This window comes from Agrobacterium sp. MS2 (assembly GCF_003261015.1).
Classification (GTDB): Bacteria; Pseudomonadota; Alphaproteobacteria; order Rhizobiales; family Rhizobiaceae; genus Agrobacterium; species Agrobacterium pusense.
This window is the reverse complement of sequence record NZ_QLNF01000039.1, coordinates 31,960-88,300: the sequence shown is the minus strand read 5'-3', so window position 1 is coordinate 88,300 and position 56,341 is coordinate 31,960. Positions and strand designations below refer to the sequence as shown.

General features: G+C 60.2%; 58 protein-coding genes (1 of these 58 cut by a window edge). 19 read left to right on the top strand and 39 right to left on the bottom strand.

Annotation, left to right across the window (positions count from 1 at the left end; translation table 11 throughout):
- The 4 genes from era to recO form a co-directional block, all read left to right on the top strand.
- Positions 1-572, top strand: the 3' portion of a protein-coding gene (gene era, locus DOU54_RS14155; protein ID WP_022555902.1) for a GTPase Era. 379 nt of this gene lie to the left of the window's left edge; 572 of the gene's 951 nt are visible here — the last part of the coding sequence; its start codon lies off the left edge, out of view; it ends in the stop codon at positions 570-572.
- Positions 573-718: 146 nt separating this feature from the next.
- On the top strand, positions 719-1,471 hold the full coding sequence (locus DOU54_RS14150; protein WP_004440919.1) for a Crp/Fnr family transcriptional regulator: 753 nt from the start codon (positions 719-721) through the stop codon (positions 1,469-1,471).
- Between the two features lie 130 nt (positions 1,472-1,601).
- Complete coding sequence (locus DOU54_RS14145) at positions 1,602-1,979, top strand: response regulator (protein WP_004440922.1); 378 nt, start codon at positions 1,602-1,604, stop codon at positions 1,977-1,979.
- A gap of 56 nt (positions 1,980-2,035) precedes the next feature.
- Entirely contained in the window at positions 2,036-2,800 is a 765-nt protein-coding gene (recO, locus tag DOU54_RS14140) for a DNA repair protein RecO (protein WP_006699397.1), read from the top strand.
- A 13-nt stretch (positions 2,801-2,813) separates the two neighbouring features.
- On the opposite strand, the gene DOU54_RS14135 is transcribed toward recO, so the two are convergent.
- Positions 2,814-4,031, bottom strand: coding sequence for an MFS transporter (locus DOU54_RS14135; protein WP_004440927.1), 1,218 nt, complete (start codon positions 4,029-4,031; stop codon positions 2,814-2,816).
- Positions 4,032-4,195: 164 nt separating this feature from the next.
- Between DOU54_RS14135 and DOU54_RS14130 the strand changes: the two genes are divergently transcribed.
- Positions 4,196-4,930, top strand: a complete 735-nt coding sequence (locus tag DOU54_RS14130) for a class I SAM-dependent methyltransferase (RefSeq protein ID WP_113382474.1) — start codon at positions 4,196-4,198, stop codon at positions 4,928-4,930.
- A 277-nt stretch (positions 4,931-5,207) separates the two neighbouring features.
- Here DOU54_RS14130 and DOU54_RS14120 read toward each other — a convergent pair whose 3' ends face one another.
- From DOU54_RS14120 to DOU54_RS14105, 4 genes are all read right to left on the bottom strand, one after another.
- A complete protein-coding gene (locus DOU54_RS14120; protein ID WP_113382496.1) occupies positions 5,208-6,050 on the bottom strand; it encodes an MOSC domain-containing protein in 843 nt (280 codons plus the stop codon).
- A gap of 9 nt (positions 6,051-6,059) precedes the next feature.
- Positions 6,060-6,704 carry an HD domain-containing protein gene (locus tag DOU54_RS14115; protein ID WP_113382475.1) on the bottom strand — a complete coding sequence of 215 codons (645 nt, stop codon included), beginning with the start codon at positions 6,702-6,704 and terminating at the stop codon, positions 6,060-6,062.
- The gene (locus DOU54_RS14110) at positions 6,701-9,496 is read right to left on the bottom strand and encodes a DUF2339 domain-containing protein (protein WP_162749743.1); all 2,796 of its coding nucleotides are present in this window, start codon (positions 9,494-9,496) and stop codon (positions 6,701-6,703) included. Before DOU54_RS14110 ends, DOU54_RS14115 begins: the two co-directional genes overlap by 4 nt.
- Before the next feature lie 269 nt (positions 9,497-9,765).
- Entirely contained in the window at positions 9,766-11,325 is a 1,560-nt protein-coding gene (locus DOU54_RS14105) for a VOC family protein (protein WP_113382476.1), read from the bottom strand.
- A 288-nt stretch (positions 11,326-11,613) separates the two neighbouring features.
- Here DOU54_RS14105 and DOU54_RS14100 point away from each other — a divergent pair, with 288 nt between their 5' ends.
- The 3 genes from DOU54_RS14100 to DOU54_RS14090 all read left to right on the top strand — a co-directional run bounded on the left by DOU54_RS14100 (position 11,614) and on the right by DOU54_RS14090 (position 14,508).
- On the top strand, positions 11,614-12,657 hold the full coding sequence (locus DOU54_RS14100) for an ABC transporter substrate-binding protein (protein ID WP_113731450.1): 1,044 nt from the start codon (positions 11,614-11,616) through the stop codon (positions 12,655-12,657).
- 247 nt (positions 12,658-12,904) lie between these two features.
- Positions 12,905-13,693 (top strand): ABC transporter ATP-binding protein, encoded by a 789-nt coding sequence (locus DOU54_RS14095; protein WP_004440947.1) that lies wholly within the window; start codon positions 12,905-12,907, stop codon positions 13,691-13,693.
- Positions 13,690-14,508 carry an ABC transporter permease gene (locus DOU54_RS14090; RefSeq protein WP_004440949.1) on the top strand — a complete coding sequence of 273 codons (819 nt, stop codon included), beginning with the start codon at positions 13,690-13,692 and terminating at the stop codon, positions 14,506-14,508. Before DOU54_RS14095 ends, DOU54_RS14090 begins: the two co-directional genes overlap by 4 nt.
- Before the next feature lie 184 nt (positions 14,509-14,692).
- Here DOU54_RS14090 and DOU54_RS14085 read toward each other — a convergent pair whose 3' ends face one another.
- The 9 genes from DOU54_RS14085 to DOU54_RS14045 form a co-directional block, all read right to left on the bottom strand.
- Entirely contained in the window at positions 14,693-15,379 is a 687-nt protein-coding gene (locus DOU54_RS14085; protein WP_004440952.1) for a ZinT family metal-binding protein, read from the bottom strand.
- Between the two features lie 157 nt (positions 15,380-15,536).
- Positions 15,537-16,358: a mechanosensitive ion channel family protein gene (locus tag DOU54_RS14080; RefSeq protein ID WP_004440955.1), complete on the bottom strand. Its 822-nt coding sequence runs from the start codon at positions 16,356-16,358 to the stop codon at positions 15,537-15,539.
- Positions 16,359-16,434: 76 nt separating this feature from the next.
- Positions 16,435-16,953 (bottom strand): tyrosine phosphatase family protein, encoded by a 519-nt coding sequence (locus DOU54_RS14075; RefSeq protein ID WP_022555910.1) that lies wholly within the window; start codon positions 16,951-16,953, stop codon positions 16,435-16,437.
- Complete coding sequence (locus tag DOU54_RS14070; RefSeq protein WP_162749744.1) at positions 16,950-17,573, bottom strand: YfbR-like 5'-deoxynucleotidase; 624 nt, start codon at positions 17,571-17,573, stop codon at positions 16,950-16,952. Before DOU54_RS14070 ends, DOU54_RS14075 begins: the two co-directional genes overlap by 4 nt.
- A gap of 2 nt (positions 17,574-17,575) precedes the next feature.
- Complete coding sequence (gene ygfZ / locus DOU54_RS14065; RefSeq protein WP_113382477.1) at positions 17,576-18,424, bottom strand: CAF17-like 4Fe-4S cluster assembly/insertion protein YgfZ; 849 nt, start codon at positions 18,422-18,424, stop codon at positions 17,576-17,578.
- A gap of 119 nt (positions 18,425-18,543) precedes the next feature.
- Positions 18,544-19,311 (bottom strand): hypothetical protein, encoded by a 768-nt coding sequence (locus DOU54_RS14060; RefSeq protein ID WP_113382478.1) that lies wholly within the window; start codon positions 19,309-19,311, stop codon positions 18,544-18,546.
- Positions 19,312-19,325: 14 nt separating this feature from the next.
- The gene (locus DOU54_RS14055) at positions 19,326-19,583 is read right to left on the bottom strand and encodes a hypothetical protein (RefSeq protein ID WP_003501987.1); all 258 of its coding nucleotides are present in this window, start codon (positions 19,581-19,583) and stop codon (positions 19,326-19,328) included.
- Between the two features lie 105 nt (positions 19,584-19,688).
- Positions 19,689-20,123, bottom strand: a complete 435-nt coding sequence (locus DOU54_RS14050) for a TIGR02301 family protein (RefSeq protein ID WP_037088929.1) — start codon at positions 20,121-20,123, stop codon at positions 19,689-19,691.
- Positions 20,124-20,205: 82 nt separating this feature from the next.
- The gene (locus DOU54_RS14045) at positions 20,206-20,622 is read right to left on the bottom strand and encodes an NUDIX hydrolase (protein WP_035210146.1); all 417 of its coding nucleotides are present in this window, start codon (positions 20,620-20,622) and stop codon (positions 20,206-20,208) included.
- Positions 20,623-20,730: 108 nt separating this feature from the next.
- On the opposite strand from DOU54_RS14045, the gene DOU54_RS14040 reads away from it, so the two are divergent.
- On the top strand, positions 20,731-21,054 hold the full coding sequence (locus tag DOU54_RS14040; protein ID WP_006699408.1) for a YnfA family protein: 324 nt from the start codon (positions 20,731-20,733) through the stop codon (positions 21,052-21,054).
- Between the two features lie 10 nt (positions 21,055-21,064).
- The gene (locus tag DOU54_RS14035) at positions 21,065-21,826 is read left to right on the top strand and encodes an SOS response-associated peptidase (protein ID WP_113382479.1); all 762 of its coding nucleotides are present in this window, start codon (positions 21,065-21,067) and stop codon (positions 21,824-21,826) included.
- A gap of 220 nt (positions 21,827-22,046) precedes the next feature.
- On the opposite strand, the gene DOU54_RS14030 is transcribed toward DOU54_RS14035, so the two are convergent.
- From DOU54_RS14030 to DOU54_RS14010, 6 genes are all read right to left on the bottom strand, one after another.
- Entirely contained in the window at positions 22,047-23,339 is a 1,293-nt protein-coding gene (locus DOU54_RS14030; RefSeq protein WP_034496256.1) for a GGDEF domain-containing response regulator, read from the bottom strand.
- A gap of 386 nt (positions 23,340-23,725) precedes the next feature.
- Positions 23,726-23,857, bottom strand: coding sequence for a hypothetical protein (locus DOU54_RS28105; protein ID WP_004440985.1), 132 nt, complete (start codon positions 23,855-23,857; stop codon positions 23,726-23,728).
- A gap of 169 nt (positions 23,858-24,026) precedes the next feature.
- Entirely contained in the window at positions 24,027-24,896 is an 870-nt protein-coding gene (gene pssA / locus DOU54_RS14025; RefSeq protein ID WP_004440987.1) for a CDP-diacylglycerol--serine O-phosphatidyltransferase, read from the bottom strand.
- Between the two features lie 24 nt (positions 24,897-24,920).
- Entirely contained in the window at positions 24,921-25,682 is a 762-nt protein-coding gene (locus tag DOU54_RS14020) for a phosphatidylserine decarboxylase (protein WP_153775372.1), read from the bottom strand.
- A 101-nt stretch (positions 25,683-25,783) separates the two neighbouring features.
- Complete coding sequence (locus DOU54_RS14015; RefSeq protein WP_037088933.1) at positions 25,784-27,670, bottom strand: ABCB family ABC transporter ATP-binding protein/permease; 1,887 nt, start codon at positions 27,668-27,670, stop codon at positions 25,784-25,786.
- A 110-nt stretch (positions 27,671-27,780) separates the two neighbouring features.
- The gene (locus DOU54_RS14010; protein ID WP_113731449.1) at positions 27,781-29,778 is read right to left on the bottom strand and encodes a LysM peptidoglycan-binding domain-containing protein; all 1,998 of its coding nucleotides are present in this window, start codon (positions 29,776-29,778) and stop codon (positions 27,781-27,783) included.
- 156 nt (positions 29,779-29,934) lie between these two features.
- On the opposite strand from DOU54_RS14010, the gene DOU54_RS14005 reads away from it, so the two are divergent.
- Positions 29,935-30,555 (top strand): LOG family protein, encoded by a 621-nt coding sequence (locus tag DOU54_RS14005; protein ID WP_004440999.1) that lies wholly within the window; start codon positions 29,935-29,937, stop codon positions 30,553-30,555.
- Between the two features lie 187 nt (positions 30,556-30,742).
- Positions 30,743-32,503: a peptidoglycan D,D-transpeptidase FtsI family protein gene (locus DOU54_RS14000; protein ID WP_113382481.1), complete on the top strand. Its 1,761-nt coding sequence runs from the start codon at positions 30,743-30,745 to the stop codon at positions 32,501-32,503.
- 51 nt (positions 32,504-32,554) lie between these two features.
- Here DOU54_RS14000 and rarD read toward each other — a convergent pair whose 3' ends face one another.
- The 13 genes from rarD to alr all read right to left on the bottom strand — a co-directional run bounded on the left by rarD (position 32,555) and on the right by alr (position 44,274).
- Positions 32,555-33,463 (bottom strand): EamA family transporter RarD, encoded by a 909-nt coding sequence (gene rarD / locus DOU54_RS13995; protein ID WP_034495824.1) that lies wholly within the window; start codon positions 33,461-33,463, stop codon positions 32,555-32,557.
- Between the two features lie 264 nt (positions 33,464-33,727).
- A complete protein-coding gene (pip, locus tag DOU54_RS13990) occupies positions 33,728-34,684 on the bottom strand; it encodes a prolyl aminopeptidase (RefSeq protein ID WP_006700141.1) in 957 nt (318 codons plus the stop codon).
- 3 nt (positions 34,685-34,687) lie between these two features.
- On the bottom strand, positions 34,688-35,146 hold the full coding sequence (locus DOU54_RS13985; protein ID WP_004441005.1) for a GFA family protein: 459 nt from the start codon (positions 35,144-35,146) through the stop codon (positions 34,688-34,690).
- A complete protein-coding gene (locus DOU54_RS13980) occupies positions 35,143-35,619 on the bottom strand; it encodes a GFA family protein (protein WP_113382482.1) in 477 nt (158 codons plus the stop codon). The genes DOU54_RS13985 and DOU54_RS13980 overlap by 4 nt, the downstream gene beginning before the upstream one ends.
- On the bottom strand, positions 35,616-35,984 hold the full coding sequence (locus DOU54_RS13975; RefSeq protein WP_113382498.1) for an endonuclease domain-containing protein: 369 nt from the start codon (positions 35,982-35,984) through the stop codon (positions 35,616-35,618). The genes DOU54_RS13980 and DOU54_RS13975 overlap by 4 nt, the downstream gene beginning before the upstream one ends.
- A 252-nt stretch (positions 35,985-36,236) precedes the next feature.
- Complete coding sequence (cysS, locus tag DOU54_RS13965) at positions 36,237-37,622, bottom strand: cysteine--tRNA ligase (RefSeq protein ID WP_113382483.1); 1,386 nt, start codon at positions 37,620-37,622, stop codon at positions 36,237-36,239.
- Between the two features lie 212 nt (positions 37,623-37,834).
- Complete coding sequence (locus tag DOU54_RS13960) at positions 37,835-38,575, bottom strand: SDR family NAD(P)-dependent oxidoreductase (protein WP_006700145.1); 741 nt, start codon at positions 38,573-38,575, stop codon at positions 37,835-37,837.
- Between the two features lie 145 nt (positions 38,576-38,720).
- A complete protein-coding gene (gene purF, locus DOU54_RS13955; protein ID WP_113731448.1) occupies positions 38,721-40,229 on the bottom strand; it encodes an amidophosphoribosyltransferase in 1,509 nt (502 codons plus the stop codon).
- 138 nt (positions 40,230-40,367) lie between these two features.
- Positions 40,368-40,955: a CvpA family protein gene (locus DOU54_RS13950; RefSeq protein WP_113382484.1), complete on the bottom strand. Its 588-nt coding sequence runs from the start codon at positions 40,953-40,955 to the stop codon at positions 40,368-40,370.
- Between the two features lie 89 nt (positions 40,956-41,044).
- Positions 41,045-42,451, bottom strand: a complete 1,407-nt coding sequence (gene radA, locus DOU54_RS13945; protein WP_004441018.1) for a DNA repair protein RadA — start codon at positions 42,449-42,451, stop codon at positions 41,045-41,047.
- Positions 42,452-42,456: 5 nt separating this feature from the next.
- Entirely contained in the window at positions 42,457-42,750 is a 294-nt protein-coding gene (locus DOU54_RS13940; RefSeq protein ID WP_045534190.1) for a type II toxin-antitoxin system RelE/ParE family toxin, read from the bottom strand.
- A gap of 13 nt (positions 42,751-42,763) precedes the next feature.
- Positions 42,764-43,033: a type II toxin-antitoxin system ParD family antitoxin gene (locus tag DOU54_RS13935; RefSeq protein ID WP_006700150.1), complete on the bottom strand. Its 270-nt coding sequence runs from the start codon at positions 43,031-43,033 to the stop codon at positions 42,764-42,766.
- Between the two features lie 65 nt (positions 43,034-43,098).
- Entirely contained in the window at positions 43,099-44,274 is a 1,176-nt protein-coding gene (alr, locus tag DOU54_RS13930) for an alanine racemase (protein WP_113382485.1), read from the bottom strand.
- Between the two features lie 86 nt (positions 44,275-44,360).
- On the opposite strand from alr, the gene DOU54_RS13925 reads away from it, so the two are divergent.
- From DOU54_RS13925 to DOU54_RS13915, 3 genes are all read left to right on the top strand, one after another.
- Entirely contained in the window at positions 44,361-45,218 is an 858-nt protein-coding gene (locus DOU54_RS13925) for an AraC family transcriptional regulator (RefSeq protein ID WP_162699464.1), read from the top strand.
- 90 nt (positions 45,219-45,308) lie between these two features.
- Positions 45,309-46,013: an AzlC family ABC transporter permease gene (locus DOU54_RS13920; protein ID WP_035207656.1), complete on the top strand. Its 705-nt coding sequence runs from the start codon at positions 45,309-45,311 to the stop codon at positions 46,011-46,013.
- Positions 46,010-46,312, top strand: a complete 303-nt coding sequence (locus DOU54_RS13915) for an AzlD family protein (RefSeq protein ID WP_060942535.1) — start codon at positions 46,010-46,012, stop codon at positions 46,310-46,312. Before DOU54_RS13920 ends, DOU54_RS13915 begins: the two co-directional genes overlap by 4 nt.
- Positions 46,313-46,411: 99 nt before the next feature.
- On the opposite strand, the gene DOU54_RS13910 is transcribed toward DOU54_RS13915, so the two are convergent.
- Positions 46,412-47,908: a replicative DNA helicase gene (locus tag DOU54_RS13910; RefSeq protein WP_004441029.1), complete on the bottom strand. Its 1,497-nt coding sequence runs from the start codon at positions 47,906-47,908 to the stop codon at positions 46,412-46,414.
- Positions 47,909-48,217: 309 nt separating this feature from the next.
- Between DOU54_RS13910 and DOU54_RS13905 the strand changes: the two genes are divergently transcribed.
- From DOU54_RS13905 to DOU54_RS13895, 3 genes are read left to right on the top strand one after another with little or no spacing between them, the layout of a single operon-like run.
- The gene (locus DOU54_RS13905) at positions 48,218-48,673 is read left to right on the top strand and encodes a MarR family winged helix-turn-helix transcriptional regulator (RefSeq protein ID WP_113731447.1); all 456 of its coding nucleotides are present in this window, start codon (positions 48,218-48,220) and stop codon (positions 48,671-48,673) included.
- Entirely contained in the window at positions 48,670-50,412 is a 1,743-nt protein-coding gene (locus DOU54_RS13900; RefSeq protein WP_022555929.1) for an MFS transporter, read from the top strand. The genes DOU54_RS13905 and DOU54_RS13900 overlap by 4 nt, the downstream gene beginning before the upstream one ends.
- 19 nt (positions 50,413-50,431) lie before the next feature.
- The gene (locus DOU54_RS13895; protein WP_034496251.1) at positions 50,432-51,499 is read left to right on the top strand and encodes an HlyD family secretion protein; all 1,068 of its coding nucleotides are present in this window, start codon (positions 50,432-50,434) and stop codon (positions 51,497-51,499) included.
- Positions 51,500-51,609: 110 nt separating this feature from the next.
- Here DOU54_RS13895 and rplI read toward each other — a convergent pair whose 3' ends face one another.
- The 5 genes from rplI to DOU54_RS13865 form a co-directional block, all read right to left on the bottom strand.
- Complete coding sequence (rplI, locus tag DOU54_RS13890) at positions 51,610-52,185, bottom strand: 50S ribosomal protein L9 (RefSeq protein WP_004441037.1); 576 nt, start codon at positions 52,183-52,185, stop codon at positions 51,610-51,612.
- A gap of 14 nt (positions 52,186-52,199) precedes the next feature.
- Positions 52,200-53,174: a hypothetical protein gene (locus DOU54_RS13885; protein WP_004441038.1), complete on the bottom strand. Its 975-nt coding sequence runs from the start codon at positions 53,172-53,174 to the stop codon at positions 52,200-52,202.
- A 145-nt stretch (positions 53,175-53,319) separates the two neighbouring features.
- On the bottom strand, positions 53,320-53,568 hold the full coding sequence (gene rpsR, locus DOU54_RS13880) for a 30S ribosomal protein S18 (protein ID WP_003502063.1): 249 nt from the start codon (positions 53,566-53,568) through the stop codon (positions 53,320-53,322).
- A 13-nt stretch (positions 53,569-53,581) separates the two neighbouring features.
- Positions 53,582-54,013 (bottom strand): 30S ribosomal protein S6, encoded by a 432-nt coding sequence (gene rpsF / locus DOU54_RS13875; protein ID WP_004441041.1) that lies wholly within the window; start codon positions 54,011-54,013, stop codon positions 53,582-53,584.
- A gap of 288 nt (positions 54,014-54,301) precedes the next feature.
- Positions 54,302-55,345 carry an aldo/keto reductase gene (locus DOU54_RS13865; protein WP_072494254.1) on the bottom strand — a complete coding sequence of 348 codons (1,044 nt, stop codon included), beginning with the start codon at positions 55,343-55,345 and terminating at the stop codon, positions 54,302-54,304.
- A 224-nt stretch (positions 55,346-55,569) separates the two neighbouring features.
- Here DOU54_RS13865 and fabD point away from each other — a divergent pair.
- On the top strand, positions 55,570-56,341 hold a 772-nt coding region (fabD, locus tag DOU54_RS13860; RefSeq protein WP_286079910.1), incomplete at its 3' end, for an ACP S-malonyltransferase.

Below are 56,341 nucleotides of genomic sequence, written 5' to 3'. Positions count from 1 at the left end.
TGAAGGACGTCCCCCAGAAGAAAATCCTCTGCCTCAACAAGATCGACCAGGTAAAGCGCGAAGACCTCCTGAAGCTCGCCGCCGCCGCCAATGAGACGGTCGCTTTCGACCGCACCTTCATGATCTCGGCGACCAATGGCTCCGGTTGTGAAGACCTGATGAACTATCTGGCCGCCGAATTGCCGGAAGGCCCATGGTATTATCCGGAAGACCAGATCTCCGACCTGCCCATGCGCCAGCTTGCCGCCGAAATCACCCGCGAAAAGCTGTTCCTGCGCCTGCACCAGGAGCTGCCCTATGCCTCGCATGTCGAGACGGAAAAGTGGGAAGAGCGCAAGGATGGCTCGGTGCGCATCGAGCAGGTGATCTATGTCGAGCGCGACAGCCAGAAAAAGATTGCGCTCGGCAAGAACGGCGATGCCATCAAGGCGATCTCCACCGCCTCGCGCAAGGAACTCTCGGAAATCCTCGAGCAGCCGGTGCATCTATTCCTGTTCGTCAAGGTGCGCGAGAACTGGGGCGACGACCCGGAGCGTTTCCGCGAAATGGGGCTGGAATTCCCGCGAGGCTGAAGGCGCGTCATTCCCGCGTTTCTGTGAGGATACAGAAACGCGGTGGGAGGAGCACGATGTCTTTGTTCCCGGCAGGGAACCGAATATCCTTGGAACGGGTTGTTCCAAAAACAATTGGGCGCAACCTTTTTTCATGATGGATATTCATGTCACCCAAAAAACCGAACGGGATTTCCACCACCCCCTGCCAGCAATGCCCGCTGCGCGATCTACCGCATTTCAGGGACTTTTCTTCTTCGGAACTGGATTTCGTGTCCCGTTTCAAGACGGGGGAATTGGCGGTGGAGAGCGGCTCCGTCATTCTGATGGAAGGCTCGCACAGCGCTCACCTCTACACGGTGCTTGCGGGCTGGGCATTTCGCTACAAGACTTTGGAGGACGGCCGGCGGCAGATCCTGAATTACGTGATGCCGGGCGACCTCGTCGGCCTGCAGGGCACGGTGATGGGGGAAATGCAGCACTCGGTTGAGGCCTTGTCGCCGGTCACGCTGTGCGTCTTCGAGCGATCGCGCCTCAACAATCTCTTTACCGACCACCCGACGCTTGCCTATGATCTGACATGGATTGCGGCGAGCGAAGAGCGCATGCTCGACAGTCATCTGCTCAGCATCGGCCGTCGCACGGCGCTTGAGCGCGCGGCCTACCTTATCGCTTTCCTTTACAGCAGGGCGAAAGCGGTCGCGCTGCTGCAGGGCGAGGCGACGATCCCTGTCACCCAGCAGCACGTGGCCGATACGCTCGGCCTCTCCATCGTCCACACCAACAAGACGCTGAGAAAGCTCGTCGATCGCGGGCTTATCCGCTGGACGGACAAGGGCTGTCTGGTGCTGGATGACGCCGGACTGGCGCAAGTTGCGGGCTGGGAAAGCGACGGCAAGCGGCAGAGACCGTTTATCTGATCTTCCGACATGTCTTTTTTAAATGACGGGCGAGCCGCAATTTGCGACTGCTCCCATGATATCTCACTGGAGAATCGTTTCGAAGACGACGGCTTCGAGCCTGACGGCTCTCTTTGTTAGGAAGAAAAATATGGTGCCACAACGGGTTATCATCGTTGAGGATGAATATCTGGTGGCGCTCGATGTTGAGGCGGTTCTCCAGTCGATGGGTGTGGAGACCGTTATCATCGCCACGACGCTTGCGCAGGCGAGGAAGGCTCTCGAAGAGGATGGCGCCGATTGCGTGCTTCTCGATGTCAGCCTTTCTGACGGTAAAAGCTATGATTTTGCACGCCACTTGCGGTCTGCGTCCATTCCTTTCGGTTTTGTCAGCGGTTACGGCGACACGACCGGATTCCCCGAAGATCTCCTGCATGCGCCCTTGCTCGGCAAGCCTTTCGGAGAAAACGAAATCACCGATTTCGTCCTCCGCCTCGTCGATGCGGCGCGTGTTACCGTAAAAGAATAACGTTTCGCCGCCGGATCGGTTATGATCGGGCTTGAATCGAAATTCGGACAGGTTTCATGCAGTGGCAGGATGAGGCGATCATTCTCGGCGTAAAGCGCCATGGCGAGACGAGTGTCATCGCCGAGGTGATGACCCGCACACGCGGCCGCCATCTCGGCATGGTGCGCTCCGGGCGCTCCCGCAGCATGCAGCCGGTGCTGCAGGCGGGAAACCGGGTAGACGTCGTCTGGCGCGCGCGCCTTGACGATCATCTCGGAGAATACCGCATCGAGCCCCTGCAACTGCGCGCGGCGCAATTGATGGAAACGGCCACCGCCGTATACGGCGTCCAGGCCATGGGCGCGCTGCTGAGGCTTTTGCCGGAGCGCGATCCGCATCCGCATCTTTATCAGGCGCTCGATATCATTCTCGATAATCTCCACGACCCGGCCGATGCAGGCGAACTTTTCGTGCGCTTCGAGTTGGCGGTGCTGAATGATCTCGGTTTCGGGCTTGATCTTACCGAATGTGCGGCGACGGGGCTGCGCAACGATCTCATCTATGTTTCGCCGAAAACGGGAAGGGCGGTCTGCCGCACGGCGGGAGCGCCTTATGCGGACCGGATGCTGTCGCTTCCGGCTTTTCTCGGCGAAGGCCAGTCGAAAGCCGCTGATCCCGAGAGCCTTGCGGCAGCTTTTCGCCTGACCGCCCATTTCCTCAACCGCCATGTCTATGATCCGCGCGGGCTCAATGAAAACGCCGCCCGCGACGGTTTCGTGCAGGCGGCGCTGAAGGCTTTGGAGCGCAGGGGATCGCCGCCCGCACTGGACAGGGCGGGTTAATTCCGGGCCATCGCTATTGGGCGAAGGCCGGCCGTGGGGCGGGGCGTTCTTCAATGGGCCAGTGCACGACGGCCGCAAAAATCCCCATGCCGACGCCAAGCCACCAGACGAGGTCGTAAGAACCGAACCTGTCATAAAGAAAGCCGCCCAGCCAGACGCCAAGGAAAGAGCCGATCTGGTGGGTGAGGAACACGACGCCGCCGAGCATGCCGAGATGGCGCGTGCCGAACATGATGGCCACCAGCGCATTTGTGGGCGGCACGGTGGAGAGCCAGAGGATGCCCATGACGGAAGCAAAGAGAATGACTGAAAGCGGCGATTGCGGCAAAAGCAGAAAGGCAGTCACGACCACGGAACGGGCAATATAGATATAGGCCAGGAAATAGGGCTTGGAATAACGCTGTGCGATGACGCCGGCGGCCAGCGATCCGATGATGTTGAAGAAGCCGATGAGCGCCATGGCAATCACCGCGTATCGTGGTTCGATACCGATATCGCCGAGATAGGCCGGGAAATGCGCGGTGATGAAGGCCACCTGGAAACCACAGACGAAGAAGCCCGTCGTCAGCAGCAGATAGCTCTTGTGGCCCAGCGCTTCCTTCAGCGCTTCGCCCGCGGTCTGCTGGAACTGCGCCTGCGACTGGGTGCCGGAGGACGAGTTTCCGCGCATGAAAAAGGCGAGCAGCGGCACCAGCATCATCATGGCGGCGAGCCAGACGAGACTGTCCGACCAGCCATAGGTGGAAATCAGCCCCTGGCTGATAGGTGCAAACAGGAACATGCCTGCCGAACCCGCCGCCGTGCCGATACCAAAGGCGAATGAACGCTGCTGCGGCGTGACATGGCGGGCGAAGGCGGAAAGGATGACGCTGAAGGACCCTGCGGCAATGCCAAGCCCCACGAGAACGCCGCCGCCGAAATGCAGCCAGAAGGGCGATGTGCCGAAGGACATGCAGATGAGGCCCGTCGCATAAAGAAAGCCGGAGAGCACGAGCACGCGGCCCGTACCGAACTTATCGGCGATGGCGCCGAAGAAGGGTTGGCCGAGACCCCAGAAGAGGTTCTGCAGCGCCATGGCAAGGCCGAAGGTTGAACGATCCCAGCCGGTATCGGCCAGCATCGGCAACTGGAAAAAGCCCATGGCGGAGCGGGGGCCGAACGTCATGACCGCAATCAGCGACCCGGCTGCGATAATCAGCCAGGGCATGCTCTGGCGAGTGGCTTGCGACATGAATATTCCCCCCTCGCAGCGCCCGCCTCTGAAAGAAGCGCAAAGCATGCCGCGGATTCCACAATGATGGGATGAATATTATCTTTTGTCAGCCGGCCTCACTAGCGACTTTTCTTGACGGCCATTATTCATGCGATTGATGGAATGCGGCCTAAGAGGCGACGATGAAACAGAATATCTACGACGATCCCGGGTTTTTCGAGCACTACAGCGCCATGCCGCGTTCCGTGGAAGGTCTGCGTCAGGCCGGTGAGTGGCATGAATTGCGCGCCATGCTGCCCCCGCTGAAAGACAAGTCCTTTCTCGACCTCGGTTGCGGTTTCGGCTGGCATTGCCGCTTTGCCGCGGAGCAGGGCGCACGCCATGTCGTCGGCGTCGATCTCTCGGAGAACATGTTGCGCCGCGCCGCCGAGATCAATGGTGGGCCCGGCATCGAATATCGCCGCGCCGCTATCGAAGACATCGATTTTCCGCGGCAGAGTTTCGATGTGGTGCTGAGTTCCCTTGCCCTGCATTACGTCCGCGATCTCGACGTGGCATTCGCAAGGATTTTCGCCGTGCTGAAGTCGGGCGGCGATTTCATTTTTTCCATCGAGCATCCCGTTTTTACGGCGCTGGAAAAACAGGACTGGTTTTACGGCGGGGATGGCGAAATCCTGCACTGGCCACTCGACAACTACCAGAACGAGGGCGTGCGCCACTCCAACTGGATGGCGGACGATGTGGTAAAATATCACCGCACCGTGTCAGCTATCGTCAACGGCCTCCTGTCCGCTGGTTTCACCCTGACGCGTCTGGCGGAACCACGTCCGGATCCGGCTTTGATGGCCGAGCGCCCGGAGCTGAAGCATGAAGACCGCCGCCCGATCTTTTTGATCGTCGGTGTGAAGAAGTCGTGACATGACCCGTGCGTTGTATCGCCGGGGTGCACAAAGATTGAGATCGGCGCGTCAGGCTCGAAACTTGCCTTGTTCACAGTGCTCCGTCCTCTCCTCATCTGTGTGCTTGTCACAGAGATCCAGCCAGCCCAAGTCTTTGGGCTGAGGGATCGTTTCGCCGCGCAGACGCGCATCGGCTGGATTCCTGTGACAAGCACAGGAATGAGGGGAGCGAGGGTTTGACGGCACGTTAAAGCGCTGCCTGATGCCCAGAGGATTCCGTTTGAACCGGACTGACTTAGCGCCTCTTGATCGCCCAGCCTTCGGGCCTTTCCTCGATCACCTTTGCGACGTCGCCGACAGACAGCCTGCCTTCACCGCGCGGTGTCACGTTCCAGCCGAACAGCGGGCCGGGCACGCGCCGGTCTGCGGACATGCGGATGCGGCCCATGGCCTTCATGGGAGAGGGCACATCGCGGGAGCCGGTCGTCTGATCCTGCGTGGTCATGATGCAGCGGGCGCAGGGTTTGACGAGATCGAAGCGAATGCCGCCGATCTCGATGGCCGCCCAGGCGTCTTCCGCCCATGGTTCGTCCGTCTCAAGCACGATATTGGGCCGGAACCGCTCCATGCCAACGTCGTCTTCGCCATTTTCGCGCATGTTGTCGTTCAGCGCGGCAAGCGAGGCGGTGGTGGTGACAAGGATCTGGTAGCCGTCGGCAAAGGTGACGGGCGTTTCATTGCCTGTCCACTCGAGGCTCGCGATGCGTTTGGAAGCGTTATCGAAAAAGGCGAGCTTCACTTCGCGTCCGAGCCATGCCGAGAGCGTGTCATTGGTCACAGCGTCGGCCATATCGGCGCTGACGATCGATTTCCATACCGCCACATCCATGCGCTCGCCGGATGGCCTTGCGACGATCTCGCCATGCCGGTCGCGCGAAAGCAACATGCCCCCGTCCTCGTGCCGCGCCAGAACCGTGGCAATGGCAGGCAATTCACGCTGGGTGATGAAGTGGCCCGACGGGTCCACAAGCATGGCGCGACGGTCACCCGGCAGACCCTCGGCCGACACGGCGCTGTCCGGGAGGGAAATGCCGCGCGCGCTTTTCAGCGGGTAGATATTAAGCTCTGTCACACGCATCATGCTTCCTCATATTTCATCGAGAAACAGGTCCAGCACCTGTTTCAGCCGCTCATGGCGGGCTCTGGCCATCTGCCTGCCGGTCTCTGTGCGAAAACCATCTGCCAGCTTGAACAGCTTGGTCTCGAAATGGTCGATGGCAAAAGCGCGGTCATCAAGCGGCCGTTCCTTCGCCAAGGGGTCGACCGGATCGTAAAGTGCGGAGCCCATGCGTCCGGCAATATAAAAGCAGCGCGCCGCGCCCACCATGCCTATGGCATCCAGCCTGTCGGCATCCTGAAGGATTTTCGCTTCCAGTGTCTGCGGTTCGATATTGGCGGAAAAGCTGTGGGTGATGATCGCATGCGTGACGGCGTCGATATCCTGCTTCTTCCAGCCGAGGCCGGCCAGAATGCCTGAAGCCTTTTCTGCCGCCAGCCGTGATGCCTGTGCCCGCAAGGGCGAGTTTTTCTCCACGGCCACACAATCATGCAGCAGCACGCTGGCCGCCAGCACGGTGCCATCGCCGCCTTCACCCGCATGGATGCGCATGGCATTGCGGAAGACGCGGTGAATATGGGCCAGATCATGCGAGCCGTCGCCCGCATCGGCGGCGTGCGGGATCAACTCCTGCGCAAGCGCCGCATGGGGCGCGAAAGCCTCCGCCGCGATCATGCCTGCGGCTTCCGGGTGAGGATTTTCTGGTAGAACAGGCCGATGCCGATGAGCACCGCGCCGAGCCCGATGAAGGACAGCGCCCGGAGCACGCCTTCGAGGTTGCTCATGTCGATCAGGAAGGCTTTGGCAACCGAGATCAGCACGATGGCGGCCGATGCCAGACGCAGGCTGCGGGCATTAAAGCGCGAGCCAAGCACGAGCAGCAGGACGCCGATCAGCAGCCAGACCACCGAGTAGCTGTAGGTCTCGCCCTGCATAAAGCCCTTCCAGTCAGCAATGTTCTCGCCTTGCCAGAAACGGCGCACCGAAAGCGTGGCCCAGGCAAAACCGAGCGCTGCTCCCGCCACCGCCAGCATGCTGACATACGGCGGCGGACGTTTTCCGCGCGCGTAATAGGCAAGGCCGCCATAAGCGAATGCCGGCAAAAGGTAACCGATCAGCAGCAGGTTGAGGACCGGGATGCGGCCGGTATTCTCGCCGGTGAAATAGGGGTTGAGCGTGAAGAAATGCATCGTCAGCACGTTGATGACGGCGATGACGCCGGCGATCATCGAGCCGTAACGGAAGACGGGGCTGGGGCTTTTCAAATCCAGCGTCATCAGGACACCGGAGAAGCCGATGGTCAGCAGCGTGTAGATCGACTGCTCGCCGAGCGTCGGCACATTGCTGTCGAGCGTACCGCCATTCATTGCGTGGCGAACGAGGATGGCCACGGCCAGAAGTCCCATGACGCTGGCGATGGCCTGCAGGAAGTTGTTGATCCGCATGCCCGGCCAGTCGCGCAACAGCCACGCGGAGACGATGGCCAGCAAGGCAGGGATGCCATAGCCCGGCAGCAGCGCGTTGAAGACTGGCGTCGTGCCGAGATTTTGCGGCCCGACGATTGTCGGCTCCCAGGCGATCCGGCCAAGAACGGCAACACTTGCGACAGCCATGACCCAGGGCAGTATATCCCATTTGCGGTAGCGGCTCGCCAGCACGTAGACGAAGCCGATGACGGACAGCAGCACTGTCGTCGCGAGCCCTTCCGTCAGCGTGTGCAGGCAGAGCGCGAAGGCGGCGAAGGAGCCGAGCACAAGGATGTTCAGCGGCTTGCGATAGGCCTCACTGTTGCGCCGGTGCAGCCATTCAGCACCGGCAAGCAGCACGAAGCCAAGGCCGAGACCATAGGCCGCGTGCAGCCAGTCGCGGCCGAGATTGCCATATTCGACGAAGCTCGCCGTCGCGAGCCAGACAGGGAACAGGGCGGCAATGCCAGCCCAGAGCTGGGCGAAATCCGCATCTTCTGCGCCCTTGCGTTTCAGGAAGGAAAAGGCGCACAGCACGAAGATAGCCCCAAGGCCGAGCGCCATGGCAATTTCCGCAGCGTAGCCTGTGCCCACGGGCGGAAGCGTCACGCCGGTATCATTCACGAGACCAATAAAATCGATGCCACGCCGCGACATGAGCGACACCGCAGACTGCGCGCCGAGCGCGGCGATGATCGCCGGCCAGACGGCATAGTGACGGGCAGCGCCGAGTGCTGCAAGAGCTGCAATAAGCGCTGAAACGATGAGCGCCGGGTGAGTATCGACGCTGCCTTCGGCAAAGAGGAAGCCGATGGCCGGCAGGATCACCGCCATCGATACCGTCAGGTTGAGGGCGAGCGACGGGCGCAGCAAAAGCCGCATGATGCGAATCGCGCGCCGCTCGGGAGCTGCCGTTTCGGCAGCGTCCGGAGGCGTGGTGTCGTACTGTTTTCCGGGCCAAAGGAAGATCGTGCCAGCGAGCATAATGAGCAGGGCAAGAGTCGGCGGTTCGGCACTGATTGCATCCGAAAAGCCGATATATCCGAGAGCCCATAGGCCAAGTCCGGCATTGGCAAGCGACGGGACCACCGTCCAGCCCTGCCGACGCGCCGCTGCCGCGGTTGCGAGCCAAGAGACGGTGAGAAAGACGAAGAGCGCCCAGATGTTCGGCGTTTCGGTGGAAATCAGCGCCGGCGTCAGCATCGAACCGAGAAGTCCGAGACCGGCGAGCGCCTGTCCGTGCAACAATGACAGGCCGATGGTGGCGAAGGCGACGAGGCCAAGCAGGATAAAGGCGGTGCCGGGGCCGATATAGTCGTAGATGCCATAAGCCGCATAAACCACACCGAACAGCGTCAATGCGCCGGCCGCAGTGAGCACACCCGGTATCATGGCATTGGAGTAGGTGGTGGCGATGCCTGGCACCGCCTTGCGGCGTATCGCTTCACCGGCAAGCCCGAGAAAGACGCCGAAAATGGCGGCGAGCGATAGCCTGACCGCCGGGCTGAGCAGGCCTGATTCGATTGAATATTTGACGAGGAAAATGCCGCCGAGCGCCAGCGCCAGCCCGCCCGCCCAAACCGCCCAGCGCGCGCCGAGCAGGCTTTCGAAGCTTTCTTTCGCTGCCGGGGCAGACGCGTTATCAGAAGCCGCCACGGATACGGCATCGGCGAGTGGCGCAGCGGGAGCGTCTTCGCGCGCCACGTCTTGATCCGCCGCAGCGGTGCTGGCTTCTGAACGCTCGAAGGCGTCTTCATCCCGGATGCCCGCTGGTTCCAGCGCCGTTTGGCCTTCCGTCTCTGCTGCGAAATCAGTCTTTTCGGCGGTTTGCGTGTTTTCCGCCAGTGCCGCAGCAGGAGCGGCCACGCCCGCCGCCATCAGCCGCTTGAGGCTGTGAACCTCCCGTTCGAGCGACTTGATGCGGCTTGAATTGCGGATGCTTGCGACCAGCGTGTAGATGAAGGCCGCGACAAGGGCGAGGATAAACAGCGGGATTTCCAAACGGACTCTCCAATTATGAAGCTGTTTTTAAAGCCCTTTTGGTGAATTTATGCAAGGCCCGGTTGATGAGGTTGTGGGTTACCGAGGGGAGCGAGCGCTCGCATCCGCGTCTTCTCCCCGAGGGGAGAAGTCTGCGGCAGTGGGATGAGGGGGCGAGGGTGGAAATAAACCGAGAGCTTGCCCCCCTCAACCGACCCTTCAGACCACTTTCTTCCCTGGGCGAGAAGAAATGGGCGGCATCCGCTCGGCTTATGCGCATCCCCCGAAAATCAGGGAACATCCGCCAGCCAGCGCCGCGCCACTTCGATATCCGTGAGCCCGAGTTCGTGCCCATCTTCCAGCGTTTCCACCTCAACCCTTGCGCCGTTTGCCGCAAGCCTGTCCTGCAGCACGCTCGCCCCGTCGCGGTATTTGTCGCGTTCTCCCGCAACAAGCAGGAAGCTGCGGCCGGAAAGATCACTTTCCGGCCATGTTTCGAGAACAGGCATCGGGCGGTACAGCAGGGCGTCCCCGGCAAGCTCCGGATAAAGCGCGGCAAAGGCCGCATAGAAGTTCGCCCCATTGGAATGGCCGATAAACCGCAGTTTCGAACGATCGAGCCCATAGGAGCGGATTGCCCCTTCCACGAATGCGGCGAAGGCTTCCGCTTCCGAGACGATATCCTTCTGGTCGAAGCTGAAATCGGGATAACGCCGGAACCACCGGGCAATCCCTTCTTCCGTACTGCGGCCGCGGACGCCGAGAAGCGTTGCGCCCGGTGCTGCCCGGTGCGCCAGCGGCATCAGGCTTGTTTCACTTCCGCCGGAACCGTGCAGCAGAATCATGGTACTGCCATCAGGCTCTTCGGGCGTGTAGAAACGGTGTACGAAGGGCAGGTCGCGATAGACGATGCGCTCTTCGCCAGGCATCGCAAATTGCGGCAGGGCGACACGCACATCCGCTTCATCCTTCATGAAGAGGGGCGGGATGAACAGTTTTTCGCCGAGCGATTCCAGCGGTTCGTCCACCGTCATACCCGGCCCGTCGGTCGCCATTTCGATCAATACCCCGCCCGGTTCGCGGACGTAGAGCGAATGGAAATATTTACGGTCATGGGCGTTGGTGGTGCTGGAATTCAGTGATTTCAGCCCGGTTAGAACCGAGTTCAACTCATCCATGTCTTTTGCGCGGAAGGCTATGTGATCAACCGTGCCGGTGCCCGGCGCGCTGGACCAGAAGCCCGTGGCGTCGCGCACATCGATAATGTCGCCGCTATCGGAAACGAGCCGGCGAATTGCGCCCGTCTGGCTTACCTGCCTATATCCGAAGTGTTTTTCGAGAAAAGCCACGGTTTCTTCCGGCACTTCGCTCAGCACGGTTGCACCGTAGATGCGGCGAATGGCGTCCTCTTCGGTAATGTCTTTCGTCACGTGCGGCGTGGCGTCGTCAAACGCCTGAGTGCCGACCAGCTTGACGATCAGGCCGTCAGGGTCTTTCAGCCGAATGACGGGCTCCCCGAATTCGTCGGAGGGACCTTCCGCCCGGATGCCGAATCTCAGCGCCCGCGTCAGCCAGAAGCCGATGGCGGCAGGGTCGATCGCCACGGAAATTTCCAGCGTCTGGCCATAACCCACGCGGCCTTGGCCACCGTCCTCCCACACCAGAAAAGTCAGCAGGGAACCGGGCGAGGCGATATCATCGCCATAGAGCAGATGAAGCTGCATGGCGTCTTCGAAGCCCGCCGTGCGTTTGGCCAGCCGCAAGCCCAGAAAGCCGGCGTAAAAATCCACATTCGCCTGCACCTTTCGGGTGATCATCGTGATGTGGTGTATGCCCAGTGCAGAATTCATCTTGCCCCCGCTGTAGCCGCCTGCTGTTCGTGGCCTATTTGTCTCACGCTGCCCCTGATCCGCAACCCCGGCAAATGAGAACGCTGTGTTCTCTGCGTGAACGATACTGCTCTCGCTTCGTTGCATGCGCGATGTGCAGAATGCCGGCTTTTTGCCTGGCTCGCGAGAATTTGTGCATATAAAATAAGCATACAAAATAACGGCTATTTTGTATGCAATTTTATCTTGCCTTGGAGGTCGGAATTGGGTCTTATGCAACCAATCCAACAAAACCATCAGGGGGAACAGATGATTTTAACGCGCAGGTTGTTGACCAGAGCTCTGGCCATTACCGCCATCGGTGTATCCGCCGGCTTTTCGCTGCCAGCGGGGGAGGCGCAGGCAGAAACGCCGGTGAAATTCACGCTCGACTGGAAGTTCGAAGGTCCGGCCGCCGGTTTCCTGCTGGCACTCGACAAGGGGTACTTCAAGGCCGAGGGCCTCGACGTCACCATCGACAGCGGCAACGGCTCGGTCGAAGCCATTCCGCGTGTCGCGACCGGCGCCTACCAGATGGGTTTCGGCGACATCAACTCGGTGATGAAGTTCCTCGATGAGGATCCGAGCCAGAAGGTCAAGGCCGTCTATATGGTTTATGAGCGGCCCACTTTTGCCGTTGTTGGCCGCAAGTCGCTTGGCGTCACCGGCGATCCGAAATCGCTGGAAGGCAAGAAGCTCGGCGCGCCGCCGCCGGATGGCGCTTTTGCGCAATGGCCGGCTTTCAAGCAGGTCGCCGGTCTCGATGACAGCAAGATCAAGATCGAATCGATCGGTTTCCCGGTGCGTGAGCCGATGCTCGCCAAGGGTGATGTCGATGCGGTTTTCGGTTTTGCCTTTTCGGTGATCCTCAATCTCAAGAAGCAGGGCATCGGTGACGATGATATCTCGACCATTCTGATGGCCGAGCACGGCTTGAATCTCTATGGCAATGCAGTGCTGGTAAACACTGATTTCGCTGAGAAAAACCCTGAAGCGGTGAAAGGTTTCCTGAAAGCGCTGGCCAAGGGTTTTGCTGATTCCGTCAAGAACCCCGAAGAGGGCGTGGCTGCTGTCCTCAAGCGCAACGAGACACTCGACAGCGCCATTGAGCTTGAACGCCTAAACATGGCCAACAGCATGAACATCAAGACGCCCTATGTGGTGGAAAACGGCATGGGCGGCGTCGAGCCAAGCCGGCTTGCCGCCTCGCTGGAGACGCTCAAGGTTTCCATGGGCCTGAAGGGCAACGTCAAGGCGGAGCAGGTGTTCGACGCGACCTACCTGCCGGCCAAGGCAGAACGCATGCTTCCCTGATGGGTAAAATGAGTGGGTGCCGCAGGTTTCTTCTCCCCGCCGGGGAGAAGTCCGCGGTAGCGGGATGAGGAGGCAAAGCTCTCGGTCTACCGCTGACGTTTCCCCCTCATCCGACCCTTCGGGCCACCTTCCCCCCTCGGGAAGAAGAAACAAGCGGCAACGCCGGGTATGGCCGGCAGCCTAAGGAATTGCGGCGGGAGTAACGAAGGCCATAAGCGCCCGTTCCAGCCTGAAAATGGGGATCGCGATGTCACATCTCGTGGAAATAGATAATGTCGACATGCGCTACGGCGGGTCGGCCGGCACGCTGGCCGTCTCCGGCTTGAACCTGACGGTCGACAAGGGTGAATTCGCGGCCGTGGTCGGCCCGTCTGGCTGCGGTAAGTCGACCCTGATGAAACTGGTGACGGGGCTGCATATTCCGCAGAAGGGCAATGTCATCGTCGCTGGACGGCAGGTCACGGAGCCGGTTTCCATTGTCGGCATGGCGTTTCAGAACCCGACGATGCTGCCCTGGCGCACGACGCTCGAAAATATCCTGCTGCCACTGGAGATCGTCGAAAAACATCGCCGTCGTCTGCGCGCCCACAAGGCGGAATATGTCGCGAAAGCCGAGCGACTTCTGGAAATCGTCGGCCTCAAAGGTTTTGGCTCGAAGTATCCGTGGCAGCTTTCCGGCGGCATGCAGCAGCGCGCCAATCTTTGCCGTGCGCTGATTCACGAACCGGAACTGCTGATGCTGGACGAACCTTTCGGTGCGCTCGATGCCTTCACCCGCGAGGAATTGTGGTGCGTCATACGCGACCTGCACGCCGCGCAGCGCGTCACTATCATCCTGGTGACCCACGATCTGCGCGAGGCGACATTTCTGGCCGACAAGATTTTCGTGATGAGTGCGAGGCCGGGCCGGGTGCTCGCCGAACACCGCGTGCCATTTGCACGCCCGCGCCAGCTCGACATCATGTATGACAAGGGTTTTAACGACATGGTGCAGGAACTGCATGGCGAAATCGCGCAGGCGAGGGTGGCGGCATGAGCGCGATCGTGGAAAGCACCGTGGCGGCCGAACCGCCGAAGCCGCTGATTGCCCGCGTCAACTGGGTGAAAGCCGCTCCCTGGCTTTATACGCTGGCGCTCTTCGTGGTGTGGGAACTGCTCGTCCATGCGCTGAAAATGCCGCCCACGATCCTGCCATCCCCGGTAAGGGTGGGCCAGGCCATCATGCAATATTGGTCGCCGATCTGGAAAAACTCGCTGCAGACGCTTTATACGACGACACTGGGCTTTGCCCTTGCCGTGGTCGCCGGTCTTGCTATTGGCCTGTTCATTGGCTGGTCGAAAACCATCTATGCCGGGCTTTATCCGCTGATGATCGGTTTCAACGCCATCCCCAAGGTGGCGCTGGTGCCCATCCTCGTCATCTGGTTCGGCATCGGCACGGTTCCCGCCGTTCTGACCGCCTTTTTGATCTCCTTCTTCCCGATCGTCGTTAATGTGGCGACCGGGCTTGCCACCATTGAGCCGGAAACCGAAGACGTGCTGCGGGCGCTCGGTGCCAAGAAGATGGACATCATGTTGAAGGTCGGTATTCCGCGGTCCATGCCCTATTTCTTCGGCTCGCTCAAAATCGCCATCACGCTCGCCTTTGTCGGCTCGGTCGTATCGGAAACCGTCGCCTCCAATTATGGCCTCGGCAACATGATGAGTTCGGCGCAGAGCCAGTTCAATGTGCCGCTGGTCTTTGCCGGCCTGCTGATGCTCGCGGTGGAAGGCATCGCCATGTATGCCATCATGGCCTGGCTCGAAAAGCGCATGACGGGCTGGGCGCATCGCTCCACCATGGGGCAGTGAGTCTTTCTTCTTCCCCCCAGGGAAACGGTGGCCCGAAGGGCCAGATCAGGGGGGCGACGGCACAGATATGCGGAGAGCTTGCCCCCTCAACCCGCTGCCGCGACCTTCTCCCCGGCGGGGAGAAGGCGAAAGATGTGCTTGCCGGCATTCCTCACGCTCCGGAAAGCCGCGAGCCTGCTATAGCTCAATGCGCCGCCATTTCTTTGACGATATCGGCGCCGTCCATCAGGAACGGATAATACGTTGGCCAATTGGTCACTTCGTCCAGCAATGCCTTGCGGTCGTTGCCCCAATAGAGATGGTAATGGCCCGCCTTGACCGGGGCGATGGAGTGATCGCTGAACTGGATGAATTGCGGTGCGGCCTCATCGCCGCCGGTTTTCTTGAAGATGTAGCGGACACCACGATTGCCCTTCTTGTAGGTCAGGATTTCGTGGCCGTCGCTGACATAGGTGCCTTCAGCGGGTTTGCCATCTTTATAAAACGCCACGCTGTCGCTCTTGATGACGATACGGTTCACGTCGGTCTTGTAGCCGACCTCGTAATAGGCGCGGTATTCGGCGGCCGTCTTGTCGCCATGAGCCGCCTTTTCCGCCATGACGGGATCGAGCGAGCCGTTCAGCAGGTAGGGATAAACGGATTGCCAGTCGCCTTCCCAATCGGAAAGTGTGCGTGGTTTCACCTGGGCATCCTCGAAATAACCCTTGTAGATCTGCTTTTCAGCTTCGGTCATCTGATGGCCGTGATCGTGCCCGTGCTCATGGCTGTGGGCTGCGGATTTGTCGCCACCGGCAGCCATTGCCGTGGTCGCCGCCAACAGCATGGAACCAAGTGCGACAGCGCCGGTGAGGCGGGTGATTGTCTTCTGCATTGTTTCGGCTCTCTCCTAAGACAAGTTACGTAATAACATTACGTATGAAGCTATAGAGATCGCATCAGCCGGATGCAAGTGCGCTACAGGGCGAGGCAACGAAAAAGCGCGACGGCTCTTGCAGCCATCGCGCTTGCAGAAAAATGGGGGTGACGTCTCAGGCCGGCTGTGCGCTCACTTCCGCCTTACGCTCGTCGAACGCGAGTTTCATCGCTTTCGTCACATCGCGGGTCGTCGCGAAATAGCTGTCGCTACGCACCCAGTAACGCAACTTGACGGTGGCGCTGTCGGCGCTCACAGAATCGACAAAGGTGACAGGGGCTGGGTCAAGCAGCACCCGGCTTTCCGAACGTACGACATTCATCAGCATGTCCTGCGCGGCGGCGAGATTCTCATCGTTTTTCACCGTCAGGCTCAATTCGTGACGGCGAGAAGGAAAGCGGCTGAAATTGGTGATCGGCACGTTCCAGAGCGTCGAGTTGGGCGCCAGACGGTAAAGGCCGTCGCTGGTCTTCAGCTCGGTCGCAAACAGTCCGATCTCGATGATCGTCCCGCTGACGCTGCTGGTTTCGATATATTCCCCGACCCGGAAGGGACGCAGCACCAGCAGCATGATGCCGGCAGCGATGTTCTGCAGCGTTCCCTGAAGCGCGAGGCCAATGGCAAGACCGGCGGCGCCGAGGGCCGCCAGAATGGAGGCCGTCTGCACCCCGAACTGGCCCAGCACCATCACGATGACGAGAATGAGGACGACATAACGAATGGCGCCCGCGAAGAATCCGGCGAGCGTCGCATCGAAGCCGCGAATGCGCGACAGGCCCTGAAAGGCCCAGCGTTGAAGAAAGGCAGCGGCCAGCCAGCCGACGATTAACAGCAGAAGTGCACCGATCACCGAAAAGGAATATTGCACCGCCAGTGCGCTCGCCTGTCTTACGGCCGCTTGCGATGCGACAATGATATCCGTTGCCTGTTGTTCCATGAATCGTCCCGTGATTTTATTTGCGTTGAGGGTTGGTAACGACTGCGTTCCGAAGGGGTTCCGCCAAAACCGGTTGTCAACTGCGAAGTGGCAGCACGAAAGGCACATTGCCGTCGGTGTCCGCGCCCCTTCCTATCGCCTTGATAGCCGCCTCCAGACGACCCTTCCGGCCGAGCAGCCGGTCGCCGATGGCGATGATGCGGGCATTCGGCGTGGCATAGGGCGAGGCGGCGCGCAGACGCAGCGCAAGTTCAGTCTCATCCTGATCAGGGTAAAGACTGAGCGCGGCGATGACGGCAGCCGCAGGCGAGCGCGAAACGCCCATCCAGCAATGGATAAGCAACGGGGCCGTCTGATCCCATTCATGCGCGAACTCGATGAGCTTCAGCACATGCGCATCGTCAGGGGCGATAAGATTGCCGGTACCCTTGAAGCAGATGTCGTTCATCGCAAGCGTCAGATGCCGTTCGGCGGCAATGACCGCGGGGCGGTGAAATGTCTGCTCCCTGGCGATCAATGTCACCATTTCCCGGGCCTTGTGCTTCACGGCCATTTCCGCGATCCGTCCGAGCGGTGAAACCACGATGGCCGTCATTTGGCACCCCCAGGGTTCGTCACGCGCATGGCCTCGATGGCCTCAAAACGCTGGATGAACAGCTTTTGCGCTTCCGTGGAGGGAAGCGGCGTGATGTCGAACATGTCGCGGGTAATACCGCGTGGCAGGCCGAAAAATTTTTGCGCCTCGGCCGTGGAAAAACCGGCAAGCTCCGTCGCCTCGAAAAAGGCGGCGACCGTGTCGGCCTTCTTGATGCGGTCCTTCAACTCGCGCGATGCATGCGGCGGCAGGCCGAAGCGCAGATGCACGGCGGCCTCAAGCCGCTTTTCCACAGTCTTGTAACCGCCGCCGACCACGGATTTGAACGGAGAGATCATGTCGCCGATCACATATTCCGGCGCATCGTGCAGAAGCGCCATCTGCATTTCATCGGGGGTCGCGGCCGTGCACATGCGGCAGAAGATCGTCTCGACGATGAGGCAGTGCTGAGCGACTGAAAAGGCGTGGTCGCCACGCGTCTGGCCGTTCCAGCGGGCAACGCGGGCAAGCCCATGGGCAATATCGGCGATTTCCACGTCGAGCGGCGAAGGGTCGAGCAGATCGAGCCGCCGTCCGGACAGCATGCGCTGCCAGGCGCGCGGGCCTTTGACGGAGGCCACCTCTATTCCTCCGCCTGTGCCGCCGGATCGGCCGCCGGGAAGGAAAGACCGCTCCAGGCGGGCAGGGCAACGGCGACGGGAACAGTTTCCGCGAGAAGCGGCGTGCCGGACGCGAGCGCCTCGGCAATGCGGTCGATGCGCGCGACGGCGAGTGCCTTGTTGCCGCAGACGGTGCCGAGCGTGCCGACGGATTTGCCCTGTGCGGTAATGTCCACGCCGCTGCCGGGGAGGGCGTCCTGCGCTGAAACAAGTACAACACGCCGCCTTGCCGTGCCGCGATGTTTCATGCGCGATACAACTTCCTGGCCGACAAAGCAGCCCTTCTTGAATGACACCCCGTCGTTCACATCCATCAGCACGTCATGCGGAAAAGCATCCTGCAGCGCATAGTCGCGGCCAGCTTCGGCAATGCCGTATTCGACACGCAGCACATCATAGACGGCTGCGTCGCCAGCGGCAGTTGCGCCCGGAATGCGGAATAGATCGAGACCCGCCTTGGCGAAACGGCCGTCCCTTAACGCCGGCTGAGGTGCCTGTTCCCCCCAGAAAACGCTCACACCTTCGGCGGCTTCCGCTTTCAGATCGACGGGAGCTCGCAGCTTGTACATCGTCAGGCGGCGCAACAGCGCTTCCTGTTCGGAAGCGGTGATCTCGATGAGATAGTCCGTTCCGTCGCGCGCGATGAGGAAATCGAACAGGATCTTGCCCTGAGGGGTCAGAAGGGCGCAGGCGCGGGCTTCCCCTTCAGGCAGATGCTCCACATCGGTGGTAATGAGATTGTTCAGAAACTCCTCGGCGCCGGTGCCGGAAACCCGGATCAGGCGGCGGTCGGCAAGAAAAGCGGAAGGCATGGCGTCACCGTTCGGTTCGTCGAGACTATGCGTCTGGGCAACAGCACATGTACCGGTGCCGGACGCTCATTCCGCACAGTTAGGATTTTTGCAAAAGAACGGCAAGCGCCGGGATAGGATCAATCGCCGGCGGTGAAGAACTTCCATTTGCCATCAGGCGAGATGCCGATGCGATAGAAGCTGTAATTGCCGTATTCCTGCATGTCCGCTAGGTCGCCGGCGGTGATGATGCGCAGCAGTTCCACTTTTTCCGGCGGTGTCAGCGTATTGAGCGGCTTTCCGGCGAAATAGGGGAAAACATAGGCTTCGTCCGGCGTGCCGGCATCAATATGGGCGTAACCGGTCGACAGGAGGTCGATGATGATCGCCAGCACTTCCAGCCCGTCGGTATCTCCTGAATAGCTTTTCAGTGCTGCGATCGGGTCTTCGCCGTCATTGCCGTCGATGCGGAATTCTTTCTGGCCGGCAGCGATGAATGGCCGCAACTTTTCAATATCGCCCGTCGCTGCCGCGTCGATGATCTGTTGGCGCAGCTTGCGTACGGCTTCCGGTGCCTTGGAAATATCGTGCTCGATGACCACTGACATTTCGGGGGTATTGTCCGGCTTGGAGGATTGCTGGTTGGTCTGGGCGGCAGATCGGTCGACCAGAGGGTCGGGCAGGGGAATGCCTTCCGAATCGCCCTCGATTTCGTCCGGCTCGGCGGGCGCGGTCTGCTCAGGCTGTTCGCGCTTCTGAGCCTGTGGCTCGCCTTCGTTGTTCTGGGCCGGCTTCAGCTCGGAAAGCGCAAAGGCTTGGCCCGGCAGGCCAATCGACCCGGCGGTCAGAGCGAGCACGATGGATAGCAGGGCGGAAGAGCGCAAAAGCCCCTTGCTCAGGCAAGACATGATAGACCCCGGCTTTACTGTATCACCCGCTGCGGAGAAAATTCGCCTTGAAGCATGCGCTGACGCAGCGATTCCAGCATTGCTTCCGCGCCAGCCTCGCCGTGGATCCGGATGGTTTCGCGCATGGCCAGAGCGATTGCAGCATCGGCGATGATCTCCGGCTCGATGCCGTCGGCCATGCCGTCAGCCCATGCCTCGTTCTGGTGTTCCAGAGCGACCTGCATCTTTTCATGCACGATCATATCGTCGATTTCGTTACGGCTTGTCTGCATTTTTCATCCTCGACAGGGCGGGCAAGTCCTTACCACCCTGTTAACAACACTAGCAGCCTTTTATCAAAACGGCACGGGCTGCGGCGAAAAGAGGTTAATAATCCTCTAATTTCCGAACCTGGACGCGATTTCCTGAGCGAGTGTTGCCCCTTCGTTACGGTAGTTCTCTTCTGCCATGATGGCGGCGCGTGTGCAACTGGTGTGGATGGCCGCAAAGGAGCGGTATCCACGGTTGAATGCAGCCGTCATGCGCTGACGTCGTTCGGGTTCGTTGGCCGTGTCCGCAGCCAGAAGGTCGCCCATCGATTTGCGCCAGTCCTCCGGTCCGGAAGAAGGGCACAGCGTTCTCAGATATTGCACCGCACCCAATATTTCCGACAGCCGTGCCAGCTTGTCGTCATAGGGCGCGGGTTTGGGAGGTGCCGTTTCCGCAGGACGTGCCTCGGATGCTGCCTTGGAAGGCTGCGCGTAAACGGCGCCGTTTTGCCCGGTCGGCAGCATGGTCAGGAAAAGAGACAGGAAAATGGTTGGTCGTATCAAAATTTTATTCTGCCCCACACATACTCGTGAACATCCGGCGGGCGGACGGGTCTAGATAATCGCGATTCTGCCCTGCTGGCAATCATGCTAGCAGCCGCTCGGCGCATTCCACCACGCTTTCTGGGGCCGGCAGTCGGCGGATTTCCGCAAGCGTGTACCAGCCTGCGTCCGCTGCGTCATCACCCACGGTCACAAGCGGATCGGCATCCGTTTCCACGGTGAAGACGGAGAGCAAAAAATGGCTCGTCAGGGTCCCATTTGCATCGTGCGAGGGAAGATCGTAGGTCGCGAAAAGTTGCGGATCGCGTGCGACAATGCCGGTTTCCTCGTGCAGTTCACGTAGCGCCGTCTCGGCCGGTGTTTCGCCTTCCTCGGCCCGTCCGCCGGGAAAGGCGAACATGTCCTTCGAGGGCGGATTGATACGGCGCACGAGCAAAAGCCGGTCGCCATTTCTGACGATGGCGGAGGAGGCGAGGCGGGGCTTGATACGAACGGTCATGTAAGGTTTCGCGTGTCTCGGTCGGACGGTCTGGAAAAATCGATTCCGGTTTCTGCGCCGATGTTATAGTCCAGAATCGGTTCGATTGTGCAGGCAGAAGACGGTGGAATGAAGATCTATCTTATCTATGCGTTGGCGGCTCTTGCCGAAATTGCCGGCTGTTTTTCCTTCTGGGCCTGGCTGAAACTTGGCAGAACGGCGTGGATATTGTTGCCGGGCATGTTGTCGTTGGCCGCCTTTGCCTGGCTCCTGACGCTGGTGCCAGCGGAGGCCGCAGGCAGGGCGTATGCCGCTTATGGCGGCATCTATATCGCCGCTTCGCTTTTGTGGCTCTGGGGCGTCGAGGGCCACGCGCCGGACAAATGGGATATCGCCGGCGGCGCCGTCTGTCTCGCAGGGGCCACCATCATCCTGTTCGGGCCGCGGGGTTGAGGAGAAACATATGTGCGGACGTTTCGTCCTGAAAGCGACGCCGGAAGAGATTGCCGATTATCTTAACCTGATCGGGCTAGAGGATTTCCCCGCCCGCTTCAATATCGCGCCCACGCAGCCGATACTGATTGTCATGGAGGGTGAAGGGCAGGAGCACGGCAGTAACCTGCCCAATCGCCGGGCAGTGCTGGTTCGGTGGGGTTTCCTGCCCGGATGGGTCAAGGACCCGAAGGATTTTCCGCTGCTCATCAACGCGCGTTCGGAAACGGCAATCGGCAAGGCCTCCTTCCGCGCCGCCATGCGCCATCGCCGTGTGCTTGTGCCTGCGACCGGCTTTTATGAATGGCGACGTCCGCCGAAGGAAGAGGGCGGCAAACCCCAGCCCTATTTCATTCGCCCGAAGAAAGGCGGCATCGTCGCCTTCGCCGGTCTCATGGAGACATGGTCTTCGGCCGATGGTTCGGAGGTCGATACCGGCGTTATCCTCACCACGGCCGCCAATGCCGCCATCGGGCGCATTCACGACCGCATGCCCGTTGTCATCGCGCCTGAGGATTTCAGCCGTTGGCTCGACTGCAAGACCCAGGAACCACGCGAGGTCGCCGATCTGATGCGGCCGGTTCAGGATGATTTCTTTGAGATGATTCCCGTCTCGGACAAGGTCAACAAGGTCGCCAATGTCGGCGCCGATCTCATTGAGCCAGTGCTGGAAAGCGTGCCGCTGGCAAAGATCAAACCGGCGAAGGACGAGGGGCAGATGTCGCTGTTTTGACGTCTTTGCGCAGCATGTGAGGCTGGTTATCTAAGCTCTGACATTGCCGCCAATTCTTCTCCCCGAGGGGGAGAAGGTGGCCCGAAGGGTCGGATGAGGGGGCTACGGCAGAGATATACGGTGGGCTTGCCCCCTCATCCCGCTGCCGCGGGCTTCTCCCGGTGGGGAGAAGAAACAAGCCTCATCCGCTCGCTCCCCATGCCTCAGTTCCGGAAGAAACTCATCCGTTCCGCCCGATCTTCTGCAAACCTTCCTGGATCATGATATCGGAATAGACGCGGTTGCGGCCGTTCGCCTTGGCGAGATAGAGCAGCTGATCGGCGGCATTCAACTGGTTGTCGAAGGGCTCGCCCTTCTCGATCTCTACGACGCCGAGCGAAATCGTCAGTGCGAGGCTGCTGCCGCTCAATTGTCGGCCGCTTTTTTCCACATGGGCGCGCAATTCTTCGCAGAACGCATAGGCGGCGTGGGCATCCAGGCCGCGCAGGAAGACCGCGAATTCCTCGCCGCCCAGACGGGCGGGGATATGGCGGTGCGCGTCGCACTTGTCATGCAGCAGCTCCGCCAGCTTTTTTAGAGCCCGGTCGCCCGCATCGTGCCCCAGCGTGTCGTTGATCTTCTTGAAGTGATCGATGTCGAGGATGGCGACGGCGCCATTTTCGTCATTGTCATTGATAACGTCCATGAGTGCACGGGTGCGCTCGAAGAAGGAGCGGCGGTTCGGCAAGCCTGTCAGATGATCGCGCTCGGCCAGTTCGCGCAGGCGCTTGAGCTGTTTCAGCGTTTCTATGTTGTTGTCGATACGGCACTGCAACTCTTCCGGCACGAAGGGGCGATAGACGAAATCCGACGCGCCCGCCTTCAGGAAGCTTGCTGAAAGCAGCCGGTCCGTGGAGGATGATATGCCGATCACGCGCAGATCCTCCGAGGAGCGGCTGTCGCGAATGCGGCGCGTAAGTTCGTAGCCGTCCATATCGGGCATGTGATAATCGGTGATGACGAGCTGGATGGACGGGTCTTGCGCCAGGATTTCCAGCGCGCGATTGCCCGAATGCGCCTCGCTGACCTTGAAGTTCTGCCGTTCCAGAATTTCCACGAGGCCGGAGCGCGCGGTCCGCGCATCATCGACCACCAGAACGGAAAACTGCCTGTTGGTCAGAATCCTGTCGACGGTTTTGACCACCGCGTCGACGGTGCGGTGACCGTCCTTGACGATATAGTCGATGATCTTCTTCTCGGCATAACGCTTGCGGGCCTCCTCATCCACTGTCGCGGTGAAGACGATGGCGGGCACTTTGCGTTCGGAGAGCAGCGCCAGAATTTCACCCTTCGGAGCGTCGGGAAGATTGAGACCCGTCAGCGCCAGCGTGAAATCATGGGCGCGCAGCAGGGTATCGGCCGCGGCCATGCTGTCGCAGTGGATCACCTCGGCCTGCGTCTCTTCCGAAAGGCGCGTCTTCAGCAGCATGGACAGAGCAACGGAATCTTCAATCAGAAGGATTTTATCCTGCATGCCGCCCAAGCCCCCCATGGCCGTCTTCATGATGTCTCCACGAAACTTCATTCTTTCGCCACCGCACGTCACGGTATTGAAAATCTTGGTAACCGCAGAGGAATGAATCTCTAAAGTAGAAAATTTGTAATTTCTCAGTAATTGATGCGAGACTGTCCGTACAGTCGTCTCGTGGAAGTCGAATACTTTAGCATGGTTTTGTTGCAGTCACGTTACACTATAACGGATCGGCTCCATGGTCCTGGCCGGAATGGCGCATGACGGTAGCAAAAGAAAACGGCGCCATTCATAGCGCCGTGTTGTGCTCGGTTATCCCGGATTGACCGCCTTCGGTCAGCTGACCTATCAGGCGCCGACCTGTCCGATTTAAGAAAAATCGTTTATTTTCAAGCGGTTTTGGCTGCGGGCTTGCGCTTCAACATCAGCGCTGCGGCCGCGACGGCCTTCAGTCCGAGCGGGCGGTAGTGGCTTTTGAGGTCCGGCTTTGCCTGCGGCTGTGCCTTCGTCTCGTTCGTCATTTTCTCTCTCCACAATTCACGCCAAACGCCGTTGCGATGCGTGTGAGCCCCTTCTTTCGCGGCTAATCTTGACGGATTCGAGGCGGAAAACGCGAAGCCGGCCGTTCAGGGTGCGACATTTTGCGCCACGGCGCAGATAGGTGAAGCAAGAAAAATGATACCTGCGGTTTTAAATGCTGCGATCGAGGCCATTGCCGCCATTTCCGTCGTCATGCGCGTCCTCTTCGATCGTTAGCGTACCGTAGCGGCGGTGCCAGAGCCGCGCGCTAATGGGAATGAAGACGAGATAGGCGGCAACGGTGAGAACCAGCACCTCCCAGGTGAAGCTCATCAGCATGGCCACATAGAGAACGACGACGAGGATCATCGGCAGCACGAGATCGCGGCGGATGCGACTTGTACCTGATTTTCCCGACCAGACCGGGAGGCGGCTGATAAGGAGATAACCGATCAGCACGGTATAGGCGGCAGCGACATAAGCGAATGGCTTGTCCGGCTCGACGCCGAGGAAGCCGAGATAGACCGGCAGCAGCACCAGCATGGCACCCATCGGGGCAGGGACGCCGACAAAAAACTCGTTCTGCCATGGCGCCTTGACCGGCCGTTCGATCATCACGTTGAAGCGCGCCAGGCGCAGACCCGCGGCGATGACATAGATGAGGGCGGCGATCCAGCCGATCGACCGTGCCTGATCGAGAAGATAGGCATAGACCACCAGCGCGGGCGCGACACCGAAATTGACGATATCGGCCAGACTATCCATCTGTTCGCCGAATTTGGACGTCGCTTTCATCATGCGGGCGATGCGCCCGTCTATGCCGTCGAGGAAGGCCGCGAGCAGCACCATGCCAACGGCGAGTTCGAAACGCCCTTCGATGGCCAGCCGCACGCCGCTGAGGCCGGCGCAGATGGCCAGAACGGTGATGAGATTGGGAACAAGCAGGCGAAAGGGAATTTCTCTCAGGCGCGGCCCGCGGCCGCTATCCTTTCTGCCCTCATGTTTTCCGTTCTGCGGCGGTTCGGCGATCGGCGTTTCCATGGCGCATGTCTTTCCTGATCGTCATCAGCCGCGGCGGCTGAGGAGCGGACCCTTGGCGGAACCGAACTCTGCCAGCACGGTCTCGCCGGCGATTGCCGTCTGACCCACGGATACACGCGGCTGGAAGCCTTCCGGGAGGAAGATGTCAAGGCGCGAGCCGAAGCGGATAAGGCCGAAACGCTCGCCGGCATCGACGGGCTCGTTTGGCTTGACCCAGCAGACGATGCGCCGAGCGACCATGCCGGCGATCTGCACGACGCCGACCTTGCCATGCGACGTTTCGATGACGAGGCCGTTGCGCTCATTGTCCTCGGAAGCCTTGTCCACCTCGGCATTGAGAAACAGGCCGGGACGGTAGGCAACATTGACGATGCGGCCGCGGACCGGCGAACGGTTCACGTGGCAGTTGAAGACGTTCATGAACACCGAGATGCGCACCATCGGCTCCTTGCCCAGCTCCAGTTCCAGCGGCGGGATGACGGTCTGTACGGCGGAAACCCTGCCATCGGCGGGGCTGATGATCAGGTCGTCATCCTGCGGCGTCACGCGCTCGGGATCGCGGAAGAAATAGGCGCACCAGGCCGTCAGCACCAGGCCGACCCAGAACAGCGGTTCGGCGATCCAGCCGAGCACCAGCGATGCCACGAAGAAAGCGGCTACGAAGACATAACCTTCCTTGTGGATCGGTACGATGGTGTTGCGAATGGTGTCGAACAGATTCATATGGTTCCTTGCTCCGGTTTTGTCTGTCGCGTCTATATGTGGTCGTGATACGACATGATCCATACGGACGTGCGACAAATTTTGCCTAGCTGGTTACAGCCAAACGGACCGCCCGGCAATGGTCCCCTTGCCATGCGGGGGCCGTTATCAGGCGTTTATGCGCCTCAATGCGCTGGTTCGCCGCGGTCCACGACACCGAGATCGTCGGTTTCGCGAACATGGCGCAGCATCTCTTCGGCCCGGATAGCTTCGCGCTGGCGGCTCCACATCGAGGCGTAAAGACCGTTCTGGGCCATCAGGGATGTATGCGTGCCGCGCTCCGCGATCAGCCCTTCCTTCAGCACGATGATTTCATCTGCGCCGATCACCGTCGAGAGCCGGTGGGCGATGACCAGTGTGGTGCGGTTTTTCGAAACGATATCAAGCGCGCTCTGGATTTCCTGCTCCGTATGCGTATCGAGCGCCGAGGTCGCCTCGTCGAGGATCAGGATCGGCGGTGCCTTGAGGATCGTCCGGGCAATCGCCACACGCTGCTTTTCGCCACCGGAGAGCTTCAGCCCGCGCTCCCCGACCATGGTGGCGTAGCCATCCGGAAGCTTTCCGATGAAGGCGCTGATCTGGGCTGCATCCGCTGCCGCCGTGATGTCTTCGTCATTCGCCGAAGGGCGGCCGTAACGGATATTGTAGGCCAGTGTATCGTTGAACAGCACCGTATCCTGCGGAACCATGCCGATGACGGAACGGAGGCTCTTTTGCGTCACGTCGCGGACATCCTGCCCGTCAATCGTGATCGCCCCTTCCTGGATATCGTAGAAACGGTAGAGCAGCCGCGAGATCGTTGATTTTCCTGCACCTGAAGGCCCGACAATGGCGACTGTCTTGCCCGCCGGCACGTCGAAGGAAATGCCCTTCAGGATCGGTCTCTCGGCATCATAGGCAAAATGCACGTCGCGGAACGAGATCGCGCCGGGACCGGCGGCGAGCGGCGTCGCACCCGGCCTGTCGGTAACCTCGGCTTCCACTTCCAGAAGCTCGAACATCTGCTCGATATCGGCGAGGCCCTGACGGATTTCGCGATAGACGAAACCGATGAAATTGAGCGGCACGGAAAGCTGCAGCAAAAGTGCATTGATGAAGACGAAATCACCGATCGTCTGTTCGCCGCGCTGCACGGCAAGCGCCGACATCACCATCATGACGGTGGAGCCAAGGCCGAAAATCACACCCTGACCGAAGTTCAGCCAGCCGAGCGAGGTCCAGATCGAGATCGCCGATTTTTCGTAACGCGCCATTGCGACATCGAAGCGCTGCGCCTCCATCTCTTCATTGCCGAAATATTTGACGGTCTCGAAATTCAGCAGCGAGTCGATTGCCTTGGTATTGGCATCGGTGTCGCTGTCGTTCATCGCGCGGCGGATGGAGATTCGCCAGTTGCTGGCCCGGACAGTGAACCAGATATAGGCCCAGACGGTGATGACCGTGACGAGAACGTAGGAAAAGCCGTAGGACGCCCAGAAGATGATTGCCGTCAGCAGGAATTCGATGAAAGTCGGCGCGGTGTTGAGGATGGTGAAGCGGACAATGGTTTCGATGCCCTTGGTGCCACGCTCGATAACCCGCGAGAGCCCGCCGGTCTTGCGCTCCAGATGGAAGCGCAGCGAAAGCCGGTGCATGTGTACGAATGTTCTGTAGGCCAGCTGGCGGACCGCGTGCTGACCGACGCTGGCGAAAAGCGAATCGCGCAGCTGGTTAAGCCCGACCTGTATCAGCCGCGTCAGATTATAGGCGATGACAAGGGCGACCGCGCCCAACAGGAAGGCCGGGACCAGCCCCGCCATATCGAGCTTGCCATTCAGCGCGTCCGTCGCCCATTTGAAGAAATAGGGGACGGAGATGAGAACCAGCTTGGCGACAACAAGGTATACGGTGGCCCAGACGACCCGCATCTTCAGATCCCACCGCCCCTCCGGCCACATATAGGGCCAGAGATTGATCAGCGTCTGGGTGGGATTGCTGGAATCCGCAGAAATGGTTTTTTTCTTCGTGGCCATCATACTCTCCGGTCACTGCCGGAAGCCGACAGCATGACGGCGGCTTTGGTCAAGCCGCCGCGCGCGTCACAGATAGGATCGTTGCGGATTTACCGCAACGGTTCAGTTGCTCAAGAGCCACCTTTCAACCGCTTGCGGTGAAGTTCTTCCGCATTCGGCAGCGCCTCTTTCGGCACGCCGAAAATCTGGCCGGGCTCGATCAGGTCAGGGTTTTTGATCTGGTCCTCATTGGCGAGATAGATCGTGGTATAACGGACGCCCTGGCCATAGACGCGGCGCGAAATCTGCCACAGCGTGTCACCACGGCGGATGATGACGCTGTTCTGGCTTTCGGCCAGCGGCGCCTGCTCGAAGGTCTGCGGACCGGCTGGCGCCTGTGGCGTGGGAGCGGGCGGCGCGGTGATGTGGAGTTCGGCAAGCCTGCTGGCCAGCGAAGCCAGCCCCTTGCCGATTGCCGCCACGTCATTCGGCCAGGCTTCGACCGGTGTCAGCAGCTGGCGCGCCTTGGCGGCGATGTCGCCGGCGAAGGCTGTGAAGTCCGGCTCGGTGGCTGCCGCGGTGCGGAACTCCGAAAGCGATTTCAGCGCAATCACCACGGCAGAGCGGCCGGCTATTGCCTGATCGAGCGCCGGTGTCGGCTGGTCCCTGTAGAGATTGGAGAGGATGCCAAAGGCCTTGGCGACATCGGTGCGCAGCTTTTCGAAAGCGGCGCGGTCGCTCGCCGTGCTCTGGTTTTCGACCGGCGCTGCAGTCGTGGCCGCTGACGAAGAAGCAGACGGCGTCTGCATCGCGACGGTTGCCTGGTCGGTCTGCGGCCTTTCGAACGGAACGCGTACGCGCACTTTCGCGGTGCCGTCGGCATTCAGCTCCTCGACGGTGATGATGTGGCTGCCAACGGCGAGATCGACGTCACCTTCGATGACAAAATGCCCGGAGGCTTCCGTCGTGGCCTTGCCGATTTCCCTGTCATCGACCAGCGCGCGAACCGTCGAACCGGCGGGCGCGGAACCCGCGACGAAAATCTTCGATCCCTCGAACTCGACGGCAGTGACCTGGACGCTCGACGTCAACGGAGCGGCGGCAGCGGCCGCGCCGGCAAGCGGTACGGAGGCAGCATTGGCGTTGGTCGCAGCCGTTGCCGCAGGCTGTTGTGATGGCGTTTGCGGCTGAAGCGCCGGAGGGGCCGCCTCCGGCATGGCGAGGACCCGGCTTGCCTTGCCGGGCTTTGAAACCATGGCCAGAAGCTCGCCGGCCTTGCCTTCCGGAACGGAAACCGTCGCCACTTCCTCAGACTGCGTCGCCTTGCCGGCGGTATCGGTCGAACGCAGCACCAGTTCATGGTCGCCGGGCGGCAGGGGATTGTCGAAAACGGCTGCGAAATCGCCGGATCCGTCGATCGTTGTCTGGGCGACGACCTTGCCGTTGCTCAGGATTTCAAGTTTCGCACCCGGCTGCGCCTTGCCGGCAACAACCGCCGAACCATCAGGCTCGACGCGCAGGATGTCGAAAGTCGGCGCGCCGGAAGAGGTCTGCGCGGCATCGGCTGGCGCCGCCGCCGGCTTCGCCGCTTCGGGCGCGCCATCGTCGGTGCCGGCGAAGACGCCCGCGAGACGACGCACCTGCGCCGCCGCTGCCGCCGCATTGTCAGGCAGGCCGCGCAGGAAGGCCGTGGTGCGCTCGGCGGCGGTGCGGGCTGTGGTGATGAGCCGCGACGTCGTTTCATCCAGCGACTCGGGAATTTCGATATTCGTCAGTTCCTTGAGCGAGGTCTCGACCTTCTTGCGCGCCGCTGCGAAATCGGCGTCGGAGGGAACCTTGCTGTCGGCGAAAAGCGTGGTCAGATCCTTGATCGACTGTGTGGCGGAAGCCGCCAGACGGCCGACCTTGTCGGCGATATTGGCGGTTTCTTCTGCCGCATCGGACAGGATGTCGCCCGCCTTGTCGGCGCCCATTTCCACGCTGTTCTTCACGGCGTTGCCCGCCTCGTTGATGGCGTCGCCGATCGGCTTGCCGTCGTTTGAAATCCGCGGCAGGACGAAAAAGATCATGAGCAGGGATGCAATCCCCAACACGATCAGCGCCAGCAAACCGGCTTTATTGTTTTTCATCCTGGGTGCTCCGGATAATTCAAGCTTTTCACACGAGTTGAGATTGCTAGCGTCTTACCTAGCGCCAGACAAGCGGTGAGTGGCCAAAAGGCCATATTTGCAAGGGATTTCCCAAATTTTCTTGACGTGCCGCATCGCACATAGTTCCTTCCCTTCATGACGGACAAAGATACAGCGATTCGATCCATCTGCGTTTATTGCGGCTCCCAGCCCGGACGTGATCCCGCCCACATGGAAGCAGGCCGTGCGCTTGGGAAATCCATTGCCGAAAACGGCATTCGCCTGGTTTATGGTGGCGGCACCAAGGGCATCATGGGCGCAGTTGCCAGCGGCGTTCTTTCCAATGGCGGCGAAGTGACGGGCATCATACCGGAATTTCTGGTCGATATGGAGGCAACACGCCATTCTCTCGGACAATTGAACGAGCTTGTCATCACAAAGGACATGCACGAGCGCAAACACATGATGTTCGAGCGCTCGGATGCTTTCGTCACCCTGCCGGGCGGTGTCGGCACGCTGGAAGAGATCGTGGAGATCATGACCTGGGCGCAGCTCGGCCGTCACGCGAAGCCAATGGTCTTCGCCAATATCAACGGTTTCTGGAACCCGATGCTGGAACTCGTGCAACATATGCGTGACCAGGGCTTCATCCACCGTGCGCATCTTCTCAACCCGCTCATCATTGACGAGGTGAAGGATATCGTCCCCGCCATCATCGACCGCGCGCTGGCGCAGCAGAACCCTGAAGGCGACCCTTCGGTGATTTCGCGCCTGTAGGCCCGGCGATTGTTAACGGCCGCTCAGGCGGCTCGTTACAATTTTAAATGTATATTAATATAGATTTAACGGCGGCATCCTTCCGCCCGTCCTTTTCGTGGCCCGGCGACTGATCCTGTGTCACCGTTTCCCAGGCGTTGGTTATCGCGGAATTTTGCTCCGCCGCCTCGGGTGGGTGTCATCGGCAATGATTGCTTTCGTGATGCGGCTGAAGAGCCGGACGCATTTCATTATCAAGAGAAACCCACTGCGGGGCAGGGAGGTCGTGTTCGGTTCGGTCGCCCGCCGCCGGGCGGAGGCAAAGACGCGGCTTGCGATCGTCATCGCCGTCTTCATTGCGATATATGGCGTTGCCGCGGCGCGCCTCGTTCAATATGGGCTCGCCGAACCCGTTTCCACCGCATGGATCAATTCCGGCGTCAACGCCATCGCCTCACGGCCTGACATCGTCGACCGCAACGGCACGCTTCTGGCGACCGATCTCAACATGGTATCGCTTTATGCGGATCCGCGCAGGATCGTCGATCCGGACGAGGTGGTGGAAAAACTCGCGACCGTCATTCCCAATCTGGATTGGCGCGAGACGCATCGTAGATTGCGTTCGGATACAGGCTTCCAGTGGTTGCGACGCCAGCTGACACCGCGGCAGCAGGCGGATATTCTCAATCTCGGCATACCGGGTATCGGTTTCCGCCCGGAAAAACGGCGGTTTTATCCGGGCGGCCCAACCGCTTCGCATATTATCGGCCACGTCAATGTCGACAATCAGGGTCTCGCTGGCATGGAGCGTTACCTGGACCAGCAGGGGCTGGCCGATCTGCGCGCTGTGGGTCTTGCCAGCGGCACGCCACTGGAACCGGTGCGGCTGTCCATCGATCTCAGGGTACAAAACATCGTTCGCGACGTGGTCGTGAAGGCGAAAAGTGCCTATCAGGCCGAAGCCGCCGGTTCGGTGATCCTCGATGTGGAGACGGGCGAAGTGCTGGCCATGGCTTCCGTCCCGGATTACGATCCGAACGAACCTTCCCGCACCCTCGCTGATGGCAGCGTCGACAAGGAGTATGAAAAAGGCTGGTTCAACAGGATGAGCAACGCCACCTTCGAGATGGGCTCCACATTCAAGAGCTTCACGCTCGCCATGGGTCTGGATGCCGGGGCGATTACGCTCAATTCGGTGGTGGATGCGTCGCGGCCGATCCGCAAGGGCGGCTTCACCATCAGGGATTTCAAGGGAAGAAACCGGCCGCTCTCCATTCCGGAAGTGTTTCAATTTTCATCGAATATCGGCACGGCGGCGGTGGCCGACAGGGTCGGTGTCGAGGGCCATCAACAATTCCTGACGAAGCTTGGTCTGCTGACCAGAATGGACACGGAAATGCCCGGCGTTGCCACGCCGACCCAGCCGAGAAACTGGAAGAAGATCAATTCCGTCACCATCTCCTTCGGCCATGGCGTTGCTACCACTCCGTTGCAGACGGCGGTGGCCGCTGCAGCCCTTATCAATGGCGGAAGCCTGATCTCTCCGACCTTCCTGCCGCGTTCGAAAGAGGCTGCGGCATCGCTCGCGCGCAGCGTCATCAACGACAGGACGAGCGCCGACATGCGTTACCTCTTCAACTGGAACGGCATCAAGGGTTCCGGCCGTGGCGCACAGGTGGAGGGGTTTCATGTCGGCGGCAAGACGGGGACGGCAGACAAGGTGATCAATGGCCGTTACGCCAAGGACATCAATTTCAACGCCTTCGTGGCCGGTTTTCCCATGCACAAGCCGAAATATGTCGTGCTGACCATGATCGATGCGCCAAGGACCGGCGTGAACGGCGGCCGCACGGCAGCCTCGACAGCGGCCCCGATGACGCGCGAGATCATCGCCCAGACGGCGGGCCTCCTCGGTGTCAAGCCGCGCTTCGGCTATGAGGGAAACCCGCAATTGCTGGTGGATTACTGACGCCTGGCTACCTCACTCCTGTTCAGGGAGCAGGAGTGAGAAAGGATTTGATCATCGCTTGAGCCGCAGCAGGCTTGAGCCGGTGTAGATCGCAAGCGCCACCCAGATCATTGCGAAAGCCGCCAGACGCACCATGTCGAACGGCTCCTTGAAGACGAAAATGGCTATCAGGAAGATCATCGTCGGCGCGATATATTGCATGATGCCGATGGTGGAGAGCTTCAGCAGTTTCGCACCATTGCCATAGAGAATGAGGGGAACGGCGGTGATGAGACCGCTTGCCGCCAGAAGCCAGGTATCGGCGGAATTGCCGCCCATGAAATGCGCCTGTCCGCTGAATGCAAGCCAGATCATGACCAGCACGGCGGGAATAGACAGCAGCATGACTTCCAGCAGGAAGCCCTGCGTCGCGCCTATGGGCAGGGTTTTACGGAAAAAGGCGTAAAAGCCCCAGGAAACGGTGAGCGCGATGGAAACCCATGGCAGGCTGCCCGCATGCCAGGTGAGGATGGCCACCGCGACCGCCACGAGGCTGATGGCGGCGATCTGCGCCGGATAGAGTTTTTCCTTCAGCAGTACGGCACCGAGGAAGATGCTGAACAGCGGATTGATGAAATAGCCGAGCGCGGCATCAAGTGCACGGCCCGCGCCGATCGACCAGATGTAGACGCCCCAGTTGATGCTGATGAGCGCAGCCGTAAGACTCGCCATCGCAAGCATCTTCGGACTCCTCAGCGCCGTACGGATTTCAGCCGTGCGCCCGAGCACGATCAGCACCACCGCTGCGATCGGCACCGACCAGACGACGCGATGCACGATGACCTCGATCGGTGAAATATGTGCAACCGCCTTCATGTAGAAGGGCAGGAAACCCCACAAAAGATATGCGGAAAGCGCGAAAGCAAAACCGCGCGCGCTGTCGCCGCCCTCTTGGGCTGGAAGCGTTTTGTCGAGTGCCATGGGAGTACCGCCAATTGTTCGGATGGCGTTTTATAACGGATCGGCACAATGGCGGCCAATTCATTTCCGTGAAGGGTTCATGAGAAAAACTGCATGAATAACAGGCGCTTTGCCTTTCCGTGAAGGGTTCATGAGAAAAACTGCATGAATAACAGGCGCTTTGCCTTTCAAACGTGCTGATCAGCGCCGGGTAGATGATCCCCGCAGGAAACCCCTGCGTGAATCATCATCTTATCCTGCCGCCACAACGTGCTGAAATAAATACTATTTCCCGGCAAAACGGTCGTTAGCGCGGATCAGTTGATCGAGAATGCCGGGCTCGCTCATCGCATGTCCCGCAGCCTCGATAATGTGGAAATCCGCGTCCGGCCAGGCCTTGGCCAGCTGCCAGGCATATTTCAGCGGGCAGGGCATATCGTAACGTCCATGCACGATGACACCGGGAATATTCCTGAGCTTGCCGGCATCGCGCAGCAATTGTCCTTCCTCAAGCCAGCCGCCATTAACGAAGAAGTGGTTTTCGATGCGGGCGAAGGCAATCGCGTATTTGTCTTCACCGAAATCCTCGACGCGGTCGGGATCGGTGACGAGTGCAATGGTCGCGCCCTCCCATTGGCTCCATGCTTTCGCGCATTCCAGCTTCTTCGTTTCGTCGGTGCCTGTGAGATAGCGATTATAGGCCTGCATCATCTCGCCGCGTTCGGATTCGGGAATGGGTGCGATGAATTTTTCCCATTGATCCGGATAGATTTCAGAGACGCCGAACTGGTAGTACCAGTCGAGTTCCGGCCGGGTGACGGTGTAGATACCGCGCAGGACCAGTTCGCTGACGCGGTCCGGATGGGTTTCGGCATAGGCGAGCGCCAGCGTCGAACCCCAGGAGCCGCCGAACACCAGCCATTTCTCGAAGCCGCAGAGTTCACGCAGCCGTTCAATATCGGCAACCAGATGCCATGTGGTGTTGGCTTCGAGTTCCGCGTGTGGCGTGGAGCGACCGCAGCCGCGCTGATCGAACAGGATGACATCGTAAAGATCGGGATCGAATACCCGGCGATGGGTGGGATTTACCCCGCCGCCCGGGCCCCCGTGCAGGAAGACCGCCGGCTTAGCGCCGCGTGTGCCCACCCGCTCCCAATAGATCGTGTGGCCGTCACCCACGTCGAGCATGCCGGTCTCGAAGGGTTCGATCTCTGGATAAAAGCCGCGCAGTTCTTCAGTCATGTTTTATCGTTCCTCAGGCGGCCATTCGGCCGTGTCATGATCCGGGTGTTGGTAGGAGGTGATCTCGGCCTCATCGACGCCCTGTTCGACTGCCGGTTTGGCGAAGAGTTGCTCGATCCACGGCATACGCTTGTGGATGTTCACCTGCACCTGCGGCTCTATCTTCTCGGGATGGTCGAAAGCGCCGATCGCGATCTCCACGCCGCCGGGATAATGATAGGTCAGCGGTGTGCCGCACTTGTTGCAGAAACCGCGATGGATTTTCTGCGACGAGCGGAAGAGGGCAGGCTGGCCGCGTGTCCAGGTCAGATGTGCCTGATCGGCAGTCACAAGTGCGCCAAAGAAATTGCCGAAATGTTTCTGGCACATGCGGCAGTGGCAGATGGAGGCCCTGCCGAGCTTGCCCGCATGGAACCGCACGGCGCCGCACTGGCAGCCGCCGGAAAAACCCGTTTCGCTCATTGTCTGTTCTCCGGTGGCCAGTTTTCGGTGTCGTGGTCGGGGTGCTGATAGGAAACGAGATTGGCAAGGTAGTCCACCTGCGTCAGGTCGTCCTCGGTCGCAACGGCGGGCAGGGTGTGGAGGTTGTCGACAAAATTGATCTTCCGTTCCACGCCCCACTGGATGGTTGGCGGCAGCGCGGCGGGATCGTCGAAGGCGCCGGCCGCCACCGCAATGCCATCCGGGGCCTCATAGGTTAGCGGCGTGCCGCATTCGGGGCAAAAGCCGCGCTTCACGACGCTGGAGGACTGGAAGCGTTTCGGCTCGCCGCGCGTCCATGTGAACTCCACATTGCGAACTGAAACCAGTGGCGCGTAATAAGCCCCGAAAGCCTTCTGGCACATGCGGCAATGGCAGATGGAACTGTCTTTCAGGTCGCCAGTGGCGCGAAAACGGACCGCGCCGCATTGGCATCCGCCGGTATATGTCGTCATCTTCGGTCCTCCCGGATCGTTCTGATAATGTGGAGACAGACATTATCTAAGTCTGTGAGGACGTCATGGTACCAGAAGCGGAGGATGGTCCAGCCGAGTTCCTCGAGTGTTCGTGTTCTTCTCTTGTCGTACTCTGCCGCAGAGTCTTCCGCGTGCTGAAACCCATCCAGTTCGACAATGATCTTATGCGACGGGCAGGCGAAATCAACGATATATCCGGCAACTGGTAGTTGGCGTCTGAAAGAGAGACCGTCAAGGCGATGAGCACGGACGGCGTTCCAGAACTTTAGTTCAGCGTCGGTCATGACTTTACGCATTTCGCGGGCATGCTGCCGGTTTTGGGGTGCGACCTTGGCATGGGGCATGATGCGCTCGCAGCTTGATGGGGTGCCGCGAGATTGGAGCACGGCGTGTGGGAAAGCAAGGGTGTGTCGTGGGGCTTTACCCCCCTCTGCCCTGCCGGGCATCTCCCCCTCAAGGGGGGAGATCAGCAGGGGTCACTAACCGCACCCAATACGCAAACGTTGAGATAGGCAGCGCCTAGCGGCGAGTCGATCTCCCCCCTTGAGGGGGAGATGCCCGGCAGGGCAGAGGGGGGTAAAGCCGCAGCCTCACCGTTACCGCCTCAACTCCCAGGTCGTCGTCCGCTCCCCGGTCTCCTTGTCCTTGCCATCCTTCAACTGAATGCCCTTCTCCGAAAGCTCATCGCGCAACCGATCGGCCTCTGCAAAGTTCTTCGCCTTCAGCATCTCCAGACGCAATTCCACCAGAGCGTTGACGGCCGAAACGATGGCCTCGTCCATTTCAGTTTTCTTCGGCAGCACGCCCAAGAGGGCAGCACTCGCCGCGAAGGCGGGCAGCTCGTAAGGGTCTACATTGGCCGCGTGCGCCAATGCGTGCAGCGCCTGCACGGCCGCAACGGTGTTGAGATCGTCGGCAAGCGCCTCGAGCACGGTTTCATCCGGCGCGGCATCGGAGGCTTCCGCCGCCGGCCATTTGGCGAGCAGGCGTTCGGCCTCTTCCAGACGCTTTACCGAAAAATCGATCGGCTCTCTATAATGCGTCATCAGCATCGCAAGACGCAGAACCTCGCCCGGCCATTTCCGGCCGCCGAATTTCTCCGTGTGCAGCAATTCATAGATCGTCACGAAGTTGCCCTCGGACTTCGACATCTTGCGGCCTTCCACCTGCACAAAGCCGTTATGCATCCACACGTTCGCCATGACATGCGTGCCGTGCGCGCAACGGGACTGGGCGATTTCGTTCTCGTGATGTGGAAAGATGAGGTCGAGCCCGCCGCCGTGAATGTCGAAAACGTCACCGAGGTAGCGGCCGGACATAGCCGAGCATTCGATATGCCAGCCGGGACGGCCGCGGCCCCAGGGGCTTTCCCAGCCGGGCTCGTTGTGGGAGGAAAGCTTCCACAGCACGAAATCGCCGGGGTTCTTCTTGTGGGCATCCACCGCCACGCGCGCGCCCGCCTGCTGCTCGTTCAGCGGACGCTTCGAAAGCTGCCCGTAATCCGCCATGGAGCGAGTGTCGAACAAGACCTCGCCACCGGCCGCATAGGCGTGGCCGCGTGCGATCAGTTTCTCGATGATGTCGATCATCTGTGCGATATTGTCGGTCGCGCGCGGTTCGACACTTGGCTGAAGGCAGCCCAGCGCCGCGACGTCCGCATGGAACTGGTCAGCCGTCTTTTCCGTCACGGCGTGGATGGCATCGTTGAGCGGCAGATGCGGATAGTCCCGCAGCGCCCGCGCATTGATCTTGTCATCAACGTCAGTGATGTTGCGGGCATAGGTGACGTGATTTTCGCCATAGACATGGCGCAGCAGCCGGAAGAGAACATCGAACACGATGACGGGTCGCGCGTTGCCGATATGGGCGAAATCATAGACCGTCGGGCCGCAGACATACATGCGCACGTTTTCAGGATCGATGGGCGCAAATTCCGCCTTTTCGCGGGTCAGCGTGTTGTGAAGTTTCAGGCGCAAGGACATGCGGCAATTCCCTAGAGGCAGTCAGTTGTCCTGACCGGGCCGTTTGTCTGTAAGACCTTGCGGGAGACGAAAACGAGCCGGCCGGTGGCGAACCAGCAAAATTATTTCAGCAGCAGGTGCAGATCGTCGTTTTCATGACTTGCGTTATGGCGCGGCGGTCATGCGCGGTCAAGCGTTTCTATCGTGACGTTGGCTGACCCGCTGACCCGGCATCACTCCGGCGGACGGTAATCCACGAACCGGTTTTCCCGGACCAGGAAGAGCTTGCCGGTCTCTTTGAGATCGGGCGAAGCAAGCGGCAGGATGGCTGCTGCCACCTCTGACGGATGCGGCACGGTGGCGGGATCTTCGCCGGGCATGGCCTGCGCGCGCATTGCCGTGCGCGTGGCGCCGGGATTGATGCTGTTGACGCGAAGCGCGCTCTTCTGCGTCTCCGCCGCCCAGGTGCGGGCAAGTGCTTCCACAGCTGCCTTGGAGGTGGAGTAGACGCCCCAGAAGGGACGACAGCTATGAGCGGCACCCGAGGACAGGATCAATGCCCGACCGGCGTCAGATTTGAGAAGCAGCGGCTCGACCGAGCGGATCAGCCGCCAGGTGGCGGTGACGTTGATGGTCATGACCCTTTCGAAAACCTTTGCCTCGATATGGCCGACCGGCGAGATGACGCCGAGGACACCGGCATTGGCGACCAGAATATCCAGCTTGCCCCAGCGCTCGTAGATATTGGCGCCCAGCGCATCGATGGCTTTCATGTCGGAGAGATCGAAGGGAACCAGCGTCGCGGTGCCGCCGACGGCCTTGATGGCGTCGTCCAGTTCCTCAAGGCCGCCCACCGTGCGGGCGCAGGCGATGACATGCGCGCCGGCCCTGGCGAGTTCCAGCGCGGTGAAATAGCCGATGCCGCGCGACGCGCCGGTGACGAGAGCGATGCGGCCCTTGAGATCGATAGTCATGGTCTCCCCCGAAATGATTGCGCTTCCTTGTACGAAGCCGCAGCCGCCTGCTGCAAGCAATTAAATTGCCGCAGCTCGCGGGCTGATAAAAGGCAAGAAAAAAGCGGCCACCGGAGACCGGTGGCCGCTTGTTCTGTCGGGATTATCAGCCGTTGCTGGCCAGCATGGAAATCTTGCTGCCCATCGCCTCGCCGTTTTTGTCGAGGAGGCGGGTCGGATAATCGCCGGTGAAATAGTGGTCGGTGAACTGCGGCCGCGCCGGATTGCGGTTTTCACCGCCCACCGCGCGATAAAGCCCGTCTATCGACAGGAACGCCAGCGAATCGGCGCCGATATATTTCGCCATCGCCTCGACATCCGCATACTGGTTCGCCAGCAGCTTGTCGGCATCAGGCGTGTCAATGCCGTAGAAGTCCGGATGGAAGATCATCGGGCTGGCAACGCGGATATGAACTTCCTTGGCGCCGGCCTCGCGGATCATCTGCACGATCTTGACCGAGGTCGTGCCGCGCACGATGGAATCATCCACCAGCACCACGCGCTTGCCTTCGATCATCGCCCGGTTGGCGGAATGCTTGAGCTTGACGCCGAAGGCGCGGATCTGCTGAGTCGGCTCGATGAAGGTGCGGCCGACATAATGGTTGCGGATGATACCGTATTCGAAGGGAATGCCGGTCTCCTGCGCAAAACCGAGCGCTGCCGGCGTACCGCCATCGGGAACGGGCACCACCACATCGGCTTCGAGCGGCGCTTCCTTGGCAAGGTTCATGCCCATGTTCTTGCGCGTCGTGTAGACGTTGCGGCCGCCAACGACGGAATCGGGACGGGCGAAATAGACATATTCGAACAGGCAGAGACGCTCGGGCTGCGGTTTCGAGGGCTTGCGCGCGTCGATGGTGATCGAACCGTCAGGCTGGATCTCGCAGATGATGACTTCGCCGTTTTCAACGTCGCGCACGAATTTCGCGCCGATGATATCGAGAGCACAGGTCTCCGAGCAGAAGATCGGCTTGCCGTCCAGCTCGCCCATGACCAGCGGGCGGATACCGATCGGGTCACGCGCGGCAATCAGCTTGGTGCGGGTCATCGCCAGCATCGAGTAACCGCCTTCCATCTGCCTGATGGCATCGATGAAACGGTCGGCGGTGGAGGAATGACGGGAGCGGGCGATGAGGTGCAGCACGACTTCGGTATCCGAGGTCGACTGACAGATGGCGCCTGTCGCAATGATCTGGCGACGCAGCGTCAGGCCGTTGGTGAAGTTGCCGTTATGGGCAATCGAAATACCGCCTTCTTCCAGTTCGGCAAACAGCGGCTGTACGTTGCGCATCGCCACTTCGCCCGTGGTGGAATAACGGGTGTGGCCGATGGCGATGGAGCCGGGCAGGCGGGCAAGCGTTGCCGGATCGGTGTAATGATCACCGACGAGGCCCATATGGCGTTCCTGATGGAAGCGCTTGCCATCGAAGGAGACGATGCCGGCTGCTTCCTGGCCGCGATGCTGCAGGGCATGCAGGCCGAGCGCGGTCAGCGCCGAGGCGTCGGCATGGCCGAGAATGCCGAAAACGCCGCATTCTTCATGCAGCGTATCGCCGTCGATCTCTTCCTTGAAAGTGGCCTCAGGAAACTTGGAATGCGAAAGCGGCTCAATCATCCGGCTTGCCCTTGCTCTCTACCGAGAAAAAAGAAAGACCATTCCGGTGAGTGTTTCCCCCGGTCGGTCCGTCTGTGTCGTGCTTGATATTTAGCACAAATAGCGCGCCTTGCATGCATTGCAAGACGCGACACTGTGTCAATTATTCGTTGCCGGCGGATTTGTTGCCGGCACATCTTCGGCAGGCGCCTGCGTGGTCGTCTGTTCCTGCGGTTTTCCAAGGATGCGAGCTCGAATCTGCGGCTCGATATCGTCAGGCAAAACCGCCTCCAGCTTGCCCACCAGCCCGTCGAGGAAGGGCTTGGACTTCGCCTGCGTCACCCATTCCGGCTGCGTCTTCACATCCACCAGCCAGTTCCAGAAGGCGACCGCAACCACTAGAAGCAGAATGCCGCGCGCCGCGCCGAACAGGAATCCGAGCGTACGGTCCAGTGCGCCGATGCGGCTGTCGATGATGAAATCGGCAATACGCGAGGTGATGAAGGAAATCACGATCAGCGAGACGAGGAAAACGACGCCTGCGGAACCGGCAATGGCGATCTTGTCGTCATCGGTATAGTTGCGCGCATAGGGCAGCAGGACCGGATAAAGATAATAGGCGGCGGCGACCGAACCGGCCCAGCTCGCAATCGACAGGACTTCGCGGGAAAAACCGCGGACCATCGCGAGAATGGCGGAGAAAAGAACAACGGCGATGACGATGCCGTCGAAAATTGTAATGGGCATATACCAACTCCGGAGGTGCGACGCCCTGTCAGGCGCTGCCTTGCCAATTTTGCGATCCTCTTACACCACTGTTTCCTTTGGCGAAAGGATCAATATTCGTCGTCCTCAACCTGTTTGAACCGGTTGCCGGAGCCGGCGATGCGGGCCACGAGGTCCGGAAGGCTTTCGATTTCCGTCCAGCGCCCCTTGCCGCCTTTCGGCAATTCAGCCGAAGCAGAAGGCAGAAGTGCGGCGGAAAAGCCGAGTTTTTCAGCTTCTTTCAATCGCTGGCCCGTATGCGAGACCGGGCGCACCGCGCCCGACAGGCTGATTTCGCCGAAATAGACGCAATCGGCGGGCAGGGCAAGACCGGCAAGCGAGGAAACCAGCGCAGAAGCAATAGCCATATCGGCGGCCGGCTCGGAAATCCGGTAGCCTCCGGCGACGTTGAGATAGACATCGTGCTGACCGAGCTTCACGCCGCAATGGGCCTCCAGTACCGCGAGAATCATGGCGAGTCGCGACGAATCCCAGCCGACCACCGCGCGGCGCGGTGTACCGAGCGAGGTGGGCGCGACCAGCGCCTGCACTTCAACGAGCACGGGGCGTGTCCCCTCGATGCCGGCAAAAACCGCAGCGCCCGGTGATTTTTCGTTGCGTTCTCCCAGAAACAGTTCGGATGGATTGGACACTTCCCTGAGGCCGCGATCCGACATTTCGAACACGCCGATTTCATCGGTCGGCCCGAAGCGGTTCTTGACGGTTCGAAGAATGCGGTAATGGTGGCCGCGGTCACCTTCGAAATAAAGGACGGCATCGACCATGTGCTCCACCACGCGCGGGCCAGCGATCTGGCCTTCCTTGGTGACATGGCCGACAAGCACCATGGTCGCGCCTGTCTGCTTGGCGAAACGGATCATCGCCTGCACGCCGGTGCGCACCTGTGTCACCGTACCGGGGGCGGAATCGGCGGTATCGCTCCACAATGTCTGGATGGAATCGATGATGACGAGATCGGGCCGCTTGCCTTCGGAAATCGTCGCCAGAATATCCTCGACATTGGTTTCCGCCGCCAGAAGCACATCGGTTTCCGCAGCCCCCAGACGTTGCGCACGCAGACGCACCTGCGCCACCGCCTCTTCGCCGGAGACATAGATGATGCGATGGCCGCGCCGCGAAAGGGCGGCGGCCGCCTGCATGAGGAGCGTCGATTTGCCGATGCCGGGATCCCCACCGATCAGAACGGCCGAACCGCGCACGAAACCGCCGCCGGTCGCCCGATCAAGTTCGCTGATGCCGGTCGGGATGCGGGGGGCTTCTTCGATTTCACCGGAAAGCGAGGTGAGTGTGACTGGCCGGCCCTTCTTGGGAGCCTTGCCCGGGCCGGATCCGATGCCGCCCATCGGGTCTTCCTCGACGATGGTATTCCACTCGCCGCAGCCTTCGCATTTTCCCGCCCATCGGGTATGAACCGTGCCGCAGTTCTGGCACACGAATTGAGTCTTGGCTTTGGCCATCTATGTCAGTTTTCTTCTTGTTTGAAATGTTCTGCGGAGATGTCTTGGTGGCCGTGGAGGACGCGCAGGACCGTAAGCTCATTCTCGTTGATGCGGAAGAAAATCACGCGGCCCCGATAGGCAATGCTGCGAAGCCCTGCTCCATAGCTGCTTCGTGAGACGCCGGACAGGCCGAGCGCCGCTAGCGATTCGACCTTGTCAAAAATTTCAAGCGCGAGACGGTCGGCCGCGGCCGGATTTTCCACTGCGATATAGGCGTGATCTTCAGCGACGTCCTGCCTTGCCCGCGCGGTCCAGATAACGGTCCGGATATTAATGATCGGTCCCCGTTTTTTGTTGCGCGGACAGGTTCTTGATGTCGCTCAGGAAAGCATCTCGCGACCGATAGCTGTGAACACGGCCGGCGTCAGCATCATCAATTCCTTCCTGCAGCAGCAGCTTGAGTGCCGCTTTCTTTCCCTCATCGCTGCCCAGCAAGCGAAGTCCAGCAGAAATCACTGCATCCGCATCGCTATAGACGCCAGCCGCCACCTGCTCCTCGATGAATTTCTCGTCCTGCTCGCTCAAATGGATTTCGGGCATTTCGATCTCCTTTTGTTCTCTTTTAACACAGGTCGCGTGAGCTTTCCAAGCGCTAAAGGCGCGTCTCAGTCATCCGCCATCAGATATTGCCGCTCATATCGCAAACCAAGTCCTGTCAACATCTCATAACCGATCGTTCCTGCCGCCCGTGCAGTCTCGTCTACTGGCACATTGGGACCGAAAAGCTCGACATAGTCTCCGGTTCGAATGGCATTGGCCGGAACATCCGTCACGTCGAAGATGGTGAGGTCCATGGTGACGCGGCCAGCAACCGGCACCTTGTGGCCGTTGACGACACCGTATGCGCCGCCATGGCCCATTTCGCGCAGCGGAATGCCGGAACCGGACAGCGAACGCTGGTATCCGTCCGCGTAACCGACAGTCGCGATGGCGAGGCGGCTTGCGCGTTTCAGCAGAAAGGTGCCGCCATAACTGACGGTCTGGCCTTCGCCCGCATCGCGGATCTGGATGATGCGCGCTTCGGCTTTGGCGACCGGCCGCATGGGATTTGCAACGTCGTTGACCGCCTCTCCGCCATAGAGCGATATGCCGGGACGGGTAAGGTCGAAATGATAATCCGGGCCGAGAAAGATACCGGCGGAAGCCGAGAGGCTTGATTCGATACCTTCGAAAGCAGTGCTAACCGTCCGGAATGATTCGAGCTGCGCCCTGTTCATCGGCGAGGAGGGCGTGTCGGCACAGGCGAGATGGGACAGCACCAGAACCGGGTCAAAACTTGCCGGCCGGGTCACGTCGTCGGCCAGAAACAGCGCATCGTCGAGCGGCAGTCCGAGACGGTTGAAGCCGGTGTCCACATGCAGTGCGCAGGGGTGATCGCCACGCTCGGCCACCGTCGCCATCCAGAAGGAAAGTTGCTCCTCGGAGGCGAGAACCGGCACCAGATCATTGTCGAAGACCTGCCGTTCCTGGCCCTGCCAGATGCCTGACAGGACGAAGATGCGTGCTTCAGGTGCATAGGAACGCAGGGTCTCACCCTCGGCAACCGTTGCCACGAAGAAGTCGCGCGCGCCGGCATGGTAGAGCGCTGCGCCGCAATCCTCGATGCCGAGGCCATAGGCATCGGCCTTCACGACGGCCGCTGTCCGCGCCTTGCCGGAGCGTCTCCTCATGTCCCGCCAATTATCGGCCAGCGCACCGAGATCGACGGTCAGCCGCAGTGGCGCTTGTTCGAAAGCGTCGGTTTCGGTTTCAGCGAATGTATCCTCGAAGTCGTCTGTCATGCCATGCGTCCGGTTGATTTTGGAACCGACCAGACCCTAGCACTTTTGTTCAAGACGGTAAGGATCGAATGCTCTAAACTTCGCTCATGCACAATGTTTCGCAGGAACAGGCCCTCGATTTCATGCCCGTCGCCACGACGGAAACCACGCGTTTCTGGCGGGACGGACGTTTTGGCGGCATGGAATGCCTGAGTGCTACGTTTCTCACCCATGAATATTCGCCTCACGCCCATGACACGTTTTCGATAGGCGCCATCGAAAGCGGCTCGCAGATTTCCACCATTCAGGGCACCACCGAACAGACGGGGCCGGGGCATCTCTATCTCATCAATCCCGACGAGATTCACGATGGTGCACCAGGCGGCGGCGGTTACCGTTACCGGATGATCTATCCTGACACGGCACTGCTGCGCGATATCATCGAGGATGTGACGGGCAGGGCCTTCCACGGTACGCCGTCATTCCCGAAGTTTCTGCCGCGCGATCCGCAGATGGCGGCCGCCTTTCAGATGGCGCACCGGCGTCTGGAGGAGAAATCCGGTGCCCTCGAGGCGGATGAGGGCATGTTCTCGGTTCTCGCCGCCCTTTTCGGCAGGCATGGCAGCGCCATTATCCTGCCGGTCGAAAAGCGCGAGAAAACGGCGGTTTACACCGCCCGCGACTATCTTTCCGACAATTACGAGACCGATATCGGCCTTGAGGAACTGGCTTCCATTGCCGGTCTCAGCCGCGCACACCTTATCCGTGCTTTCAGGAAAGAGTTCCACATCACCCCGCACGCCTATCTGACCGACGTGCGCATCCGCAGGGCGCGTCGGCTTCTGCGCGCCGGCGAGATGCCGGCCGAGGTGGCGGCGATGTGCGGTTTTGCGGACCAGGCGCATTTCACCCGGCATTTCAAGGCGCGCACCGGCATTACCCCGGGCCAGTTTCGCATGGGGTGATGCCGGCACACGCATTCCTGTGTGACGTCACTTTCGTACAAGACCGGTGGATGTCTTACGCGTAATCGCTCTCCTGAAAGGGAGAAAGCGATGTCGATATGGGACAAAAGGACGGAATTCGTCGCGGGATTACGGGCCGCCGCGCCATTGCTCGTGGCCATGGTGCCGATCGGCGTCGTGTTTGGCGCGGTCGCCATCGGCAAGGGCCTGTCGCCGCTCGAAGCCTCGCTGATGTCGCTGCTGGTCTTCGCCGGCGGCTCGCAATTCGTGGCGATGGACTTATGGGCCCATCCGGCTAGCTGGAGCGCGCTCGGCTTTGCGGCGCTGCTCGTCAATCTGCGCCACGTGCTGATGAGCGCTTCCATCGCTGGCAAGCTGGACGATTTCCGGGGCTGGCGGAAATATGCGGCCATGCTGGTGCTGACGGATGAATCCTGGGCGTTGTCGGAGTTTCGTGTCATCGCCGGCAGGCTGACGGCGGGTTTCTTCACCGGCGCTGCATTGTCGATCTATATCGTCTGGAACCTGGCCACCCTCACCGGTGCTTTGCTGGGTTCGGTCATGGGCGACATGTCGGTCATCGGGCTGGATTTCGCCTTTCCCGCGGTGTTTATCGTGCTGCTCATGGGGTTCTGGAAGGGCCGGGAAACCGGCTTGGTGCTTCTGGCAAGCGCTTCCGCCGCCTGTCTCACCCATGCGCTGGTGCCCGGAGCCTGGTATATCGCCGCCGGTGCGCTCGCGGGCCTCGCTGTCGCCGCCTTCGGCCATGATGAACAGGCGGAGCAGCCGGCATGACGCTCGACCCGAATACGCTGCTGACAATCCTTGCCATGATGGCGGCAACCGTCGCCACGCGCCTTGGCGGCCTGTTGCTGGTCACTCATTTTACGCTGACACCGCGCCTGAAAAAGGCGCTTGGCATGGTGCCGCCCGCCGTTCTGATGGCCGTGGTGACGCCGACGGCACTCGCCAGCGGGCCGCCGGAAACCATCGCCTGCGCAATCACCGCGGTTGCGGCGCTGCGCCTCAGCCTTCTGCCGGCCGCAACGCTCGGTGTTGCTGGCGTGGCGCTGCTGCGTGGAATCGGATTGTAAGAAAAAGCCACCAACGTCTTGAAAGGACTCGAGCCTTGTTTCGGGAACGTGGGAAACAGCCGAGACGGTAAACATACCCTCTCGGCCATTATAGCCGCCTCAATGTTCTTCGTATTGGCTGAAGCTCGGATCGGCCAAGTCCGTAAAGCGGGTGAATTCGGACTGGAAGGCAAGCTTCACGGTGCCGGTCGGTCCGTGACGCTGCTTGGCGATGATGACGTCAGCCGTGCCTTTTACCTTGTCGAACAGCGCTTCCCACTCTGCATATTTCGGATCGGCAGGATCGCGCGGCTCCATGTTCTTGACGTAATATTCCTCGCGGAACACGAACAGCACCACGTCGGCGTCCTGCTCGATGGAACCTGATTCACGCAGGTCGGAAAGCTGCGGGCGCTTGTCTTCGCGGCTTTCCACCGCACGGGAGAGCTGTGACAGCGCGATGATCGGAACATTGAGTTCCTTGCCCAACGCCTTCAGGCCCGTGGTGATCTGGGTGATTTCCTGCACGCGGTTTTCGCCGCTCTTGCCGGAGCCGGTCATCAGCTGAACGTAGTCGACCACCAGAACATCGAGACCGCGCTGGCGCTTCAGGCGGCGGGCGCGCGCGGAAAGCTGGGCAATCGAGATACCACCGGTCTGGTCGATGTAAAGCGGCACCTTCTGCATCATCTGTGAGCAGGCGACGAGTTTTTCGAAATCCGCCTCGGTGATGTCACCGCGACGGATTTTCGACGAGGAAACTTCGGTCTGCTCTGAAATGATACGCGTTGCCAGCTGTTCGGAGGACATTTCGAGCGAGTAGAAACCGACAACGCCGCCATTTTTCGCCTTGAACGAGCCGTCCGGCTGCACTTCCTGCTCATAGGAGGCGGCGATATTGTAGGCGATGTTGGTCGCAAGCGAGGTCTTGCCCATACCCGGACGACCGGCAAGCACGATAAGGTCGGAACGCTGCAAGCCACCCATGCGGGCGTCAAGCGAGTGGATGCCGGTGGAGATGCCGGAGAGGTTACCGTCGCGCTCGAAGGCTGCGCCCGCCATGTCGATCGCCAGCGCCACCGCGTCGTTGAACGACTGGAAGCCGCCGTCGTAACGGCCGGTTTCCGCCAGTTCGAACAGGCGCCGTTCGGTGTCTTCGATCTGTGCCTGCGGCGGCATGTCCAAGGGCGCGTCATAGGCGATGTTGACGACATCCTCGCCGATCTGGATCAGCGCGCGGCGCAGCGCCAGATCATAGATCGCCCGGCCGTAATCTTCCGCGTTGATGATCGACACGGCTTCTGCCGCCAGGCGCGCGAGATACTGCGCCACCGTCAGGTCGCCGATCTTGTCGTCGGCCGGCAGGAAGGTCTTGATCGTCACCGGATTGGCGGTCTTGCCCATGCGGATGATATCGCCTGCCACCTCGAAAATCTTGCGGTGCAGCGGTTCGTAGAGGTGCACGGGCTTCAAGAAGTCCGATACGCGGTAATAGGCGTCGTTATTGACGAGGATGGCGCCGAGCAGCGCCTGTTCGGCCTCGATATTGTTCGGCGCTTCGCGGTAATGCGGTTCCGCCGGTTGCGCGGGGGTGATCTTTCTCACAGCGTCGTTCATGGTTTGCGCGATCTCCCTTTGCCTGTTCTTACACCTCGGGTTTGGCTTTCTGTGCCATTGCAGTCAATGATATTGTTGCAACACTCCATGGCAGGCCGACGTCCGCTGAGCGAAGTCGGATCACATCTTCAGTTGTCCCCAGCAATCCACAGGCGGGATGGGGACAAAGCGGGAAATTTCCCGGCAACGTGATTCGCCGCCATGAGTTTACCGCATGGCAGACCCGGCACGAAAGAAACTTGAAAATCGTCAGCCTTACGAATAAATAGGCAGAAAATAAGTAGTGTACTAATTATAAGGCTTGCTGACATGTCCCGCGAGACCGACAAGGAACAGCTTCTCGATGAAGTTTCCGCTTTCACCCGCAAACTGCGCGCGTTTTTCGATGCGCGGGTAGGGGAAAGCGGGCTGACGCTGGCGCGTGCGCGTGCACTTTTCGCGCTCTCGCGGCGCGGACCGTTGACGCAGACGGAGCTCGCGGAGGAAATGGAAATTGAGACACCGACACTGGTGCGGGTGCTTGATGGCATGGAGAAGCAGAACCTCATCGAACGCCGATCCGATGAGAACGACCGGCGTGCCAAACGTATTCACATGACGGCGGAGGGCGAAGAAACCTCGCAGACGGTGCAGGAAATGGCAAAGTCGCTGCGTTCGGAAATCGCCGCCGATATCTCCTCGCAGGAGCTGGCAATGGCGCTGGATGTCATGCGGCGGCTTTCGGCCAATCTGCAAAATCTTGCAGCGGGGAGGGCGCACTCGTGAGCACCTCTTTACCGCTAACGGCAGCGTCGGACGCCGCCGAAAAGGACAGGCCCGCCAATGGCCCCATAGAAACGACGGGCCCGGCTCAATCACCGGACGCCGGCGCCGGCAGCGGCACGCAGGCTCCGTCTGCCGCAGCTGCACCTCAGCCGGTGGAGCGGCCATTGTGGCTGCGGCTGTGTTTTATTTTTGCAGGCCTGTCGTTTTTCATTACGCAGGGCCTTGGCATGAACCTCGTCATGGCCAATATCTACCAGCTGCAGGGCGAGTTTTCGGCGACGGTGGCCGAGGTCGCCTGGTTATCCGCTGCCTATATGGCGCCCTATGCCACCTTTTCCATCGCCTTATTCAAGGTGCGCGCGCAATATGGCCTGCGGCCCTTCGCCGAACTTTCGATCATCGCCTTCGTGGTTGCTTCCTGCCTCAACCTCTTCGTGACGGACCTGCATTCGGCCATCGTCATCCGCTTCGTCAGCGGCATGGCCGCCGCGCCGATTTCCTCGCTCGGCTTTCTCTATATTCTTGAGGCCTTTCCGCCCGCGCGAAAATTCTCGCTGGGATTCAGCATTGCACTGACAGGTACGCTGTTGTCGGCGCCGCTTGCGCGCATGGTGTCACCCTCGCTGCTGGCGATCGATGGCTGGAATGCCCTTTATTCGATGGAGGTCGGTTTTGCGCTGATTTCCTTCGCCATGATTTACGTCCTCAAGGTCACACCGCCGCCGCGTGCGAAGGTGATCGAGCGTATGGATATCCTCAGCTATCTCCTGTTTGCGGGCGGTCTCGGTTGCCTTGCAGTCATGCTGACGCTCGGCCGGTTCTACTGGTGGTTCGAAACCTGGTGGCTTGGCGCGCTGCTGGCGACATCCATCGCGCTTCTGACACTGATGGCTTTCATCGAATTGCCGCGTAAGAACCCGTTGCTCGACCTGCGCTGGATTTTCTCCAAAACCAACCTGCACGCCATTGCCGTCCTGCTTGTCTACCGGGCGGTCTCGTCGGAACAATCCTCCACCGCGGTCAGCTTCTATCAGCAGCTTGGCTTGCTCAACGACCAGACCACCATGCTTTATGCCCTCGTGCTGCTTGCCACCATTCTTGGCGGGGCGGCCTGCGCATGGCTGATGTTGACGAAATATGTCGAAACCGCCCATGTCATTGCGCTGACACTGATCGCGGCTGGTTCCTTTATGGACAGCCAGTCGACGAACCTCACCCGCCCCGAACAGATGTATCTCAGCCAGATGATGATCGCCTTCGGTGCGGCCATGTTCCTGCCGCCTGTCATGGCGAAGGGTTTCGGCGCAGCACTGGCCCGGGGTGCGCCTTATCTGGTGAACTTCATCACCATCTTCCTGTTTACGCAGATCACCGGTTCCATGCTGATGACGGGCCTGCTCGGCAGTTTCGTAACTCTGCGGGAGAAATTCCACTCCAATGTGCTGGTGGAGAACATCCTGCTCACCAACCCTCTCGTTGCCCAGCGTGTCTCCCAGCTTTCCGGTGCTTACAGCCATGTCATCACCGATCCGGCATTGCTGAAGGCGGAGGGGTTGTCGCTGCTTGGCCAGCAGGTCAGCCGGGAAGCCTATGTGCTTGCCTATAATGACACGTTCCTGCTCATATCCGTCGTTTCCGCGCTGGCGCTGGCCGCGCTTTTGATCCACCTCGCATGGTTGCGCATCCGCCCCTTCCTTTTCCGGGAGGATATCGATGCCGCACCGGCCCCCCAGTCTTGAACCTTCCAAGAGTGCCAAAATGTTGAAGAAGTTTTTTACTCCCGTTTCCATTCTCGTGCTGCTCGGCGGTTTCGCCGGTGTTGCGCTCGTGCTTTACGCCTGGCGGCTGCCGCCCTTTCTCTCCACCGTGGAAATGACCGACAACGCCTTCGTGCGCGGTTACGTCACGACCATGAGCCCGCAGGTCAGCGGATATGTCGTGGATGTGCCGGTGAAGGATTATCAGGAGGTGAAGCAGGGTGCTTTGCTGGCGAAGATTGATGACCGCATCTATCGCCAGAAACAGGCGCAGGCGGAAGCAACGCTCGATACGCAAAAGGCGGCTCTCGATAATTCCCGCCAGCAGGAAAATGCAGCCAATGCCCATATTCTTTCCAGCCAGGCCGCGGTCGACAGCGCCGAAGCCTCGCTGAAACAGGCCCAGCTGGCATCCGACCGGCAGGATAATCTCATAAAAAGCGGCGTGGGAACTTCCAGCCTTCAGGAAGAAGCCCATGCCGCACTGGAAAAGGCGCGGGCATCGCTCTCGCAGGCGAAAGCCGCCCTTGAGGTTTCACGGCAGGATCTGCAGACCATCATCGTTAACCGCAGTTCGCTGCAGGCTGCGGTCGCAAATGCCGAAGCGGCCGTCGAGCTTGCCCGGATCGACCTCGCCAATACCGAAATCCGTGCGCCCGTGGATGGCAGGCTCGGCGAAATCGGCGTGCGCACTGGCCAATATGTCACCGCCGGCACGCAGCTGATGGCCGTTGTGCCGCATGATGTCTGGGTTATCGCCAATTTCAAGGAAACTCAGCTTGCGGGCATGCAGGTCGGCCAACCGGTGACGATCTCGGTGGACGCGCTGCATCGCCGGAAGCTGACCGGCCATGTGGAGCGTTTTTCGCCCGCCACGGGTTCGGAATTCGCCGTCATCAAGCCCGACAATGCGACCGGCAATTTCGTGAAAATCGCCCAGCGTCTCGGTGTGCGCATCACCATCGACGCGGATCAGCCGCTGGCGGCAGAACTTTCGCCGGGCATGTCTGTGGTGGTGCATGTGGACAAGAGCAAGGCGCCCGATGGGGCGGAGACGGCGGCGAGGTAGTCTGGCGTTGAGTTTGCGGAGGGGGGTATCCCTCCGCAAACTCAGACCACGCAAACAAAAAACCCCGGATGTCGCCATCCGGGGTTTTCCTTTGACCGTTAGGCCAGATCTTACTCGTCGTCGCCGTCGCGGTCAGCTTCCGGATCGAAGAAGTCTTCCGGACGCAGCGCGTCTTCGTCAACGCCGTAGATGGCGTCAGCGGAGGTGAGGCTTTCGCCCTTGGCCTGACGCTCTGCTTCTTCAGCCGAACGGGCAACGTTCAGCTCGACCTGCAGCTCGACTTCGGCATGCAGGTGCAGGGTAACGTTGTGCAGGCCGATGGTCTTGATCGGCGTGTTCAGCTCAACCTGGTTGCGGCCGATGTTGAAGCCTTCGGCAGCCAGGATTTCAACGACGTCGCGGGCAGCAACAGAACCGTACAGCTGACCGGTTTCGCCAGCCGAACGGACAACGATGAAGGACTTGCCTTCGAGTGCTTCGGCAACCTTCTGGGCTTCCGACTTGCGCTCGAGGTTACGAGCTTCGAGCGTTGCACGCTCGGTTTCGAAACGGGTCTTGTTGGCGGCGTTGGCGCGCAGCGCCTTTCCCTGCGGCAGCAGGAAGTTACGGGCATAGCCGTCGCGAACCTTGACGGTTTCGCCCATCTGGCCGAGCTTGTTGATGCGTTCGAGAAGAATAACGTCCATCTTCTTGATCCTTTCTATGGTTTGGTTTCGTTCGTAGTGTCGGTTTTCCGCGCCGGCGTCAGGGAGATCGTGCTGCGCACGTCGCTGAGGCCGAACACGAGAATGATGAACAGCGGAAAGACAAAGACCGCCGAGAGATATGCGAGAATGAGGACCGGCAGGCGCCAGTCCTTGCCGCGGGCGCGCTTGTGCAGCGAGGCATAACCCGCCATCAGGAAGCCCGCGCCAAAGGTGCCGCAGATGACCGCGCCGATCATGGCCGCCACGCCGCCAAGGAACATGGCGAGAATGCCGGCCAGGAAAATGAAGATCGCGTTGCGATGCATGCGCAGTGCCGAGGGAATGTCCTCACGCGGGCGCAGGCCCTTGCCGAAAGAGCCGACCAGCCGGGTCGCGAAATAATAGGCCGCAAACAGAAGGATGACCCAGAGGCCGCCCTGAACGATCGGCAGCATCAGCACCAGCAGCGATTTCGTTTGCGCCAGCGCCTCTGCATTGGGTTCGAACAGCGGTTCGCGGTTCTGCACCGAGGTCATCATGATATCGACCATGCGCGCGACCAGATCAGGGCCGTAACCGATCATCCAGCCAAGAATGACGACGGCGACCGAAACCAGAATGCACAGGTGCAGCACGATACCGGAGAGCGGATACCAGGCAAGCAGATCATCCGGGCCGCCGATTTCGGAAGCCGGGCGCGCCAGATTGGCGAGATGCGAAAGCCAGCCCGCCGGGATCAGCGTGAAGATCGCGATGGTCAGCGCAAACAGCGGCGACATGACCAGCGCACCGATGATGGCGGTGGTGATGATGGCGACGATGGCGGCGCGATTACCCCAGCCCATGCCTGCGATCAGGATCGGCATGGCGGAACCGGCATAGAGCAGGAAGGAAAAGGACGACTGTGCCGTTGCGCCAAGCGTTAAAAACGCGGCGCATATGCCGGCGAGAACGCCGGAGATCAGCACTGTCTGGTTCAACTTTTGCACTTCGCTGTCCTGCTGAAACTAAGCAGTTAGAGGATCGCTCGTGAGAGCCTCATCCCCAACATGGGATTTAGAGTATCGATCCGCGCCCAACGCGGAAGGATCTGGAAAAGCGAGGCCGCGTTAAACGCAGCCCCGCTTCAATTCATTACGCTACAACGTAGGGCAGCAGGCCGAGGAAACGGGCGCGCTTGATCGCCTGGGCGAGTTCGCGCTGCTTCTTCTGGGAAACGGCCGTGATGCGGGAAGGAACGATCTTGCCACGCTCGGAAATGTAGCGCTGCAGGAGACGTACGTCCTTGTAGTCGATCTTCGGAGCGTTGGCGCCGGAGAAGGGGCACGTCTTGCGACGGCGGTGGAACGGGCGGCGTGCCTGGGAAGAGGATGCGTCAGCCATTGGTCAATTCTCCTTATGCACGGTCTTCGCGCGGACGGCGCGGACGGTCTTCGCGGGGACCACGATCTTCACGCGGGCCACGGTCCGGACGGTCGCCATCGCGGCGCGGACGGTCGTCACGGTCGCGCTTCTGCATCATCGCGGACGGGCCTTCTTCGTGGGCTTCGACGGCGATGGTCATGTAGCGAAGAACGTCTTCGTTGATGCGCATCTGGCGCTCGACTTCATGGATGGCGGCCGCCGGAGCGTCGATGTCCATGAGAGCGTAGTGAGCCTTGCGGTTCTTCTTGATGCGGTAGGTGAGGGACTTCAGACCCCAGTTCTCGATGCGTCCGACTTTGCCGCCGAACGATTCGATAACGCCCTTGTACTGCTCGACAAGTGCGTCGACCTGCTGGGCAGAAATATCCTGCCGGGCAAGGAAGATGTGTTCGTAAAGAGCCATTTAAGCTTTGCCTTTCTTGCGTTTCGTCCTTCACCCGGCAACGGCGCTAAGCCTCAACGACTGCTCCTGAAAAGGCGTGAGCCTTAAAGCAAGAAAAGCGTTGTTCGAGACGGTCGAGAGCGGAGACACGGGAGGCCGGAAAAACCTTATGGTTCCTGCTGTTCCGTGACCGGAACCAGCCCTCCGTTCAGCCACCAGCCAATTGGACCGGGTGTTGTGAACAGCGCGCTTATACGGATTTTTGCCCGGAATGCAAGGGCAGAGGCGAAAAAGCGCGCCGTTCGATCATCAGATCGGCATTGGATATTGCCGGTGAATGGCTGCGATGCCCTTCAGCACGTCCTCGGAAAGAGTGACATCCGCTGCCGCAATATCAACCTTCAGCTGCTCCATCGTGGTGGCGCCGATGATGACGGAGGCCATGAAGGGGCGCGTCAGGCAGAAGGCAATGGCGAGCTTTGCGGGGTCGATACCATGCGCGGCGGCAAGCTCCAGATAGGCCTTTACCGGTGCTTCCTGAAGCGGCTGCAGGCGGCCACCGAGATCCTTGTTGATGGTTCCGCGTGAACCGGCGGGACGAGCGCCGTTCTGGTATTTGCCGGTCAGCAGCCCTGCTGCCAGCGGTGAATAGGCGAGCAGGCCGACATCTTCATGGTGGGCGACTTCCGCCATGTCCAGATCGAAGCTGCGATAGAGCAGGTTATATTCGTTCTGGATCGTGGCGACGCGCGGCAGGCCCTTGGCTTCGGCGATGTCGATATATTTCTGCGTGCCCCAGGCGCTTTCGTTGGAAAGGCCAATGGCGCGGATTTTTCCGGCCTTTACCAGTTCGCCGAGCGTTTCCAGCTTTTCGGTGATTTCGGCAAGCGTGCGCGCCGTGTCCTGACCGGAAGCGTCAAAGCTCCATGCTCCACGGAAATGATAGGTTCCGCGATTCGGCCAGTGGATTTGGTAGAGGTCTATATAGTCGGTCTTCAGGCGCTGGAGGCTGGTATCGACAGCCTCACGGATCGCGGCTGCGTCGATATCGCGACCGCCACGAATGTAATCGCGTCCTGAGCCGGCAACCTTGGTCGCGAGCACGACCTGATCGCGCTTTCCGGTCTTTTCAAACCACGAGCCGATATAATCTTCCGTCCGGCCCTGGGTCTCCGCGGAAACGGGCGTGGTGGGGTAAAGCTCTGCCGTATCGAAGAAATTCACGCCGTTTTCGACGGCGTAATCCATCTGCGCATGCGCTTCGGCTTCGGTATTCTGTGTGCCCCATGTCATGGTGCCGAGGCAGATTTCAGACACGGAAATATCCGTGCGGCCCAATAGTCTCTGTTTCATGGAAATGTCCCGGTGCTTGGCCAGATAGTTTGGAAGGTGGTGTGAAAGTAATGGGGAATTGCCGCAGTGCAAGAAAAAATATGATGAAAAGAAAGGGGAAAACAGCACGATAAAACCCCTCACACCGGGCCGGCAGGCGGCCTCAAGCCTTGACTTCGCTGGTGGGAATGTGAATGGAAGTCGATAAGAATAAAGGCAAGGCCAGACAAGAAGGACGACATCCCATGGGTATTGCATTCACATTTCCCGGTCAGGGAAGCCAGGCTGTTGGCATGGGCAAGGAGCTGGCGGATACCTATCCGGAAGCACGCGCCGTGTTTCAGGAAGTCGACGAAGCGCTCGACCAGAAGCTTTCCGACATCATGTGGAACGGCCCTGAAGAGACGCTGACGCTGACGGCCAATGCCCAGCCGGCCCTCATGGCCGTCTCGATGGCGGTCATGCGCGTTCTTGAGGCGCGCGGATTAAAACTGTCCGATACGGTTTCGTATGTCGCGGGCCACTCCCTCGGCGAATATTCGGCGCTCTGTGCCGCCGGTACTTTCTCGGTTGCCGATACCGCCCGTCTTCTGCGCATCCGCGGCAATGCCATGCAGGCCGCCGTGCCGGTGGGTGAGGGCGCGATGGCCGCAATCATCGGGCTTGAGCACGATGCCGTTTCCGCCATTTGCGATGAGGCCGGCATTCTCGGCGTGTGCCAGATCGCCAACGACAATGGCGGTGGCCAGCTGGTTATATCAGGCAGCAAGGCGGCTGTCGAAAAGGCAGCGGCAATCGCTTCCGAAAAGGGCGCCAAGCGCGCCATCATGCTGCCGGTCTCCGCTCCCTTCCACTCCGCGCTGATGGCGCCGGCGGCGGAAGCCATGCGCGAGGCGCTGGCCAAAGTCGAAAAGCACAATCCGGTCGTTCCTGTCATCGCCAATGTGCGTGCCGCCCCCGTTTCCGACGCCAATGAGATCGCCGGCCTGCTGGTCGAGCAGGTGACGGGCCAGGTGC

Coding starts and splice junctions, on each gene's coding strand:
- DOU54_RS14105 (WP_113382476.1), bottom strand. CDS start 11,325: ATGAATTCTGCACTGGGCATACACCACATCACGATGATCACCCGAAAG.
- DOU54_RS13910 (WP_004441029.1), bottom strand. CDS start 47,908: ATGAACGACGCTGTGAGAAAGATCACCCCCGCGCAACCGGCGGAACCG.
- DOU54_RS14000 (WP_113382481.1), top strand. CDS start 30,743: ATGATTGCTTTCGTGATGCGGCTGAAGAGCCGGACGCATTTCATTATC.
- DOU54_RS14080 (WP_004440955.1), bottom strand. CDS start 16,358: ATGGAACAACAGGCAACGGATATCATTGTCGCATCGCAAGCGGCCGTA.
- DOU54_RS13895 (WP_034496251.1), top strand. CDS start 50,432: ATGTTGAAGAAGTTTTTTACTCCCGTTTCCATTCTCGTGCTGCTCGGC.
- rpsF (WP_004441041.1), bottom strand. CDS start 54,013: ATGGCTCTTTACGAACACATCTTCCTTGCCCGGCAGGATATTTCTGCC.
- DOU54_RS13980 (WP_113382482.1), bottom strand. CDS start 35,619: ATGACGACATATACCGGCGGATGCCAATGCGGCGCGGTCCGTTTTCGC.
- DOU54_RS14095 (WP_004440947.1), top strand. CDS start 12,905: ATGTCACATCTCGTGGAAATAGATAATGTCGACATGCGCTACGGCGGG.
- DOU54_RS14120 (WP_113382496.1), bottom strand. CDS start 6,050: ATGCGTGTGACAGAGCTTAATATCTACCCGCTGAAAAGCGCGCGCGGC.
- DOU54_RS14015 (WP_037088933.1), bottom strand. CDS start 27,670: ATGGCCACGAAGAAAAAAACCATTTCTGCGGATTCCAGCAATCCCACC.
- purF (WP_113731448.1), bottom strand. CDS start 40,229: ATGATTGAGCCGCTTTCGCATTCCAAGTTTCCTGAGGCCACTTTCAAG.
- rplI (WP_004441037.1), bottom strand. CDS start 52,185: ATGGACGTTATTCTTCTCGAACGCATCAACAAGCTCGGCCAGATGGGC.
- DOU54_RS14045 (WP_035210146.1), bottom strand. CDS start 20,622: ATGACCGTTCGTATCAAGCCCCGCCTCGCCTCCTCCGCCATCGTCAGA.
- DOU54_RS14100 (WP_113731450.1), top strand. CDS start 11,614: ATGATTTTAACGCGCAGGTTGTTGACCAGAGCTCTGGCCATTACCGCC.
- pip (WP_006700141.1), bottom strand. CDS start 34,684: ATGACTGAAGAACTGCGCGGCTTTTATCCAGAGATCGAACCCTTCGAG.
- DOU54_RS13985 (WP_004441005.1), bottom strand. CDS start 35,146: ATGAGCGAAACGGGTTTTTCCGGCGGCTGCCAGTGCGGCGCCGTGCGG.
- rarD (WP_034495824.1), bottom strand. CDS start 33,463: ATGGCACTCGACAAAACGCTTCCAGCCCAAGAGGGCGGCGACAGCGCG.
- rpsR (WP_003502063.1), bottom strand. CDS start 53,568: ATGGCTGACGCATCCTCTTCCCAGGCACGCCGCCCGTTCCACCGCCGT.
- DOU54_RS14115 (WP_113382475.1), bottom strand. CDS start 6,704: ATGATCGCGGCGGAGGCTTTCGCGCCCCATGCGGCGCTTGCGCAGGAG.
- DOU54_RS14130 (WP_113382474.1), top strand. CDS start 4,196: ATGAAACAGAATATCTACGACGATCCCGGGTTTTTCGAGCACTACAGC.
- DOU54_RS13915 (WP_060942535.1), top strand. CDS start 46,010: ATGACGCTCGACCCGAATACGCTGCTGACAATCCTTGCCATGATGGCG.
- DOU54_RS14005 (WP_004440999.1), top strand. CDS start 29,935: ATGACGGACAAAGATACAGCGATTCGATCCATCTGCGTTTATTGCGGC.
- DOU54_RS14060 (WP_113382478.1), bottom strand. CDS start 19,311: ATGTCTTGCCTGAGCAAGGGGCTTTTGCGCTCTTCCGCCCTGCTATCC.
- DOU54_RS14085 (WP_004440952.1), bottom strand. CDS start 15,379: ATGCAGAAGACAATCACCCGCCTCACCGGCGCTGTCGCACTTGGTTCC.
- DOU54_RS13935 (WP_006700150.1), bottom strand. CDS start 43,033: ATGCCCGAAATCCATTTGAGCGAGCAGGACGAGAAATTCATCGAGGAG.
- radA (WP_004441018.1), bottom strand. CDS start 42,451: ATGGCCAAAGCCAAGACTCAATTCGTGTGCCAGAACTGCGGCACGGTT.
- DOU54_RS13905 (WP_113731447.1), top strand. CDS start 48,218: ATGTCCCGCGAGACCGACAAGGAACAGCTTCTCGATGAAGTTTCCGCT.
- DOU54_RS14040 (WP_006699408.1), top strand. CDS start 20,731: ATGAAGATCTATCTTATCTATGCGTTGGCGGCTCTTGCCGAAATTGCC.
- DOU54_RS14150 (WP_004440919.1), top strand. CDS start 719: ATGTCACCCAAAAAACCGAACGGGATTTCCACCACCCCCTGCCAGCAA.
- DOU54_RS13950 (WP_113382484.1), bottom strand. CDS start 40,955: ATGCCCATTACAATTTTCGACGGCATCGTCATCGCCGTTGTTCTTTTC.
- DOU54_RS14020 (WP_153775372.1), bottom strand. CDS start 25,682: ATGGATCATGTCGTATCACGACCACATATAGACGCGACAGACAAAACC.
- recO (WP_006699397.1), top strand. CDS start 2,036: ATGCAGTGGCAGGATGAGGCGATCATTCTCGGCGTAAAGCGCCATGGC.
- DOU54_RS28105 (WP_004440985.1), bottom strand. CDS start 23,857: ATGACGAACGAGACGAAGGCACAGCCGCAGGCAAAGCCGGACCTCAAA.
- pssA (WP_004440987.1), bottom strand. CDS start 24,896: ATGGAAACGCCGATCGCCGAACCGCCGCAGAACGGAAAACATGAGGGC.
- DOU54_RS14135 (WP_004440927.1), bottom strand. CDS start 4,031: ATGTCGCAAGCCACTCGCCAGAGCATGCCCTGGCTGATTATCGCAGCC.
- DOU54_RS13920 (WP_035207656.1), top strand. CDS start 45,309: ATGTCGATATGGGACAAAAGGACGGAATTCGTCGCGGGATTACGGGCC.
- DOU54_RS14055 (WP_003501987.1), bottom strand. CDS start 19,583: ATGCAGACAAGCCGTAACGAAATCGACGATATGATCGTGCATGAAAAG.
- DOU54_RS13975 (WP_113382498.1), bottom strand. CDS start 35,984: ATGCCCCATGCCAAGGTCGCACCCCAAAACCGGCAGCATGCCCGCGAA.
- ygfZ (WP_113382477.1), bottom strand. CDS start 18,424: ATGCCTTCCGCTTTTCTTGCCGACCGCCGCCTGATCCGGGTTTCCGGC.
- DOU54_RS13865 (WP_072494254.1), bottom strand. CDS start 55,345: ATGAAACAGAGACTATTGGGCCGCACGGATATTTCCGTGTCTGAAATC.
- DOU54_RS14145 (WP_004440922.1), top strand. CDS start 1,602: ATGGTGCCACAACGGGTTATCATCGTTGAGGATGAATATCTGGTGGCG.
- DOU54_RS14010 (WP_113731449.1), bottom strand. CDS start 29,778: ATGAAAAACAATAAAGCCGGTTTGCTGGCGCTGATCGTGTTGGGGATT.
- alr (WP_113382485.1), bottom strand. CDS start 44,274: ATGACAGACGACTTCGAGGATACATTCGCTGAAACCGAAACCGACGCT.
- DOU54_RS14035 (WP_113382479.1), top strand. CDS start 21,065: ATGTGCGGACGTTTCGTCCTGAAAGCGACGCCGGAAGAGATTGCCGAT.
- DOU54_RS14090 (WP_004440949.1), top strand. CDS start 13,690: ATGAGCGCGATCGTGGAAAGCACCGTGGCGGCCGAACCGCCGAAGCCG.
- cysS (WP_113382483.1), bottom strand. CDS start 37,622: ATGTCCTTGCGCCTGAAACTTCACAACACGCTGACCCGCGAAAAGGCG.
- DOU54_RS14030 (WP_034496256.1), bottom strand. CDS start 23,339: ATGCAGGATAAAATCCTTCTGATTGAAGATTCCGTTGCTCTGTCCATG.
- DOU54_RS13960 (WP_006700145.1), bottom strand. CDS start 38,575: ATGACTATCGATCTCAAGGGCCGCATCGCTCTCGTCACCGGCGCGTCG.
- DOU54_RS13925 (WP_162699464.1), top strand. CDS start 44,361: ATGCACAATGTTTCGCAGGAACAGGCCCTCGATTTCATGCCCGTCGCC.
- DOU54_RS14075 (WP_022555910.1), bottom strand. CDS start 16,953: ATGACGGCCATCGTGGTTTCACCGCTCGGACGGATCGCGGAAATGGCC.